General features: G+C 66.2%; 58 protein-coding genes (2 of these 58 only partly in view). 28 read left to right on the top strand and 30 right to left on the bottom strand.

Annotation, left to right across the window (positions count from 1 at the left end; genetic code table 11):
* A protein-coding gene (locus tag QX108_RS22485) for a P1 family peptidase (RefSeq protein ID WP_315787357.1) crosses the window boundary here: on the top strand, window positions 1-925 show its 3' portion. 74 nt of this gene lie to the left of the window's left edge; the window shows 925 of its 999 coding nt (coding positions 75-999); its start codon lies beyond the left edge, outside the window; it ends in the stop codon at window positions 923-925.
* 14 nt (window positions 926-939) lie between these two features.
* Here the strand turns inward: QX108_RS22485 and QX108_RS22480 are convergent, their stop codons facing one another.
* Window positions 940-1,698 (bottom strand): EF-hand domain-containing protein, encoded by a 759-nt coding sequence (locus QX108_RS22480; RefSeq protein ID WP_315787358.1) that lies wholly within the window; start codon window positions 1,696-1,698, stop codon window positions 940-942.
* A gap of 229 nt (window positions 1,699-1,927) precedes the next feature.
* Here QX108_RS22480 and rpe point away from each other — a divergent pair, with 229 nt between their 5' ends.
* The 3 genes from rpe to QX108_RS22465 are packed head-to-tail and all read left to right on the top strand — an operon-like array spanning window position 1,928 to window position 4,006.
* Complete coding sequence (gene rpe / locus QX108_RS22475) at window positions 1,928-2,629, top strand: ribulose-phosphate 3-epimerase (RefSeq protein ID WP_315719397.1); 702 nt, start codon at window positions 1,928-1,930, stop codon at window positions 2,627-2,629.
* A 15-nt stretch (window positions 2,630-2,644) separates the two neighbouring features.
* Window positions 2,645-3,130 (top strand): ureidoglycolate lyase, encoded by a 486-nt coding sequence (locus tag QX108_RS22470; RefSeq protein ID WP_315787360.1) that lies wholly within the window; start codon window positions 2,645-2,647, stop codon window positions 3,128-3,130.
* Between the two features lie 45 nt (window positions 3,131-3,175).
* Window positions 3,176-4,006 carry a bifunctional allantoicase/(S)-ureidoglycine aminohydrolase gene (locus tag QX108_RS22465; RefSeq protein ID WP_315726094.1) on the top strand — a complete coding sequence of 277 codons (831 nt, stop codon included), beginning with the start codon at window positions 3,176-3,178 and terminating at the stop codon, window positions 4,004-4,006.
* A 104-nt stretch (window positions 4,007-4,110) separates the two neighbouring features.
* Here QX108_RS22465 and QX108_RS22460 read toward each other — a convergent pair whose 3' ends face one another.
* The gene (locus QX108_RS22460; RefSeq protein ID WP_315719395.1) at window positions 4,111-5,568 is read right to left on the bottom strand and encodes a bifunctional serine/threonine-protein kinase/universal stress protein; all 1,458 of its coding nucleotides are present in this window, start codon (window positions 5,566-5,568) and stop codon (window positions 4,111-4,113) included.
* 3 nt (window positions 5,569-5,571) lie between these two features.
* Window positions 5,572-6,312 carry a metallophosphoesterase family protein gene (locus tag QX108_RS22455; RefSeq protein WP_315719394.1) on the bottom strand — a complete coding sequence of 247 codons (741 nt, stop codon included), beginning with the start codon at window positions 6,310-6,312 and terminating at the stop codon, window positions 5,572-5,574.
* A gap of 771 nt (window positions 6,313-7,083) precedes the next feature.
* Here QX108_RS22455 and QX108_RS22450 point away from each other — a divergent pair.
* Entirely contained in the window at window positions 7,084-7,488 is a 405-nt protein-coding gene (locus QX108_RS22450) for a hypothetical protein (RefSeq protein ID WP_315787362.1), read from the top strand.
* Window positions 7,489-7,525: 37 nt separating this feature from the next.
* Here QX108_RS22450 and QX108_RS22445 read toward each other — a convergent pair whose 3' ends face one another.
* A complete protein-coding gene (locus QX108_RS22445; RefSeq protein WP_315787364.1) occupies window positions 7,526-7,918 on the bottom strand; it encodes a hypothetical protein in 393 nt (130 codons plus the stop codon).
* Window positions 7,919-8,231: 313 nt separating this feature from the next.
* Complete coding sequence (locus QX108_RS22440; RefSeq protein ID WP_315787366.1) at window positions 8,232-9,122, bottom strand: LysR family transcriptional regulator; 891 nt, start codon at window positions 9,120-9,122, stop codon at window positions 8,232-8,234.
* Between the two features lie 99 nt (window positions 9,123-9,221).
* On the opposite strand from QX108_RS22440, the gene QX108_RS22435 reads away from it, so the two are divergent.
* A complete protein-coding gene (locus tag QX108_RS22435) occupies window positions 9,222-9,941 on the top strand; it encodes an SDR family oxidoreductase (RefSeq protein ID WP_409998535.1) in 720 nt (239 codons plus the stop codon).
* Between the two features lie 13 nt (window positions 9,942-9,954).
* On the opposite strand, the gene QX108_RS22430 is transcribed toward QX108_RS22435, so the two are convergent.
* The 4 genes from QX108_RS22430 to QX108_RS22415 form a co-directional block, all read right to left on the bottom strand.
* A complete protein-coding gene (locus QX108_RS22430; protein WP_315787370.1) occupies window positions 9,955-10,893 on the bottom strand; it encodes a S1/P1 nuclease in 939 nt (312 codons plus the stop codon).
* 325 nt (window positions 10,894-11,218) lie between these two features.
* Window positions 11,219-11,827: a hypothetical protein gene (locus QX108_RS22425; protein WP_315719388.1), complete on the bottom strand. Its 609-nt coding sequence runs from the start codon at window positions 11,825-11,827 to the stop codon at window positions 11,219-11,221.
* Window positions 11,824-12,495 carry a hypothetical protein gene (locus QX108_RS22420; RefSeq protein WP_315719387.1) on the bottom strand — a complete coding sequence of 224 codons (672 nt, stop codon included), beginning with the start codon at window positions 12,493-12,495 and terminating at the stop codon, window positions 11,824-11,826. The genes QX108_RS22425 and QX108_RS22420 overlap by 4 nt, the downstream gene beginning before the upstream one ends.
* Window positions 12,492-13,271, bottom strand: a complete 780-nt coding sequence (locus QX108_RS22415) for a MotA/TolQ/ExbB proton channel family protein (RefSeq protein WP_315787373.1) — start codon at window positions 13,269-13,271, stop codon at window positions 12,492-12,494. Before QX108_RS22415 ends, QX108_RS22420 begins: the two co-directional genes overlap by 4 nt.
* A gap of 197 nt (window positions 13,272-13,468) precedes the next feature.
* Here QX108_RS22415 and QX108_RS22410 point away from each other — a divergent pair, with 197 nt between their 5' ends.
* Window positions 13,469-14,827, top strand: a complete 1,359-nt coding sequence (locus QX108_RS22410) for a histidine kinase (protein ID WP_315787375.1) — start codon at window positions 13,469-13,471, stop codon at window positions 14,825-14,827.
* A gap of 10 nt (window positions 14,828-14,837) precedes the next feature.
* Entirely contained in the window at window positions 14,838-15,485 is a 648-nt protein-coding gene (locus QX108_RS22405; protein WP_315719383.1) for a response regulator transcription factor, read from the top strand.
* A gap of 122 nt (window positions 15,486-15,607) precedes the next feature.
* On the opposite strand, the gene QX108_RS22400 is transcribed toward QX108_RS22405, so the two are convergent.
* A complete protein-coding gene (locus QX108_RS22400) occupies window positions 15,608-16,801 on the bottom strand; it encodes a serine hydrolase domain-containing protein (RefSeq protein ID WP_315787378.1) in 1,194 nt (397 codons plus the stop codon).
* A 57-nt stretch (window positions 16,802-16,858) separates the two neighbouring features.
* Window positions 16,859-18,496 (bottom strand): NAD(P)/FAD-dependent oxidoreductase, encoded by a 1,638-nt coding sequence (locus tag QX108_RS22395; RefSeq protein WP_315787380.1) that lies wholly within the window; start codon window positions 18,494-18,496, stop codon window positions 16,859-16,861.
* A 296-nt stretch (window positions 18,497-18,792) separates the two neighbouring features.
* Here QX108_RS22395 and QX108_RS22390 point away from each other — a divergent pair, with 296 nt between their 5' ends.
* Window positions 18,793-19,680 carry an AraC family transcriptional regulator gene (locus QX108_RS22390; protein WP_315787382.1) on the top strand — a complete coding sequence of 296 codons (888 nt, stop codon included), beginning with the start codon at window positions 18,793-18,795 and terminating at the stop codon, window positions 19,678-19,680.
* A gap of 266 nt (window positions 19,681-19,946) precedes the next feature.
* Here QX108_RS22390 and QX108_RS22385 read toward each other — a convergent pair whose 3' ends face one another.
* Both QX108_RS22385 and QX108_RS22380 read right to left on the bottom strand, forming a co-directional pair.
* The gene (locus QX108_RS22385) at window positions 19,947-20,534 is read right to left on the bottom strand and encodes a TetR family transcriptional regulator (protein ID WP_315787384.1); all 588 of its coding nucleotides are present in this window, start codon (window positions 20,532-20,534) and stop codon (window positions 19,947-19,949) included.
* Entirely contained in the window at window positions 20,531-20,701 is a 171-nt protein-coding gene (locus QX108_RS22380) for a hypothetical protein (RefSeq protein ID WP_315719378.1), read from the bottom strand. The genes QX108_RS22385 and QX108_RS22380 overlap by 4 nt, the downstream gene beginning before the upstream one ends.
* A 269-nt stretch (window positions 20,702-20,970) precedes the next feature.
* Between QX108_RS22380 and purB the strand changes: the two genes are divergently transcribed.
* Window positions 20,971-22,278 (top strand): adenylosuccinate lyase, encoded by a 1,308-nt coding sequence (gene purB / locus QX108_RS22375; protein ID WP_315787387.1) that lies wholly within the window; start codon window positions 20,971-20,973, stop codon window positions 22,276-22,278.
* Between the two features lie 26 nt (window positions 22,279-22,304).
* Here purB and QX108_RS22370 read toward each other — a convergent pair whose 3' ends face one another.
* Entirely contained in the window at window positions 22,305-23,069 is a 765-nt protein-coding gene (locus QX108_RS22370; RefSeq protein ID WP_315787389.1) for a hypothetical protein, read from the bottom strand.
* Between the two features lie 298 nt (window positions 23,070-23,367).
* On the opposite strand from QX108_RS22370, the gene QX108_RS22365 reads away from it, so the two are divergent.
* Window positions 23,368-23,910, top strand: coding sequence for a cytochrome b (locus QX108_RS22365; RefSeq protein WP_315787419.1), 543 nt, complete (start codon window positions 23,368-23,370; stop codon window positions 23,908-23,910).
* A gap of 107 nt (window positions 23,911-24,017) precedes the next feature.
* Here QX108_RS22365 and ftsH read toward each other — a convergent pair whose 3' ends face one another.
* Window positions 24,018-25,865, bottom strand: a complete 1,848-nt coding sequence (gene ftsH, locus QX108_RS22360) for an ATP-dependent zinc metalloprotease FtsH (protein WP_315787391.1) — start codon at window positions 25,863-25,865, stop codon at window positions 24,018-24,020.
* Window positions 25,866-25,920: 55 nt separating this feature from the next.
* On the bottom strand, window positions 25,921-26,874 hold the full coding sequence (locus QX108_RS22355) for a lipid kinase (RefSeq protein ID WP_315719374.1): 954 nt from the start codon (window positions 26,872-26,874) through the stop codon (window positions 25,921-25,923).
* A 588-nt stretch (window positions 26,875-27,462) separates the two neighbouring features.
* Here QX108_RS22355 and QX108_RS22350 point away from each other — a divergent pair.
* The 6 genes from QX108_RS22350 (at window position 27,463) to QX108_RS22325 (ending at window position 34,214) form a co-directional block, all read left to right on the top strand.
* Window positions 27,463-28,440, top strand: coding sequence for a TerC family protein (locus QX108_RS22350; protein WP_315719373.1), 978 nt, complete (start codon window positions 27,463-27,465; stop codon window positions 28,438-28,440).
* 18 nt (window positions 28,441-28,458) lie between these two features.
* Window positions 28,459-29,412 (top strand): exopolysaccharide biosynthesis protein, encoded by a 954-nt coding sequence (locus QX108_RS22345; protein WP_315787394.1) that lies wholly within the window; start codon window positions 28,459-28,461, stop codon window positions 29,410-29,412.
* Window positions 29,413-29,640: 228 nt separating this feature from the next.
* Window positions 29,641-31,371 carry a CHAD domain-containing protein gene (locus tag QX108_RS22340; protein WP_315787397.1) on the top strand — a complete coding sequence of 577 codons (1,731 nt, stop codon included), beginning with the start codon at window positions 29,641-29,643 and terminating at the stop codon, window positions 31,369-31,371.
* 82 nt (window positions 31,372-31,453) lie between these two features.
* Entirely contained in the window at window positions 31,454-31,666 is a 213-nt protein-coding gene (locus tag QX108_RS22335; RefSeq protein ID WP_315719370.1) for a hypothetical protein, read from the top strand.
* Window positions 31,667-31,861: 195 nt separating this feature from the next.
* Window positions 31,862-33,034 (top strand): M20 aminoacylase family protein, encoded by a 1,173-nt coding sequence (locus QX108_RS22330; RefSeq protein ID WP_315787399.1) that lies wholly within the window; start codon window positions 31,862-31,864, stop codon window positions 33,032-33,034.
* Between the two features lie 313 nt (window positions 33,035-33,347).
* Window positions 33,348-34,214, top strand: a complete 867-nt coding sequence (locus QX108_RS22325) for a DMT family transporter (RefSeq protein WP_315787421.1) — start codon at window positions 33,348-33,350, stop codon at window positions 34,212-34,214.
* 352 nt (window positions 34,215-34,566) lie between these two features.
* On the opposite strand, the gene QX108_RS22320 is transcribed toward QX108_RS22325, so the two are convergent.
* From QX108_RS22320 to QX108_RS22310, 3 genes are all read right to left on the bottom strand, one after another.
* A complete protein-coding gene (locus QX108_RS22320) occupies window positions 34,567-35,580 on the bottom strand; it encodes an NAD(P)-dependent alcohol dehydrogenase (RefSeq protein WP_315787401.1) in 1,014 nt (337 codons plus the stop codon).
* Between the two features lie 136 nt (window positions 35,581-35,716).
* Window positions 35,717-35,851 (bottom strand): hypothetical protein, encoded by a 135-nt coding sequence (locus QX108_RS22315; protein ID WP_315787403.1) that lies wholly within the window; start codon window positions 35,849-35,851, stop codon window positions 35,717-35,719.
* 205 nt (window positions 35,852-36,056) lie between these two features.
* The gene (locus QX108_RS22310; protein ID WP_315787407.1) at window positions 36,057-37,004 is read right to left on the bottom strand and encodes a sensor histidine kinase; all 948 of its coding nucleotides are present in this window, start codon (window positions 37,002-37,004) and stop codon (window positions 36,057-36,059) included.
* Between the two features lie 431 nt (window positions 37,005-37,435).
* Between QX108_RS22310 and QX108_RS22305 the strand changes: the two genes are divergently transcribed.
* From QX108_RS22305 to QX108_RS22290, 4 genes are all read left to right on the top strand, one after another.
* Window positions 37,436-37,849, top strand: coding sequence for a hypothetical protein (locus QX108_RS22305; RefSeq protein WP_315726091.1), 414 nt, complete (start codon window positions 37,436-37,438; stop codon window positions 37,847-37,849).
* A gap of 143 nt (window positions 37,850-37,992) precedes the next feature.
* The gene (locus QX108_RS22300; RefSeq protein WP_315719364.1) at window positions 37,993-38,175 is read left to right on the top strand and encodes a hypothetical protein; all 183 of its coding nucleotides are present in this window, start codon (window positions 37,993-37,995) and stop codon (window positions 38,173-38,175) included.
* A gap of 161 nt (window positions 38,176-38,336) precedes the next feature.
* Window positions 38,337-38,873, top strand: a complete 537-nt coding sequence (locus tag QX108_RS22295) for a thermonuclease family protein (RefSeq protein WP_315787423.1) — start codon at window positions 38,337-38,339, stop codon at window positions 38,871-38,873.
* An 88-nt stretch (window positions 38,874-38,961) separates the two neighbouring features.
* Window positions 38,962-40,065: a D-alanine--D-alanine ligase family protein gene (locus tag QX108_RS22290; RefSeq protein ID WP_315787410.1), complete on the top strand. Its 1,104-nt coding sequence runs from the start codon at window positions 38,962-38,964 to the stop codon at window positions 40,063-40,065.
* A 24-nt stretch (window positions 40,066-40,089) separates the two neighbouring features.
* On the opposite strand, the gene QX108_RS22285 is transcribed toward QX108_RS22290, so the two are convergent.
* Genes QX108_RS22285 through QX108_RS22275 form a run of 3 tightly spaced genes read right to left on the bottom strand, consistent with a single transcriptional unit; the run spans window position 40,090 to window position 44,311 of the window.
* Complete coding sequence (locus QX108_RS22285) at window positions 40,090-41,289, bottom strand: efflux RND transporter periplasmic adaptor subunit (RefSeq protein ID WP_315787426.1); 1,200 nt, start codon at window positions 41,287-41,289, stop codon at window positions 40,090-40,092.
* Window positions 41,290-41,291: 2 nt separating this feature from the next.
* A complete protein-coding gene (locus QX108_RS22280) occupies window positions 41,292-43,658 on the bottom strand; it encodes an ABC transporter permease (protein ID WP_315787412.1) in 2,367 nt (788 codons plus the stop codon).
* Window positions 43,652-44,311 (bottom strand): ABC transporter ATP-binding protein, encoded by a 660-nt coding sequence (locus tag QX108_RS22275; protein ID WP_315787428.1) that lies wholly within the window; start codon window positions 44,309-44,311, stop codon window positions 43,652-43,654. Before QX108_RS22275 ends, QX108_RS22280 begins: the two co-directional genes overlap by 7 nt.
* 546 nt (window positions 44,312-44,857) lie before the next feature.
* Here QX108_RS22275 and QX108_RS22270 point away from each other — a divergent pair.
* On the top strand, window positions 44,858-45,073 hold the full coding sequence (locus QX108_RS22270) for a hypothetical protein (RefSeq protein ID WP_315787414.1): 216 nt from the start codon (window positions 44,858-44,860) through the stop codon (window positions 45,071-45,073).
* Window positions 45,074-45,308: 235 nt separating this feature from the next.
* Here QX108_RS22270 and QX108_RS22265 read toward each other — a convergent pair whose 3' ends face one another.
* The 8 genes from QX108_RS22265 to QX108_RS22230 form a co-directional block, all read right to left on the bottom strand.
* Entirely contained in the window at window positions 45,309-45,581 is a 273-nt protein-coding gene (locus tag QX108_RS22265) for a hypothetical protein (RefSeq protein WP_315787430.1), read from the bottom strand.
* Between the two features lie 20 nt (window positions 45,582-45,601).
* A complete protein-coding gene (locus QX108_RS22260; RefSeq protein WP_315787416.1) occupies window positions 45,602-46,006 on the bottom strand; it encodes a DUF393 domain-containing protein in 405 nt (134 codons plus the stop codon).
* A gap of 379 nt (window positions 46,007-46,385) precedes the next feature.
* A complete protein-coding gene (locus QX108_RS22255) occupies window positions 46,386-46,799 on the bottom strand; it encodes a GFA family protein (RefSeq protein ID WP_315719359.1) in 414 nt (137 codons plus the stop codon).
* Between the two features lie 17 nt (window positions 46,800-46,816).
* Window positions 46,817-47,296, bottom strand: a complete 480-nt coding sequence (locus QX108_RS22250) for an SRPBCC domain-containing protein (RefSeq protein WP_315782295.1) — start codon at window positions 47,294-47,296, stop codon at window positions 46,817-46,819.
* Window positions 47,293-47,622 (bottom strand): metalloregulator ArsR/SmtB family transcription factor, encoded by a 330-nt coding sequence (locus QX108_RS22245; RefSeq protein WP_315782297.1) that lies wholly within the window; start codon window positions 47,620-47,622, stop codon window positions 47,293-47,295. The genes QX108_RS22250 and QX108_RS22245 overlap by 4 nt, the downstream gene beginning before the upstream one ends.
* Before the next feature lie 255 nt (window positions 47,623-47,877).
* Window positions 47,878-48,729, bottom strand: a complete 852-nt coding sequence (locus QX108_RS22240; protein WP_315782299.1) for a hypothetical protein — start codon at window positions 48,727-48,729, stop codon at window positions 47,878-47,880.
* 439 nt (window positions 48,730-49,168) lie between these two features.
* On the bottom strand, window positions 49,169-49,909 hold the full coding sequence (locus tag QX108_RS22235; protein ID WP_315782301.1) for a hypothetical protein: 741 nt from the start codon (window positions 49,907-49,909) through the stop codon (window positions 49,169-49,171).
* Entirely contained in the window at window positions 49,906-50,313 is a 408-nt protein-coding gene (locus tag QX108_RS22230; RefSeq protein ID WP_315782303.1) for a hypothetical protein, read from the bottom strand. The genes QX108_RS22235 and QX108_RS22230 overlap by 4 nt, the downstream gene beginning before the upstream one ends.
* A gap of 1,229 nt (window positions 50,314-51,542) precedes the next feature.
* Here QX108_RS22230 and murI point away from each other — a divergent pair.
* From murI to QX108_RS22200, 6 genes are all read left to right on the top strand, one after another.
* Window positions 51,543-52,340: a glutamate racemase gene (murI, locus tag QX108_RS22225; RefSeq protein ID WP_315782305.1), complete on the top strand. Its 798-nt coding sequence runs from the start codon at window positions 51,543-51,545 to the stop codon at window positions 52,338-52,340.
* A gap of 12 nt (window positions 52,341-52,352) precedes the next feature.
* Window positions 52,353-53,126, top strand: coding sequence for an HpcH/HpaI aldolase family protein (locus QX108_RS22220; RefSeq protein WP_315719352.1), 774 nt, complete (start codon window positions 52,353-52,355; stop codon window positions 53,124-53,126).
* 55 nt (window positions 53,127-53,181) lie between these two features.
* Entirely contained in the window at window positions 53,182-53,580 is a 399-nt protein-coding gene (locus QX108_RS22215) for a cupin domain-containing protein (RefSeq protein ID WP_315782308.1), read from the top strand.
* A gap of 98 nt (window positions 53,581-53,678) precedes the next feature.
* The gene (locus tag QX108_RS22210; protein ID WP_315782310.1) at window positions 53,679-54,503 is read left to right on the top strand and encodes an acyltransferase; all 825 of its coding nucleotides are present in this window, start codon (window positions 53,679-53,681) and stop codon (window positions 54,501-54,503) included.
* A gap of 216 nt (window positions 54,504-54,719) precedes the next feature.
* Window positions 54,720-55,337, top strand: a complete 618-nt coding sequence (gene rpsD / locus QX108_RS22205) for a 30S ribosomal protein S4 (protein WP_315782312.1) — start codon at window positions 54,720-54,722, stop codon at window positions 55,335-55,337.
* A gap of 212 nt (window positions 55,338-55,549) precedes the next feature.
* Window positions 55,550-55,829, top strand: partial view of a hypothetical protein gene (locus QX108_RS22200; protein ID WP_315782314.1) — the 5' portion only. Its footprint extends 260 nt past the window's final position; 280 of the gene's 540 nt are visible here — the first part of the coding sequence; the start codon lies at window positions 55,550-55,552; the stop codon falls past the right edge of the window.

Here is a 55,829-nt window from a genome sequence, read left to right as displayed (position 1 = left end):
GACCGCGATTTTGTTTGACCAGCCGGCGGTGGCCGCGATCGACATTCGCGGCGGCGGACCCGGGGTGCGCGAGGATGCGCTGCTCGATCCCGTCAATACGGTCGAGCGGATCGACGCCATTGCGCTGTCGGGCGGCTCGGCGTTCGGGCTGGAAGCTGCGAGCGGCATCCAGGCGTGGCTCGCCGAGCAGGGCCGCGGCTTTGCCGTGCGCGACGCGCTGATCCCGATCGTGCCCGGCGCGATCGTGTTCGATCTGCTGAACGGCGGCAACAAGGCCTGGGGCCGCTATGCGCCCTATCGCGAGCTCGGCCACGCAGCGGCCGCCGCGGCGGACACGACGTTTGCGCTGGGCAGCGTCGGGGCCGGGCTCGGCGCCACCACGGCCAACCTGCAGGGCGGGCTCGGCTCGGCCTCGGCGACGACGCGCGGCGGCATCAAGGTCGCGGCCATCGCGGTCGTCAACGCGGTCGGCAGCGTCACGGTCGGCGATGGCCCATGGTTCTGGGCTGCGCCTTACGAAGTCGACGGTGAGTTCGGCGGCCGCGGCCTGCCCGCCACGTTCACGCCGGACATGCTGGCGATGCGCATCAAGGGCGGCCCTGCCCCGTCGGCGTCCGAGAATACGACCATCACGCTGGTCGTGACCGATGCGATCCTGACCAAGGCGCAGGCGAAGCGGCTGGCGATGATGGCGCAGACCGGCATGGCACGGGCGATCTATCCGGTCCACCTGCCGCTCGATGGCGACATCGTGTTCGCGGCGGCGACCTGCGCCAAGCCGGTGGAGCCGCTGGTCGAGCTGAGCGAGCTGGGCATGGTCGCGGCCAACGTGCTGGCGCGTGCGATCGCGCGCGGCGTCTATCATGCCAGGCGGCTGCCGTTCGCCGGCGCCCTGCCGTCCTGGCAGGACCGCTTCGGCAGCTGAGCGGCTTGCGAGGCTTACGCGCTCACCGCGGTCGTGGACGAACCACGCAGCCGTATCGACTGATGCTGCATCAGCTTCTCGATCATGTTGTAGGACGAGGTCGCGGCATTGGAAGCTGCGGTGGTTGCCGGCATGATCAGCGTCATCTTGGAGCCGTCGGCATAGGTGATGGTGGTGGTCGTTGAGCCGTCGCTGTTGGTGGACGACGAACTCGACGCGCCCGACAGCGCCTGCATCAGCGCATCGGCCCCTGCACCCGCGGAATTGCCCGAGCCGGCGCTCGCGCCAGCCTCCTGATGATGGTGATGGCCACGACGACCACGCGCGCCCTGCAGTGCCGAGGTCAGCTCGTCCATGCTGACATTGCCGTCGCTGTTGCTGTCGAGCTTGCCGAACACCTTGTCGGCATTGGCGATGTTGGTGCCGCCGGCGCCGAGCGCGGTCTCGAACTCGGATCTCGTGATCTGCCCGTCGCCATCGCCGTCGATCTGCGAGAACAGATCCTGCAGCGGATTGGTCGCCGCGTCCGACGACGAGCCCGACTGGCTCTGCGCCGCCAGCAGCGCGCTCATCGTCTCCGGCGCGATCTGCCCGGAACCGCTGCTGCCCGAACTGGACCACGGGCTGAAATTGCCGGAGCCGCTCGCAGCATCGCCGCCGAGACTGAACAGGCCGCCGCCGGGATTGCCGGATTTGCCCGATCCGGACTTGGTCGATCCCAGCGACTGCAGGCCTTCCAGGACCGACGAGGCGGCCCCCAATGCGAACCACATGGCGAAACTCCGAGACGGCCGTGGCAAACACGGCGACGGGAAACCTGCCGTAGCTCGTCGCAATCCCCGTGCCAGCGCCAAACTACTGATATGTCCGGATATTTCGCGATGTTGCCATGCCAGTCGCCCGGCACTTCATGCCGCGCCCGGCAGATTTTTCCCGCTCGCGTTGCCGGACCGGCCCCTGCATGATACGGCGACATCCCCGATCGCCCTGGAACAGATGCTCATGACCCAGTCCTTCACGCCGCGTCCGCTCGTCATTGCGCCGTCCATCCTGGCCTCGGATTTCTCCAAGCTGGGCGAAGAGGTGCGCGCCGTCGATGCCGCCGGCGCCGACTGGATCCATCTCGACGTCATGGACGGCCATTTCGTGCCGAACATTTCCTACGGCCCTGACGTCATCAAGGCACTGCGTCCGCATACGACCAAGATCTTCGACGCCCATCTGATGATCACACCTTGCGATCCCTATCTCGAGGCGTTCGCGAAGGCCGGCTGCGACCACATCACGGTGCATGCCGAGGCCGGCCCGCATCTGCATCGCTCGCTGCAGGCGATCCGCGCGCTCGGCAAGAAGGCCGGCGTCTCGCTCAACCCGTCGACGCCGCTCAACGTCATCGAATATGTGCTCGACCTCGTCGACCTCGTGCTGATCATGTCGGTCAACCCCGGCTTCGGCGGCCAGGCCTTCATCGCCTCGGCGATCGGCAAGGTGCAGGATCTGCGCGCGATGACCGCGGGCCGCCCCATCGACATCGAGGTCGACGGCGGCGTCGGCCGTGACAATGCCGGCGCGCTCGCGGCCGCCGGGGCGAACGCGTTCGTCGCCGGCTCCGCGGTGTTCAAGGGCGGCACCACCGAAGCCTATCGCAGCAACATCGCCGCGATCCGCGATGCCGCCGCGTCGGCGCGCGGCGAGGCGATCTGAGGCGGTCGACGGCGCATGCAGACGCTCACGCCGCAGCCGCTGACCAAGGCCGCGTTCGCCGCCTTCGGCGACGTCGTCGAGACCGACGGCGCGGCTCTGATCGAGATCAATCAGGGCTTTGCCCGCCGTTGCAACGGGCTCGCCGCGATCGACGTCACGTCCGGTGCCGTCCCCGTGAATATCAGCCTGTTCGAAGCGAAACCGCGGCGGCGGCCGATCGAAATTAAGCTGATGGAACGGCATCCGCTCGGCACCCAGCTGTTCATGCCGCTGCAGGACCGGCCCTGGCTGGTGCTGGTCTGCGCCGACCCGCGCGATGCCACGAGCTACCGGGCTTTCACCGCGACGGGGCGCCAGGGCGTGAACTACGCCCGCAATGTCTGGCACCATCCGCTGCTGGTGTTCGACGACGCCTCGCGCTTCATGGTGGTCGACCGCATGAGCCCCGACAATCTCGAGGAGCTGTGGCTCGACCAGCCGCTGTTGCTCAGCATCCCCTGACTGATGGCGCGCCGGATCGAGCATCCGCGCGCAGGAGAGACGATGATGGACAAGCCGAACTACTTCGTGCCGCAGGGCGGTCACCCGCCGCAGACCGACCTGCTCACCGGCCGCGCCGTGTTCACCGAGGCCTATGCGGTCATCCCCAAGGGCGTGATGCGCGACATCGTCACCTCGCCGCTGCCGTTCTGGGACAAGACCCGGACCTGGGTGATCGCGCGTCCCCTCTCCGGCTTCTCGGAGACATTCTCGCAATACATCGTCGAGGTCTCGCCCGGCGGCGGCAGCACCCAGCCGGAGCCTGATCCGGAGGCGGAGGGCGTACTGTTCGTCGTTGGCGGCGAGATCGCGCTGACCATCGCCGGCACCACGCATCGCCTCGCCAAGGGCGGCTACGCCTTCCTGCCGCCGTCCTGCAAGTGGACACTCACAAACGACAGCGCGGCGCCCGCGACCTTCCATTGGATCCGCAAGGCCTATGAGGCCGTCCCGGGCATCGCGGCGCCCGAGGCTTTTGTGACCAATGAAGCGGAGATCGCGCCGGTCGGCATGCCCGGCACCGACGGCCGCTGGGCCACCACCCGCTTTGTCGATCCGCTCGACGTCCGCCACGACATGCACGTGAACATCGTCACCTTCGAGCCCGGCGCGGTGATCCCGTTCCTGGAGACGCATGTGATGGAGCACGGCCTCTACGTGCTCGAGGGCAAGGCGGTCTACAAGCTCAACCGCGACTGGGTCGAGGTCGAGGCCGGCGACTTCATGTGGCTGCGCGCCTTCTGCCCGCAAGCCTGCTACGCCGGCGGCCCCGGCCGCTTCCGCTATCTGCTGTACAAGGACTCCAACCGGCATATGAAGCTGCGGCCGTTCCGGTGAGGTGAGAAAACGGAGCGCCCCTGTTGCCCCGTCGTTGCGGGGAGCATCGGCTATCGCCGGGTTGCCGTCCTCACCAAGGTTGCAGCCGAACAATCTTCCCAGCCTTATCCCCCCGACACAACCTTCGCCGGCGCATCATCCTCTTCATCATCGATCTCTCGCGCGGCCGCGCGCGTGCGCACCACGGTCACGGTGCAGCCCGCTTCCGCGGCGACCTTGGCCGAGACGCTGCCGAGCAGGCTGCGCAGCACGGAGTCGCGGCGGGCGCCGATGATGATATGGTCGACCTGGTTGACCTCGGCGAACTCGACGATGGCGGCGGCCGGATCGACGGCTTCGAGCACGTGCACCGTCAGCCGGCTGGCATCGAGCTTCAGCGGCGTCGCCCAGTGCTTCAGCGCCACCATGCGGTCGATGTGCTTGTTGTTGCCGGCCTCGTCCAGCGTGCGGTCGATGGTCAGGCGGCCGAGCTTGAGGACGTTGACGCAGGCGAGCCGCGCTGCGGGCAACGTGGCGAGGATGCGTTGCGCGGTGACGCGCAGCGCGCCATTGAGCTCCTCGCCACCCTCCGAGGTGTCGATCGCCACCGCCACGATCGGGCTCGAAGCGATCTGCACGGCGACATCGGACGGCTTCGTTTCCGGCTGCACCAGCCCGCGATTGAAGCGGCGCCGCCACACCGTGGTGATCGGATCGCGCTTGAGCTTCTCCGCGCGCGCCGTCAGCTTGACCTGGTCGGGATTGCCGAGGTCGAAGGCGAGCTGTGCCGCGGTCGGATAGCGCCAGACCGGCTCGATCTCCAGGCAGCGCAGCACGATCTCCTGCAGCCATGGCGGATAGTCCGGCTTGAGCTGCCGCGGCGGATAGGGATCGCGCCACAGTCGCCGCCGCATGCCGCGCAGCGTCTCGGTCTCGCCGAAGGGGCGCACGCCCGTGGTGAAGAAGTAGAGCAGCACACCGAGCGAAAAGATGTCGCTGCGCGGATCGCTGCGGGTGCCCATCATCCGCTCCGGCGCCATGTAGGGCGCGGTGCCGTAAGGCAGGCGGAATTCCTCCTGCAACAGATCCGGCAGGTGCTTGTGGCAGGACAGGCCGTAGTCGATCAGCACCGCCTCCCCCGAGGGGCGGAACATGATGCTGGACGGCTTGATGTCGTGATGGATCACGTGCTGCCGGTGCAGGTCGGCGAGCGCGGTGGCGATCTTCGCGACCAGCACCCGCGCCTCCTCATAAGGCAGCGGCAGCTCGGGCAACCGCTTGTACAGCGTCTCGCCAGGGATCTGCTCGATCACGACATAGGCCTGCGTGGCGAAATCGCCTGTCCCGAAGCACGCCGGCACATGCGGACCGGACAGCTTCGGCAGGATCATCTGCTCCATCTCGAAGCTGACGATCGCCGCAGGGTCCTCGCCCTCGGAGACGCGCGGCACCTTCATCAGGATGGGGCGGTCGATGTCCGGGCGCGTGACGCTCCACAGCGTCGCCATGCCGCCGGAATGCACGCACTCGCCGACGGTGAAGCCGTCGATGACGACGCCCGGCTGGAGCTTCGATCTCGCCATGCTCTAACGCCCCATCGAGAGCCGCTGCGCCAGCCAGGGCGGCAGGCCGTTGTCACGAATGCGCTGCGCCGCCGCGTCGACGTCATAGGGCACGCGGCAATAGGTCAGCTCGCGCGTCCTGGTGTCGAAGGTCACGAAGGATGCAGCGGGATCGCCGTCGCGCGGCTGACCGACCGAGCCGACCACGGCGAGCCATTGCCGGCCGCGCAGCAATTGAATCGGCATGTTGGCAGTGGGTGTGAAGCTCGTCATCTTCGCAGTGGCGGACATCGAGTACAGCGCCGGACGATGGATGTGACCGCAGAACGTGACCTGCGCCTCGGTCGCGATCATGCTGCGTGCGGCATCGGCCGAACTCTGAATGTAGCGCCAGCGCTGAGGGCTCGACGCCTCCGAATGCACGAACAGCCGGTCCTCGTCACCCACGCTCATCGGCAACTCGGCGAGAAAGCGCCGCTGCTCGGCGCTGAGCCGGCCGCGCGTCCACTCCATCGCCGCCTGCGCCTCCGCATTCATGCTCTCGCTGGCCGTCGAGACCGCATTGTCGTGATTGCCGCGCACCGCCAGCCCGCCCTCGGCCACGATCTCCATGACCGTGTCGACCGACCATTCCGGATCGGCGCCATAGCCGACGATGTCGCCCAGGCAGATCAGGCGCTCGGCGCCGCGCCCGCGCGCCGCCTCCAGGCACGCCGCAAAAGCCTGCCGATTGGCATGGATGTCGGTGAAAATCGCCAGCAGCACCCGTATCCTCCCGGTTCCACCGTACAAGTGGGCTTCGCGCGGAATTTGAGCAACATCAAACCGGACGGACCGGAGCAAGGAGTTTTTTGACCGGGGTCGATCGATCAGCGACACGACCTCTCGATCTCGCGGCGGATCTCGCCCGAGCCTTGCGATCGCTGTGCCCCATCGAAGAACGAGAGGGCGCGGGGAATGCCGGGTGAAGGCCTCACCCATGGCCCGCCTGCAGAAAAAAGCAGGCGGCAGTCACCACAGGTTCAGCCGAACATCCGGCATTCCCCGCGCGACGGTTTTAACGCTTATATCGTGATCTCCCCGGTGCACCGGCTTTTTGGCCACCGTCGCCGCTCGGATTATCTCCGAGCAGCTTAGCACCAGCTTCGGGATGCCAGGACCACACGACTTCACGTCCGCAGGCTTGAGCGTTCGTCTCACGCCAGCCCAGCGTCCATCGCATCCCCGCCCCACGTGTCGTGACGATCGCGCGCTACGCCCTCTGCTCGGGACGGGATGGTGGCGTATAGCATGATTTCTGAAAAAAGGAAATAGAAACTTTCACCCGGTCACGGGCCATCGCAGGGGGCCCCCTCGACGTCGCCGGCTGCGGCCCCATCCCCCGGACACCCATGCAAAGCTGCACGGCCGCACGAGAATGGGCGGCGTCGCAGCCTGATGGCCGACAACGGGATCGGGCTCAGATCTGAGCGATGGGCCCATTGCCGACAATCGCCGCCGTCATCTAGTCTAGATCATCCGTGTAAAGGATCGAGCATGGAAGAGCAGCACAGATTGCGCCTGGTCGGCGGCCACGATGGTGAAACAGCGGTCTTCACCTTGCTTGATGATGACAACCTCTGTCGACTCAGGTGCGACTACAGGGATCGAAGCATCGAAAGCGCTGCAACCGATTTCTTCCAGGCGCTCTGCGATCTGCGGAACGTGCTGGGCGAAAATGGGTTCATGCCATTCTGCTATGGCGCAAGTCTGAACGTGTACCCGTCGGGGATGGCGCGAGACATGGGTCAGGGTCTCAAGGCCCACAGGATGACGATGGGCCGACACGCCCGACGGGAAGATCTCGTCGACATCTTTTCCGAGGGGCCGGATGTCGTCCCTGCTTCGGTCGCGGCACAGGAGCAGTTCTGGCGGGACTGGCTCGCGACGCCGCGAGCCTAGTCGCTGGACCGACTTCGGCGCAGCGGCGTCGGCAAACTCATCGCCGCCGGTTCACGAGCCACAGCGCGCCTGCGGAACCGGCAATCGTGACAATCATCATGAGGGCGAGCGCAGCAGACATCACACCGCCTCCCGCAGCCGCTAGCGAGCTGCTGCCATCCCCCGCGACCATGAGGAGTGGAACGGCCACGAGCGGACCGCCGAGCTGGGCGGCAAAGAAGGCGCCGAGCAGCGAGACGACGATGTTCACGATCCAGCCGAGCACGCCCCGCTTCTTCGTCCATGCCTCGTGGATGGCAATGGACAGGACGGCCGCAAACGTCACCGCCGCGATCACGAGCCCCCCACCGACGGCGTCCATCGGGATCGCACCGGTCAGCTGCAGAACCACGATGCCGATGACGGCAATCAGCACGATGATGTAGGGCATGCGGATCGTCCCTGCTGCTATGATGCTGGCCACCGATACCGCCGCCCTGCTCGCGCAGGACCGGGATTGGCGCTTCGCTCATGAGTTGCCGGCAATGGTCGCCAGGTTCATCTCTTGATGCGAATGGTCGTTTGAACCAGCTGACAAGTGCGATCAACGGGGGCTTCCAGCCCGCTGAATAGCGGCTGAAAACGCACCGGACAGGCATGTGGCAGCGTCGTAGCCCGGACGATCGCAGCGACATCCGGGATCTCACGCGCTGCGTCGGTGAACCCGGATATCGCTGCGCTCATCCAGGCTACGCGCGTTGCTGTCATGGTCCCCGCCTCGCGTGATCGATGAGCGCGCGGAGCTTGGGCGCGAGGTTCCGACGCCGCGGAAAGTACAGGTAGAATCCGGCAAACGGCGCCGCGAAGCTTTCGAGCAGAGGCACCAGCTCGCCACGCGCGACGTAGGGCTGGAACGTCTCCTCCATGCCGAAGGTGATGCCGCCGCCCGCGCATGCGGTGCGGATCATCAACGACATGTCGTTGGTCGTCAGGCTGGGCTTGACCTCGACATTGAAGTCTCTGCCCGCTTCGGTGAACTCCCAGCGATAGGGCGCGGCCAGCGGCGCGGGCCGCCAGCCGATGCAGGCATGATGGATCAGGTCGCGCGGGTGCGCCGGGGCGCCGTGCGCTTCCAGATATCTCGGTGCGGCAAAGGCCAGCTGCCTCTGATCTCCGGACACCGGGACGGCGATCATGTCCTGCGCGATGACTTCTCCCAGGCGCACGCCTGCGTCGTAGTGCTCGGCGACGATGTCGAAGGTGTCGTCGGTGATGGTGATGTCCAGTTCGATCGCGGGATAGGTTTGCATGAACGAGGCCAGCAATGGCCCGGAGATGAAGCGTTCGGCGATGGAGGACACGGCCAGCCGCAGCAGGCCGGACGGCGGCCCGGCCTTGTCGCCGATCTGCTCGGCGGCGGCATTCAGCGCGCCGATCGCCGGCGCGACATCCGCATAGAACCGGCGTCCCGCCTCGGTCAGGCTGAAGCTGCGGGTCGTCCGGCTGACCAGGGAAATCCCGAGATGGTCCTCCAGCCTGCCCATCGCCTGACTGACGGCAGACCGCGTCACGCCCAGCCGGTCCGCGGCCAGGCGGAAGCTCCCGGCATCGGCGACCGCCACGAACAGCTCGATGATGTTCTTGTCGATCCGCATTGGTTAGGCATGCTTACCACCGAGACAACCATTGGGCAAATTGTCGTGACAATGCCGGCCACCTAGCTTCCGCCCGTCACCAACCGACGGGAGTTGAACATGGACAAGGTCATCCTGATTACCGGGGCTTCGAGCGGCATTGGCGCGGGGATCGCCCGCGAGCTGGCCGCCACGGGCGCGCGGCTGCTGCTGGGCGCGCGCCGCCTGGATCGGCTGCAGGCGCTGGCCGCCGAGTTGCGCGCGGCCGGCGGAACCGCCGAGGTTCGGGCACTGGATGTGACCGACCGCACCGATGTCGCGGCCTTTGCCGAGGCGGCGCGCGCCTTGTGGGGACACGTGGACGTCATGATCAACAATGCCGGCATCATGCCGCTGTCGCCGATGGCCGCGATGAAGGTCGACGAGTGGGATCGCATGGTCGACGTCAACATCAAGGGCGTGCTGAACGGCATCGCGGCGGTGTTGCCCGGCATGCTGGCCCGCGGCTCCGGACACGTCATCAACATCGCCTCGATCGGCGCTCTGCAGGTCGTGCCGACCGCCGCAATCTATTGCGCGACCAAGCACGCCGTGCGGGCGATCTCGGACGGGCTCCGGCAGGAGAATGAGACGCTGCGCGTCACCTGCATCCATCCGGGCGTGGTGGAGAGCGAACTCGCCAGCACCATCACGGACGAGACCGCAGCCGAGATGATGCGCAGCTACCGCGCGATTGCCCTGCAGCCGGACGCGATCGGCCGCGCCGTTCGTTATGCCATCGAGCAACCCGACGATGTCGACGTGAACGAGATCGTCGTCCGGCCGACGCGGGCGCCGTGAGGCGCGGGCGGCTCTACCGCAACAGCACCTCGAGCAGGTTGGCGAGCCGCGCAGCGGCGAGCGCTGCCTGCTTGCGGGCGAGATCGCGGGCGTTGGTCTCGTACTCCCGCGTGAGTTCGACCGGCTGCTTGTCGGCGCGCACCGGCGGGGCGTAGGCGACGGCCTTGGCGAGTTCGAAGCTCTCCTGCGCCCACACCGCGGGATCGATGATCTGTGCCTTGCCGGCATCAGGCGTGACGGTCGACAGGCCGCCGCGCTGGTCGGCATCGAAAATCGCGCCGAACACCGTCGAATAACCGCCGAAGATGCCATCCCAATAGGCGTGCAGATTCTGCGTCTCGCCGTTGGCGGCCACGACCTGCAATTCGTTGCCGCCGCGGTCGCCGCCCTTGTCCGGCAGCGCGGCCGAGTAGCGGGCGACGGCGTGCAGCGGCTGGTGCAGATCGCCCACGAGGTGGATCATCCAGCTCAGGCTGTACGACCGCAGCGGCTCGGAGGCGTCGGTGTTTGCGGGCAGCTTGGCGATCATCAGCTTGAGCTGCGACACCGCGTCGACTGCGTCGGGGCGCGGCAACGGCGTCTCATCGACCGAGAACAGCGCATCCTTGTAGTGCCAATAAGTGTGCTTGAGGTGGCCATACGGTACGAGCTGCTTGGCCGTGGAGTCCGTCACCTGGTCGTCGTAATAGTCCGGCTTCATCTTGATGTCGTCGGGCCACGTCGCCGCGCGCACGAAGGCGTAGAGCTTCTCCTGGCCCTGCGGCGCGCCGGCGATCCAGCTCGCATAATCGGGATTGAGCTTGAGCAGCGCGTCGGCCCGGTCCCTCGCCGCTGGTGTCAGCTTCTTGTAGGCCAGATACGCGATCTGCATGTGGCCTTCGTCCCACCAGGCCAGGGCCGGTCCGGCCGGCCAGAACATGACGGCCAAGAACGCAATCATCAGCTTACGCATCGCGAAGCTCCCTCGATCATTCGATCAACAATGAAATCGCGAATTCGGGCGGGCCACCAGATGATCCGGACCCTAGCGTGAACGACCGGCTTTTGCAATTTCACCGCGCACCGCCAACCGTATTGCGAGCGCGCCTCCTTCACCGCGCTCCGCAAGCGTATGCCCATCGGCCTGTGATCGCTCTCTCGACCGTCATTGCGAGCGCAGCGAAGCAATCCAGGGCGCCGGTCGCGACTCTGGATTGCTTCGTCGCTGACGCTCCTCGCAATGACGGCGGTGAGACATCGGATGTGCCGTGACTGCAACGGCTCGCGCCGTTTGTCCTTTACTGCTCGTCCTTCGGCGGCATGCGCGGCGGCAGCAGCGGCGTGAAGGAGACACCGTCGCCGGCATTCTTCGCGGCCTTGAACTCGCCGGTCGAGGGATCGCCGCCGGCGGTCTCGATGATGGTCTTGGGCAGGATGTATTCGCGCGCGGCGTCGATCACGCCGCCGTCGCCGGTGCCGAAATCGGCGGCGCGGCCGCCTTGCGGATGACCGGCGGCGATCTGGTCGGCGGCGTGCTGCGCCTTCTCGGCGAGCTTGTCACTGAAGGGAATGCGATAGGCCCGCGGCACGCCGCTCGGGCGGTTGTCCTCGTCGAGCGTCTCGACCCACAGATAGACCGCGCCGGGATCACCGTCGACGCTGTGCGGATCGACGATCCGCACCTGCAGCACCTTGAACGCCTTCGGCAACCGATCGACGCTGGCCCAGCCGAGCAGCCCGCGGGCGCCGACGAAGCTGCCGACGTAGAACGCGCTGGTGACGACCACCGCCACGGCCTTCACCTGCCACGGCAGCCGCGCATACACCAGCACGAGCAGCAGCAGCGCGCCGATCAGGGCGTAGCACACGGACAGCGTGACGATGACGGTCTGGAGGCTGCTCATCATCGCCTGATCATCCTGACGCCGGTCTGGGGATCGAGGTCGGCGCCGTTGGCGCGGACGTTGCGGAAGGTCTCCAAGAGCGATTTCGGCCGCCGCTGCACGTCGATCACCTTGCCCTCCGCATTGAGCTTGAAGCGCAATGCCGTCTTCTCGTCGCCGGAATGATCGAGCACGACCTTGTCGTCGAAGATCACCTGCGCCGTCGGGTTGAGCTTCTGCACCTTCACCTTGGCCTCGACCGGTGCGCCGCTGACATTCTGGAAATGCGAGATGTTGACGGTGTACTCGCCGGCGACGATGCCCCGGATCGTCACGATTTCCTCGCGGATCGGCGACGGGATCTTCAAGCCGTTGACCAGGATGAAATCATTGGCGCCGCCGCGGTCGTCGCGATCGAGCGTGAGGAAGCCGGCCTCGCGATGCCGGTACCAGGCGATGTTGCCGACGGGGTCCTGCACGAACAGATCGAGATCGTCGGGATGATTGTCCGGCCAGTCCATCGTGATCAGGAACTCGGCCTTGCTGTCGACCTTGCCGTCCTTCGCGTCGGGCGAGATCGCGAGCACCGCGATGAAGAAGAAGAACGCGACGATCTGCAGCGCCTTGAACAGCATCACGCTGAACGGATCGAACTGCTCCTCGCGCGGATAGAGCCCGAAATCGTCCATCATGCGCCCTGCTCCGGCGCGCGCTCCATCGCCCGTTCGAGCCGCGGCGTCACCCGCGTCTCGGTGAGCATGACCGCGTCGGAGAACACGCGGCCGGTCGCCGCGTCCAGCATGTAGTACTGGATGCGCACCAGGATCGAGCCGACCAGGCCGGCGAGCGTGGTGTACATCGCCACCGCCATGCCGTCGCTCATCAGGCCCATCGAGGATTTCATGGCCAGCTTGTCGTTGACGTCGAGGCCGGCGATCGGCGCCAGCATGATGATGAAGCCGATGATGGTGCCGAGCAGGCCGAGCTTCATCAGCGTATCCGACGCGAAGCCGCCGAATCCGTTCGAGCCGCGCAGGCGGTCGGCCAGGGTGCGCAGCAGCAGCGTCTGGTCGAGACGCCCTGTCCCTTGCGTCGCGGCCTTGGTGACGAGGCTGCGGATGTGATTGGTGACGAGCCCGTTGGGAAGCAACTGCGCATCAGGTTCGAGCGCGCGCGCCGCATCGGGCCCGATCAGCACGGCGCGGCAGCGCCTTGCAGCATCCGCCTCGCGCGCGATTGCCCTGGTGCGCCAGAAGCAGTGGCAGCACGTCACCAGATAGAGCACGGCGACGACGCTTGAAATGTAGGTCCGGTCCGAGGCGACCATCAGATGGAAGTAGCCGTAACGCCACAGCACGACGGCGGCGAACACGGTCAGGCCAGTGAAGATCATCCAGAGCAGCAGCGGCCCGCGCTCGGCCGCATCGCGCGCAGGTTCCACTCTCTCCGCACTGCCGACCACGCTCATGCATGCACTCCCCATTGCTCCGCCGTTGCATCCGGCGCTTGGCATCGAAGTTAAGCAGAGCGGCGGAACAGCGTCCAAAGACATCTGCCTCCGGCCTGTCGGGAAATTTTCCCAATCTTTCGCCTGCTGCAGTGCATTTGCTTGGCGCGGCACCGGCCCATTGTTACGCTGCGGCAAAAGCCCGTGGAGAGGATCGCATGCGCCTCGTGCTCCAGCTGATCGCGCGCCTGGCGCTGATCGTTCTGCTCTGCCTGGCGGCCGCGGCCATATGGGTCACCGTCGATGCCTATCGCAGCGTCGACCGCGCCACCGCGGCGTCTGCCGAGCGCGTATCGCAGGCGCTGGAGGCGCTGTATTGGCGCGAGCTGTTGCTGCGCAGCAACCGCACGCGCGACCATCTGCTGCCGGTGCCGGACTGGCGCACGACCGAGACGATGAAGCTGATCGCGCCCGGCATCTGCGTGCAGTTCAAGCCGGAAGCTGCCTTCGAGAAGCCGCTATGCGGCCAGAGCAAGGGGCTCGGCGCGGCGCCGCCGCGCTGGTTCTCAGGCTTGGTCGAAACGATCCTCGGCGATCACGCCGCAGTGGCGCAGGCGATCAGCGCGCGGGCGACCACGGCAGGAACCGTGTCCGCCATCGCCGATCCCGATGCGGCGATCCAGCTCGCCTGGCTGCGCATCCAGGACAGCTTCGGCGTCGCGCTGGCGATGGCCATTGCGATCGGCGTGCTCGCCTCGCTGGCGATCGCGCATGCACTGGCGCCGGCGCGCAGCATCGTCTCAGCGCTGCAGCGGATGGCCGAGGGCGAGCACCACCCGGCCCTGCCGCGCTTCCGATCGATGGAGCTCGCGATGATCGGCCGCGCCGTCGGCGAGCTCGGCGACCGGCTGGCGCAGGCCAACGAGCAGCGCGCCGCGCTGACCGAGCGCCTGCTCGACATCCGCGACGAGGAGCGGCGCGCGCTGGCGCGCGAGCTGCACGACGAGTTCGGCCAGAACCTGACCGCGATCCTCGCCTTTGCCTCGACGATCGAGAGCGCCGGCCATGGCCGCAACGATCAGGTCGCCCAGGATGCGCGCATGATCACGCAGTCGGTCAGCCATCTGATGGCCTGCCTGCGCGGCACGTTGAGCCGGCTGCGCCGGCCGCTCGCCGAGGAGCTGGGGCTGGAGGCCGGGCTGGTGGCGTTGACGCAGAACTATCAGCACGCCGCGCGGCCTGCGATCCGGCTCGACCTCCACGGCGATCTCGCCGACATCCAGGGCCCGGTCGCGGTCACCGCCTACCGGATGGCGCAGGAGTGCCTGACCAACGCCCTGCGCCACACCAGTGCGAGCGAGGTGTCGTTGCGGGTCGAGCGGCGCTCCGGGCCCGACAGTGCGCTGCTGATTTCAGTCGAGGATGACGGCGGCGGCGATGCGACATTGCTGGCGCAATCGAGCGGCTTCGGCCTGACCGGAATCCGCGAGCGCATCGCCGCGGTCGGCGGCTCGCTGTCGATCGGACCGGCCGCACGCGGGCTCAGCGTCTCCGCGACAATTCCACTGGCCGCCTGAGACAACGGGGATGCGCGAGCGCACAGGCATTTCGATCCTGCTGGTCGACGACCACCCGGTGGTCCGACAAGGCTACCGCCGCGTGCTGGAGAGCCAGGACGGCTTTCGCGTCATCGCCGAGGCCGACAGCGCCGCAGCGGCCTATGCCGCCTTCAAGGCGCATGCGCCCGACGTGGTCGTGCTCGACATCTCGATGAAGGGCGCCAGCGGGCTGGAGGCGATCCGCAACATCCGCGCTCGCGACAATCGCGCCTGCATCCTCGTGTTCTCGATGCATGGCGAGGCGCCGCTGGTGAAGGCCGCGTTTGCGGCAGGCGCCAGCGGCTTCGTCACCAAGAGCAGCGAGCCATCGGCGCTGGTCCGTGCCATCAGAATGGTAATCAACGGCGAGCGCGCGCTCAGCGACGACGTCGCCCATGTGCTGGCCGCCGACAGCCTCGATCCGCAGCAGACCGTGCTCGACCGGCTCGGCGAGCGTGAGATCGAAATCCTGCGCCAGTTCGCATCGGGCCTGACCACCGAGCAGATCGCCACCAATCTGCACCTCAGCGTCAAGACGGTGCAGAACTATCACTACCTGGTGAAGGCCAAGACGGGATTGCAGACGGATGCGCAGTTGGTGCGGCTCGCGGTCACCAGCGGGTTGACGGATCTGTAAAGTGGGCAAAGGCGCCGCCGTGCCATCGCCGCGGGCGGGATCGCAATGGCGCCGTGCCCACCGTCCAGCGGAAGAGTTCGCTGCACGACGGTGGCACGGCGCGCGCGATCGCGTTGTTCGGCCTAGCTCGCCATGCGCTGGCGCAGGCTCTGGTAGAATGCCGTCTCGAAGTTCATGTAGCCGACGAACGACGTCGGGTCGCCGAAGGGCAGGATCTGCGTCGCCCAGAAGCCGCCGAATCCGTTCTGCCGGTCGATCCAGTAGAACAGATTGGCCAGCCCGGCCCAGCCCAGCGCACCGGCCGGACGGCCCGTCGGCGCCTGCTCCTCGTTGATCATGAAGCTCAGCGCCCACGACTTGGATTGGCCGGGGAAGAACTCCGCGTCGTTGCACAATTCGGGAATGACTCCGGTCAACGGTGTCACCTTGTTGTCGCCGAGATGGTTCTTTTCCGCCATGCGCACCGTTTCGGCCTTCAGCACCCGGCCGAACTCACCGGCGCCGTCATTCAACCACATGCGGATGAAGCGCATGTAGTCGCCGACCGTGCCATAGAGGCCGTGGCCGCCCATGTGCACCTCGGGCTCGGCAGGCAGTTCGAAATCCATCGGCGTCAGCGAGCCATCGGCGGTGCGCGCGTGGATGCCGGCCAGCCTGCTGCGCATGGCATCGGTCAATTCGAAGGACATGTCCTTGATGCCGAGCGGCTCGAACACGCGCGTCTTCAGCACCTCCCCAAGCCGCCGGCCGGTGATGGCTTCGACGATCTGACCGCACCAGTCCATGTTGGTGCCGTAATCCCAGCGGTCACCGGGATCGAACAGCAGCGGCGTCATCAGGCAGGCCTTGGTCGCGGTGATCACGCTTGGCTGACCTTTTTCCTGCGCCAGCCGGTTGTAGGTGTGATTGATGAAGTCGTAGCTCAGTCCCGCCGTGTGCGTCATCAGCATGCGCGTGGTGATGTCGCGCTTCGGCGCACGCAGGATCGGATCGCCCTTGGCATCGAAGCCCTCGATCACCTGCAAAGTCCCGATCTCCGGCGCGTAACGCTTCGCCGGCACATCGAGGTCCAGCCTGCCGTCCTCGACCAGTTGCAGCACGGCCGTGCCGGTGATCGCCTTGGTGGTGGAGAAAATGGCGAAGATGCTGTCGGCGGTCATCGGCTCAGGCCGGTCGAGACGGCGTTGTCCCGCTGCGCCCTGGTAGATGTTGCGATCGCGGTCCGTCACCATCGCGACCACGCCTGGCACGCGCGGTGAGGATGTGACGACACCGTCGAGAACGGCATCGGCCGCCGCGGTGAAATTCGTGCTCATGGTAGTCCTCCCTCGTGTTTCTTGGCTCGTGTCCCAGTGTCGGCGTCTGCCGAAGGCTCAATGCATCGCAAAGCCCTGGTAGCCGCCGGCGGCGACCTCGTCGCATTTCTGGCGGTAGGCCCCGACCCCGCCGCAATAGGACAGAACCCGCCGCGGCTTGCCCTCGATGTTCGAGCCGAGATACCAGGAACTCGTCTTGGCGATCAGCGTCGCGTTGGCGGTCTCGTCGTGATGCGCGACCCAGCCATCCTCCGTTTCCCGGGTCGGCTCGATCACCTTCAGATCCCTGGACCGCATGTACTTGATGCAATCGTCGATCCATTCGACCTGCTGCTGCAGGCACGTCGTCATGTTGCACAGCGCGGCCGAGGGAGCGAGCGGCACCGCGGTCGTGAACAGATTGGGATAGCCGTGCACCTGCAGGCCCATCGTGGTACGGATGTCCCTGCTCCAATCCTCCCTGAGCGATCGATTGTCGCGCCCGCGAATATCGATCCGCGTCAGCGCACCGGTGCCGGCGTCGAAGCCGGTCGCCAGGACGATCATGTCGAATTCGTGCACGGTGCCGTCGGCCATCTGAATGCCCTTCGGGGTGACGCGTTCGATCGGATTGGTCTTGACGCTGACGATCTCGACGTTGGGACGAAGGAAGGCTTCGAGGAAGTTCTGCTCGAGCGGCACGCGGTGGGTGCCGAAGCCGTAATCTGCGGGGATCAGCAGGTCGCACAGCTTCGGATCCTTCAGCCGCTCGCGCATCTTGTCGCGCACGAATTCGGAGATCTCCGCATTGACCGCCTCGTCGAAGAACAGCTCGGCGAAGGACGAAATCCACAGTTTGAGGGAGCCGTCCTCCCAGCACTCCTCGATCACCTGGCGACGCCGATCCGGCGACAGGTCGGCCCAGGCATGCTCGAAATCATACTCGAAACCGGTGAAGGTGTGCGGCAAGCGCTCCGTCAGATGCTTGAATTTCGACTTGTAGGCCTCCGCGTCGTCAGCGCCGTATTTCGGGTTCTTCATCGGAATGACGTATTGCGGGGTGCGGACGAAGACCTTGAGGTGACCGGCCTCGCCGGCGATGGTCTGGATGACCTGGATGCCGGTCGCGCCATTGCCGATGATTCCGACGCGTTTGCCGGCGAAGCTGACCGGCTGCTTCGGCCAGCGCGCGGTATGGAACAGGTCTCCCTCGAACGTGTCCTGGCCGGGAAACGAGACGTGGGGCGCCGACAGCATGCCGCAGCAGGTGACCAGGAACTGGGTATCGATCAGTTCGCCCTTGTCGGTCGTGACCAGCCAGCGCTGCGTCGCTTCGTTGAACTGCGCACGAACGACCGTCGTGCCGAACTGGATGTCCTTGCGCAGATCGAGCCGGTCGGCGACGTAGTTGAGCCAGCGTTCGATCTCCGGCTGGGCCGGGAACTTCTCGCTCCAGCTCCAGCCCTTGTAGAGCTCCTCGGAGAACAGATACTGATAGATGTAGGCTTCCGAATCGAAGCGGGCGCCGGGATAGCGATTCCAGTACCAGGTGCCGCCGACGCCCGACGCGGCGTCGATAGCCCGGACGCTCAGTCCCTGCTCGCGCAAGCGATAGAGCTGATAGAGCCCGGCAACGCCGGCGCCGATCACCACCGCATCGAGCCTGGTCGTCACATGCGAAGCGTCTCCGTTGGCGTTCACAGCGGCTTCCGTCATCTGGTCCTCCTCATCCTTGTTTCAGGGCGCACGCCGCCGTTCCTCGTCCGTGTGTCATCGGACGGGGGCTGCGTTTTCGTTGTCGCCCGCGCAAGCTATGGGCCGGCGACCCGTCGGGGCTTGGACGAAACGGACGATTTCTTGAACGGTGCGGCGCACGCGCCAGCTGTGCTCGCAAGTCGCAACAAAGCTCGCTTGGCAAACCGCGAAACCGGCCTATGCTGGCTCCGCCGCAAGGCCAATGAGAAGCAGCAGCGATCAATCGCGCCATAAAAAAATCAAGGGAGGCTCGCGCGATGGGCCATTTGATCAGCGTCGAGGAGCTGCCGCGCTACGCTCCCGGCGAGCTGATGCTGGACAGTTCGGCAATCGGAAAGGCGGACTTTCGGCTCCGCGTCTTCCGCTATGCGCCGTCCGATATCTGGGTGCCGCCCTCCGAGAACTTCTTAGTTGTCGTCTACCGCGGAGGGACCACGTCGATGAACCGCCGGGTGACCGGCGCGTGGAAGCAGGATCATGTCGGCCGCGGCGTCACGACGTTGTTGACGCGTGCGGAAGCGTCGAACTGGCGCTGGAACAGCGACGTCGAGGTCACCCATTTCTATATCGCGCCGAGCCTGATGGCGAAGACCGCGAGCGAGGCGTTCGATCGCGATGCCGAAGCGATCGAACTGCACGATCTGCTCCGGATCGACGATCCGGTCCTGACCTGGATCAGTGACCGGATGGTGCAGGAGATCTCCGACGGCGGTCCGGGCGGCCGGCTGTGCTACGATGCCCTGGCACTTCAGGCGAGCGTGCACATCCTGCGAAGCTATGCCTCGGTGCAATTCAAACTGCCCTGTTCGCAGGGACGCTTCAGGCCGGCCCACGCGCGGCTGATCGAAGACTACATCGAGCAGAACATCGGCAGGAACATCACGCTGGAGGAGCTGGCCGGCATCTGCAACTGCACGCCGGTGCAATTCGCGCGCAAATTCCATGCGCATTACGGCATGCGGCCGCATACCTACGTCCTGAATCGCAAGGTGGAACGCGCATGCGAGCACCTGCGTAAGGACCGGCTTGCGCTGAAGGAGATCGCCCTGCTCTGCGGCTTCTCCGACCAGAGTCACCTCAACCGGATTTTCCGCCGCAAGCTCAACGTCACACCGGCCGAATTTCGCAAAGCGTGCATGGGCTAGGACGTCGGCGGAAGAATTTTCCGAATCTTAGTCGACGCGCCATTAGCGCGTTCACGTTGAGGGGCAGCCCGGCGGATCTGTAGGGTGGGCAAAGGCGCTGCCGTGCCGTTTCCTCGCGCGAGATCGCCGTGGCGCCGTGCCCACCGTCTCGCCGCGGAATATGCTGATCGATGGTGGGCACGGCGCGCGACATCTCGGCACGAACTGATATCGTGCCTTGCGCCTTTGCCCACCCTGCAGGGACTCCATAACCCGGATGAGCGCAGCTATCGCTTTGCCAGGCCGCGCAACAACAAGGCCAGCACCGCATCGACCCGGGTCGAGCAGGTGCAATCGGCCCATTCGTCGGCGTGGGCGGGGTGATGAAAGCTGCGCGTCGCATCGAAGATCGCGGCGGCCGCGGTCTTGGGATCATCGACCTCGAACGCGCCCTGGGCGACGCCCTCGGCGATCATGCCCTCGACCTGAGTGATCAGGTCCTGCTTGTGCGCCTTCACCACCGTGCAGGCCTCGCGGGCGAGCGTCAGGTAGGTCGCGAACATCTCGGGATCTTCGCACACACGCTTGTGCTTGGCATCGAACAGCTCGCGCAGCCAGCGCTCCAGCTTGACCGGCGCCGGCCCCGGTTCGGCGGCGATCTGCGCCAAGGGCCTGCTGACGCGCTCGAGCCAGCGTTTCGCCACCGCCTCGCGCAGCGACGCCTTGCTTGGAAAGTGACGATAGACGGAGCCGTGGCTGACATCGAGCGCTCTCGCGACGTCAACGACCGTCGCTTTGGCGAGCCCGTAACGGCGCAACACGTCCTCGGTGACTTCGAGGATGCGCTCGGATGTCAGAACCACGGCCTCATTCATGCGTGCACCATATCGGCGTCCGTCGTGTGCGCCTTGATCTGGATCGTCTCGGGCAATTCGCGAGACGGGGCGCGGAATTTGGCGGCCTGCGCCTCCAGGTGACGGGCAACCTGGAGATTCAGCCAGTCCTGAAATTGTGAGTGCAACAATCGCTTTTCAATCTTCATCGAAGCGGTCCTTCGCAGTTGAAGCCGCTGAACCCCAGAGGTCAGACAGTGCTAATTGATCATGGCTTTGACATACACCATCGCGCTGACAGATTTCAATATCTGTCAGCACCATTTTTTATTTTGGTTATATAATACCACCAACGGTGACATCGGGGACCGAAACCCGCCGTTTGTATCGCCCCGGCGGCTCTGGTAGAGCACGGCGTAAAATGCTGGCGCGGACGCGATGGTCCCGCCCACCTTCCCTCCCGCCTGGAGCGCCGTCGATGATCCCCCGCTATACCCGTCCCGAAATGGCCTCGATCTGGGAACCGCAGACCCGGTTCAAGATCTGGTTCGAGATCGAGGCGCATGCGGCGGACGCGCTGGCCGAGCTCGGCACGATCCCGAAGGACGCCGCCCGGACGATCTGGGCCAAGGCCAAGGACGCCACCTTCGACGTCGCCCGCATCGACGAGATCGAGCGCGAGACCAAGCACGACGTCATCGCCTTCCTGACACATCTGGCCGAGATCGTCGGCCCCGAGGCGCGTTTCGTGCACCAGGGCATGACGTCATCCGACGTGCTCGACACCTGCCTCAACGTCCAGCTCACCCGCGCCGCCGACCTGCTGCTCGCCGATCTCGACAAGGTTCTGGCCGCGCTGAAGAAGCGCGCCTTCGAGCACAAGATGACGCCGACCATCGGCCGCTCGCACGGCATCCATGCCGAGCCGGTCACCTTCGGCCTCAAGCTCGCTTATGCCTATGCCGAATTCACGCGCGCCCGCGAGCGCCTGGTCGCGGCGCGCAAGGAGGTCGCGACCTGCGCCATCTCCGGCGCCGTCGGCACCTTCGCCCAGATCGATCCGCGCGTCGAGGAGCACGTCGCCAAGGCGATGGGCTTGACGCCGGAGCCGGTCTCGACCCAGGTCATTCCGCGCGACCGCCACGCGATGTTCTTTGCCACCCTCGGCGTGATCGCCTCCTCGGTCGAGCGCTTCGCCACCGAGGTCCGCCACCTGCAGCGCACGGAAGTGCTGGAAGCCGAAGAATTCTTCTCGGAGGGCCAGAAGGGCTCCTCCGCCATGCCGCACAAGCGCAATCCCGTGCTGTCGGAGAACCTGACCGGCCTCGCCCGCATGGTGCGCGCCTATGTGACGCCGGCGATGGAGAACGTCGTGCTCTGGCACGAGCGCGACATCTCGCATTCCTCGGTCGAGCGCATGATCGGCCCCGATGCGACCGTGACGCTCGATTTCGCGCTGGTGCGTCTCGCCGGCCTGATCGAGAAGCTGCTGGTGTACCCGGCCAACATGGAGAAGAACCTCGACAAGCTCGGCGGCCTCGTCCACTCGCAGCGCCTCTTGATCGCGCTGACCCAGAAGGGCGCCAGCCGCGAGGATTCCTACAAGCTCGTGCAGCGCAACGCGATGCCGGTGTGGCGCGGCGAAGGCGACTTCCGCACCCTGCTCAAGGCCGATGCCGACGTGAAGAAGTACCTGACCGATGCCGAGATCGACGAGCAGTTCGACCTCGGCTACCACCTCAAGCACGTCGACACGATTTTCAAGCGGGTGTTCGGCGAGGGCTGAGCACGCCTTGGCGGGCGGACTGCACGTCAGTCCGCCTCCTCACACTTGTCCTGCTTGACCTTGAACATCTTGCGGAACTGGGCCTCGAGCGCGCTCCGCATCGCCTCCATCTTCTTCTCGCCGGTGTTGCGGAGGTTGTAGTTGATCGCGCAATTGCTCCAGCCGAAATTGACCAGATAGATCCGCATGCGCTCCTGGCCGTCCGCCATCTGCGCTTCGGCCGCGTAGCGCGCGACGCAGGCCTTGGGACTGGCGTTGTTGGCGCAGCCCTTGTCGACGGTCTGGCGAAATATCTGCTGCAGGTCGGTCTTGCCCTCGATCGCGTCGACGAAGCGCGCGCAGGCGGCGGCCGGCTGATAGTCGCGCAGTGCTGCCGGCGTCTTGAAGCCGCGGGTGTGCGCCAGGTCGAAATCGCAACTGTCCTTCAGCTCCGCCATCTTGGCGCGGCGGTAGTCGTCGACACCGGCCAGCGCGATGAACTCCAGCCGCGCGGCGGCGTCGAGCGTGGCCTTGCAGGCGCGATCGATCTTGTCGGCGTCGAGCGCTGCGACCGCCTTCGGATCGAACGCCGGCAACGTGCCCGGCGAGTCGAAATCAGACGGACCGAACAGCAGACGCACGGTGTTGCGCAGCCGCGTCTCGTCGTGCTTGGCAGGATCGTACCGGACCGTAAACCGGCAGCCATTGTCCCAGGACATCGTGCGCTCGGCGGCGTCGGCGCCTGCGGCCCCCAGCGTCACGGCGACAAGCGCCAGGCGTGACGCCCATCCGGTCCAGCTTCGTCGTATCATGGCACTCCTCGCAAGAGATCTGAGCCTGCATCCTAGCGGTTCCCTGCGCCAACGCCAGCCCGTGACGCGCACCAGCCGCAGCGTGACGTCGTCACGCTTGTTGTTGAATGTCGTCTTTCCAAGCATGACGACGTCCTGCTTGTCCTTGCGAAGGCCTCGCTTGCACCAACCACGACAAGAATCGGAGCACGACATTGCCCCGCGCGTCCGCCCGCTCACGTCAGCGAATTGTGAGCCGACAGCGGCGACGAGGTGCCCTATGCAACAGGCGTTTCAACTGTCCTTGGAGAACCTGCACGTGCCGCCGACCGAGACCGCTTATGATCCCCTGCTGCGACGGATCCATTGGGCGACCGCATTGCTGTTCATTGCGGCCATGCTGATCGGGCTCTATTGCGGCCTGCAGCCGGCGGGCACCTCACCGCGGCGCGAGCTGCTGGAGATTCACAAATCGCTCGGCATCACGCTGTTCATGTTGGCGATCCTGCGCGTCATGATTCGTGCAACGACGACAGCACCGGCGCCGCCGGCCGCGTTCGGCCCCGTCGTCCGCGCGCTGTCCCAACTCAATCATTGGGCGCTTTATGCCCTGCTGCTGGTCATGCCGGTTACCGGCTACATGTTCTCGTCGGCCGGCGGCTACTCGCTGCGTTATTTCTGGACCTTCAGCTGGCCGCGCCTGTTCGCCGGCGACAAGGCGATCGCCCATGCCGGCGAGATCACGCACGATACCCTGGCCTATGTGGTTTACCTCGTGGTCGGCCTGCACATCGCAGCCACGCTGTGGCACGAGTTCATCAAGAAGGACGAGACCCTGGCCCGGATGTGGCCGCGGCGGTAGCGATGCGCTGCCGTACAGCGCCCTCTCCCGCAAGGGGAGGACGCTGTATTGCGCATCCAAGACGTGGCACGTGAGCCATCGATGATGCGCCGACAGAATGCAACCAACTACATCGGCGTGGCCGCGGCCACCAGATCACCGGCGCGCGCGTCCTGCTTCAGGATCGCGGCGAGCTCGCTCTCGTCCAGCGTCTCCTTGACCAGCAGCCGGCGGGCGGCGCGCTCCAGCACATCGCGCTTGTCCTGCAGCAGCTTGCGGGTGCGATCGAGAGCCGAGGTGACAATGGCGCGGACCTCCGCATCGATCGCATCGCCCGCGGCCTCGCCATAATCAGCGCTGCGCGAGGCGCCCGGCGCCAGGAACGACTGATTGTCGCGCTCATAGGCGACCGAGCCGAGGCTCTCCGACATGCCGTAGCGCGTCACCATCGAGCGGGCGATGTCGGTGACGCGGCGCAGGTCGTCGGCGGCGCCGGTCGACAGATGGCCGTAGACCACGAGCTCCGCGGCGCGGCCGCCGAGCAGCACCGCCATCTTGTTCTCGAGCTCCTCGCGCGTCATCAGGAAGCGGTCCTCGGTCGGGCGCTGGATGGTGTAGCCGAGCGCGCCGACGCCGCGCGGAATGATCGAGACCTTGTGCACGGGATCGGTGCCGGGCAGGCTCATGGCGACGATGGCATGGCCCATCTCGTGATAGGCCACGATCTCGCGCTCCTTCGGATTGAGCAGCCGGTTGCGCTTCTCCAGACCTGCCACGATGCGCTCGATTGCATTGTTGAAATCATCCAGCGTCACCTCATTGGCGCCGCGCCGCGTCGCCAGCAAGGTCGCCTCGTTGACGAGATTGGCGAGATCGGCGCCGGTGAAGCCCGGCGTCAGCGCCGCCACCTTCTCCGGATCGACGTCGGCGGCGAGCTTGGCCTTCTTCAGATGCACATTGAGGATCTGGATGCGGCCCGGCTTGTCCGGACGATCGACCAGCACCTGGCGGTCGAAGCGGCCGGCGCGCAGCAACGCCGGGTCGAGGATCTCCGGCCGGTTGGTCGCGGCCAGCAGCACGAGGCCGGTCGAGGAATCGAAGCCGTCGAGCTCGACCAAGAGCTGGTTGAGCGTCTGCTCCTTCTCGTCATGGCCGCCGGCGAACGGGCCCATGCCGCGCGCGCGTCCGAGCGCATCGAGCTCGTCGATGAAGATGATGGCCGGCGCCTTGGCGCGCGCCTGCTCGAACAGGTCGCGGACGCGCGCCGCGCCGACGCCGACGAACATCTCGACAAACTCCGAGCCCGAGATCGAGAAGAACGGCACGCCCGCCTCGCCCGCCACGGCCTTCGCCAGCAGCGTCTTGCCGGTGCCGGGCGGGCCGACCAGCAGCACGCCCTTGGGCATGCGGCCGCCGAGCCGGCCGTAGGATTTCGGATCCTTCAGGAAGGCGACGATCTCGCGCAATTCGTCCTTGGCCTCGTCGACGCCTGCGACGTCCTCGAAGCGGACGCCGGTGTTGGCCTCGACGTAGACCTTGGCCTTGCTCTTGCCGATCTGCATCAACCCGCCGCCCAGCCCGCCGGCGCCGCCCATCATCCGCCGCGACAGCCAGTACCAGACGCCGAAGAACAGCGCGATCGGCATCACCAGCGAGAGGATGTCGCCGAGAATGTTGCTCTCGACCCGCCCGGTGAAGGTCACGTTGGCCTTGGACAGCTCCTTGGCGAACTCCTGATCGACGCGCGTCGTCGCGAACCGCGTCTGGCCGCCGGGCAGCGGCTCCTTCAGCGTGCCTTCGAGATAGTTCTCGGACACGCCGACCTCCTTCACCTTGCCGGCCGACAGCAGGTCCTGGAACTGGCTGTAGGGAATGACGGCGACCTGGCGATAGCTCGTCCACGCATTGTGGATCATCATCGCGACGAAGATCGCGACGATTGCGTACCAGAGATTGAAGCGGGTCTGCTTGGTCATGGGTCTCTCGAGATGTGATCGATGAAAACGACGTGCCGCGCCTGGCCGCACCGCGTCAGGTCCGGCCCTGCCCCGTGCCCTCGGGGACGAACACCGTGACGGCGCGCGGCAGCACGTTGAAACGCGCCGGCGTGAAGGTGACGAGCTCGCCATCGGCATTGATCGGGCGCGGACGGCGCGTGCGGATCTCGAACGATGTGTCGCGCGAGGCGCGTACCTCCTGCCACAGGCCGTGCCGGCCCTTGCGGAAATCGTAGGCCATCGCCAACAGCTTCCAGACGCGGCCGATCTCCAGCGAATAGAGATCGAGATGGGAATCGTCGATCTCCGCGCGGTGATCGACCGCCATTCCGCCGCCATAGTAGCGACCGTTGCCGACCGCGATCTGCAGCGTCTTCACACGCACCGCCCCGTCCGACGACACGATCATCGCGCGGAAGGGCCGCGCGTTGGCCAGCACCCTGAGCGCCGTGATCGCATAGCCGAGCCGGCCGAACCGCCGTTTCGTCTCCTTCGTCAACTGACGGGCGAGATCGGCGCTGAGCCCCAGGCTTGCAACGTTGAAGAAGGGATGCCCGTTGACCTCGCCGAGATCGATCTTGCGACGACAGCCAGCCGCGATCACGTCGACGGCCGCCTCCATGTCGTCCGGCAGCCCCAGCGTACGGGCAAGATCGTTGGCGGTGCCGGCTGGAATGATGCCGAGCGGAAGGCCCGTCTTGACCAGCGCAGGCGCGGCCGCGTTCAGGCTGCCGTCGCCGCCGGCGACGACGACGGCTTCCGCGTCGTCGGCATGGGCCTCGATCCACGGCGCGACCTCGCGCGGACTATGCGGGGCCGAGATCACGAGGTCGTAGCCGGCCGCGCTCAGCCGCGACACGGCGACGCCAGCGGCCTCTCCGCCGGAGCGGCTGCCGCGGTTGATGATCATCAGGAGCCGGCGCGTTGCGACTCCCGGTCGCGATGGCGCCGCCTTCGCGATCAATACTTGGTCACCCCCCGTGGTCACGGCATGCTCCCGTACACAATATACCAGCGCGCACTGGCCATCAGGCGCGGGTTCCATACAAAGGTCCGAGCAAGCGTCCGAGTTCCATCACGATCGCCGTTGCCGCGTCGTTGATCCGCCGGCAGTTGCGAGGCGTTATGGACGTTGTCTCGACGAAAGGGTCCGGCGCCTGGGCCGCAAAGATCGATCGCCGCAAGCGGCGCGTGTGGCTGCATCTCATCAAACTCCCAAGATGGGCTGCCGGCTTCGCTCCGGAGAGCGAAATACCGCCAGCGACATCTGTCACGAAAGAGAGTCCGACATCATAGTCCTGCACGCGAGCCTTGCAGACTATCAGAGGGGCCCGGATCTCCGGCCCTCTGGAATTAGTTCGCGGCCGCACGGCTGCAAGGCAGCAGACACTCTGTCGCACCGGATCGTTCATCTTGCTGAACGTCGGTCGACGACGACCGGCTCTTGAAACCTGATCCGGCGCCCCCTATGTGCGCGAGGAGACCCCTGGTCCGGGCCCCTCTGGTGAAGCTGCCGGTGCTTTCACGATGTCGGACCTGACGACATCAATCGCACCGGCGTAAAAGAGGACCCGTCGTGGACTTCCTGTTCATCGCGTTTGCCGGCAAGCCTGTCTGGATGTGGCTTGCCTTTCTCGCAATCGTGCTCGCCCTTCTCATTTTCGATCTCGGTATCCTCCATCGCAAGACGCGCGAAATCTCGGTGCGCGAGAGCTTGGTGATGAGCGCCGTCTACATCGTGCTCGCGCTCGTCTTCGGCGCGTGGGTGTGGTGGCAGCTCGGTAGCGAAGCCGGCACGGCCTATCTGACCGCCTTCACCATCGAGAAGGCGCTGGCGATGGACAACGTCTTCGTCATCGCGATGATCTTCAGCTATTTCGCGATCCCGCGCGCCTATCAGCATCGCGTGCTGTTCTGGGGCATCGTCGGCGTCATCGTGCTGCGCGCGATCATGATCGGCCTCGGCGCCGCCATCGTCGCGCAGGCGAGCTGGATCCTCTATGTCTTCGCACTGTTCCTGGTCGCGACCGGCATCAAGATGCTGGTGTTCAAGGACAAGCCGCACGACATCGGCTCCAACCCCGCTCTGGCCTGGGTGCGCCGTCGCTTCGACGTCACCGAGCAGCTGCACGAGGAACGCTTCTTCGTGCGCCAGAAGAATGCCGAGGGCAAGCTGACCTGGTTCATGACGCCGCTGTTCCTGGCGTTGATCCTGATCGAGTTCGCCGACGTCATCTTCGCCGTCGACTCGGTGCCCGCGATCTTCGCGATCTCGACCGACCCGTTCGTGGTCTACACCTCGAACATCTTCGCGATCCTGGGCCTGCGTGCGCTGTACTTTGCGCTTGCCGCGATGGTCGACCGCTTCCAGTATCTGAAGCTGGCGCTGGCCGCGGTGCTGATCTTCATCGGCTCGAAGATCTTCCTGGCCGACCTGCTCGGGCTGGAGAAGTTTCCGCCGGCCATCTCGCTGGGCATCACCTTCGGCCTGCTCGGCGCGGGTATCGCCTACTCGCTGTGGAAGACCCGTCCCGCGGTCGAGCAGATGAAGTGAGAAGCGAGAGGTGATGGCGTGGCGATGAACGATGCCGTATCCAATGATGAGGTCGCATCCGGTCCGCGCCGTCACAATGGCCCGATCAGCCGGCGGCTGCTCGCGATCGCGCGCACGGTGCGGTCGGAGGAGCCGTCGGTCGGCGAGCTGTTCGACCGGCTGGAGTCGGAAGGTCTCGGCCTCACCCTGCTGCTGCTGACGATCCCGGCGCTGATCCCGCTGCCCGGCCCGTTCGGCATGGTGTTCGGCACCTTCGTCGCGCTGGTCGCGCTGCAGATCCTGTTCGGCGCCGAGCGGCTATGGCTGCCCCAGACGGTACGGCAGCGGCCGGTGCCGCAGCGGCTGCTGCGCAAGGTGATCCGCGCCGGGCTCGACTGGGCCGGCTACGCCGAGCGCGGCCTGCGCGAGGATCGGCTGGCCTGGCTGACCGGCCGCACCGCGCGGATGCTGCTGGCGCTGCCGCTGCTGCTGATGGCCGTCACCATCATCCTTCCTATTCCCATGGGGAATGTGATGCCCGCGCTGGCGCTGATCGCCGCCTCGATCGGCTTCATGGCTGCCGACGGCCTCGCCGTGCTGGTGTCGATGCTGATTGCGATGGCCGCCGTCGTCTGGACCGCGGTGCTGCTCTACACCGGCGCGGCGGCAGCGGATTATGCCGCCATGCTGCTGGCGCGCCTTGCCGTGCATCTGCGCGCGATGCTGGAGAGCGTCGGCGTCGATCTCGGCTTTGCCGCCGGCGTGTCGACCGTGTTCGCGCTGGCCGCAGGCGTCGCGGCGCTGGCCTTCTGGGTCCAGGCGGTTCGCCATCGGCGCAGCCGGCGCACGTCGTTCGATGCAGTGCAGGATCCGCACGAGCGCTCGCGTGCCATGGCGCGGCGCAATCGAGGGCTTCTGACGGCGGCGAGCCTTGCCACGGCAGCCGCAGCGATCTTTCTCGCCACGCGCTTCATGCTCACGGGCTGGATCTGAAGTTCCAGCCGGAACCCGCTCGCATGTGACACGACGCGCGAGACCGATCTTCACGCGCGCGATCGGTCGCACCTGCCGCACTTGTCATTGAAGCGGCAACAAAAAATGCGACCGATGGGTCGGCGATGCCGAGCGGCATCAGTGTCCTGCGAGAAATGCCACTGTCGCTTGTGGTGGGCTGCGGATATACGAGAGATGACTGTCATCAAACGGTTACAGACTCGACAAATGCCCGATTCGAACGCAACGGCGTCGTTGCACGCAAGCGACCGGGCGCTCGGCGCGCCGGCTTCAGGTGAGTCCGCGAGCGGCGACCAAGGCCATGACGACGCGGCGGCGCAGCCAAGCCAGCAGACCGCCGCGACCATCGACGAACGAGGCGCCGACGCAGTCACCCCCACGCTTCCTGATCCGGACGCCGGCGCCGGCCATGAGATCGAGCTGAAGCTGCTCGTCGCGCCCGAGCACCTTGCCGGCTTCAACAATGCCCCGATCGTCACCGCGCACGCGCGCAACAAGGGCTCACGCAGGCATCTCACCTCGGTCTACTACGACACGCCGCGGCACACGCTCTGGAAGAACGGCTTCACGCTGCGGGTCCGCCAGAGCGGATCGCGCTTCGTGCAGACCGTGAAGGCGCAGCACAGCGACGATCCGCTCAAGCGCGGCGAATGGGAGGCGAGCGTCGCTTCGCTGGAGCCGGATCTGGCGCGGGCTGCGGCGCTGCTGCCCGAGGATGTGCGCGACGCTCTGACCGATGCGAAGCTGCAGGCGGTGTTCACCGCCGATGTGCATCGCCACGCGCGCCTGCTCGACCTGCCGGGCGCGACGATCGAGATCGCGTTCGACAGCGGCGTCATCAAGGCCGGCGATCACAGCGAAATCGTGAGCGAGATCGAACTGGAGCTCAAGAGCGGCAACGCAGCGGCGATCTACGACACCGCGCTACGGCTGGCCGAGCATGGCGATATCAGGCCGTCGATCCGCAGCAAATCGGCGCGCGGCTTCGACCTGGCCGCCGGCCGTCCGCCCGGCGCCGACAAGCCGCAACGGCCGAACCTCGATCCCGCCCTCTCGCTCGACGAGGCCTTCGCCACCGTCCTCCGCGGCAGCCTGCATCATCTGTTGCAGGCCCTGCCGGCGGCCGAGGACGGCCGCGATCCGGAAGGCGTGCACCAGCTGCGCGTGGCGCTGCGCCGGCTGCGCGCGGCGCTTCACATCATGCGGCCGCTCGGCACCTCCGCGACACTCGATGGTCTCGAGGCAGATGCGCGCTGGCTGGCGCAGAGCCTCTCTGCCGCCCGCGACCTCGACGTCTTCCTGACCCAGACGCTGCCCGAGATCGCGGATTCCTGCGCGACGGTCGCCGGCTTCGGCACGCTGCAAGAGCTGGCGGAGCGGCAGCGCGACCTCGCTTATCGCAAGCTGCGCATCGCGCTCGCAGACCGCCGCTGCGCCGTATTCGTGCTCGGGCTCGGCGCCTGGATCGCCACCCGCGGCTGGCGCAACGACGTGTCTCCGGATGAGCTCGCGCGGCTCGCCGGACCCGCGGTCGATTTCGCCGGCCATGTGCTGTCGGAGCGGCATCAGAAGGTGCTCAAGCGCGGCCGCCGCTTCAAGAAGCTGCCGGCCGAGCGCCGCCACCGGCTGCGGCTCGCGCTGAAGAAGCTGCGCTACAGCATCGACTTCCTGCTGCCGCTCTACGGCCGGAGCAAGCCGGCGCGGAGATATGCGAGGTCGCTCGCCGGCCTGCAGGAGCAGCTCGGTTACTACAATGACATGGCGGTCACCGCCGGCGTGATCGATACGCTCGGCACCACCTCCACCGACGCGGCCATGGCTGCCGCCGCGATCACCGGCTGGCATGCGCATGCGATGGCCAGCATCGAGGAGCCGCTGCGCAGAGCGTGGCGCGAGTTCACCAAGACGCCGACACCATGGCAGCCCGAGGAAGCGTGACCGCCATGACCGATGAGGCCGTTCATGTGCCGCATTGATCTGGTTCAAAGCCTCTGCCCGCGCTGTTTGTCAGAATGAACTCATGAAAATATCCAGCTTGACCTGCCCCCATTGCCACGCCGCCTACGAGGTCGCGGAGTCGACCACCCTCACGGGCGCTCCCGGCCGGACGGATTGCGGCATCTGCGGCACCCCGTTGGCCGTCTGGAACGAGCCGAAGCTGCTGGCCTTCCGCCTGGTCGTGCCGCATGAGCACAAATACCCACGCGTGCCGGTGCCTGCTCCGCTCGCCTGACGTGACGTTCCGAAATCCGGAACGTGTCGTGACGATGCGTTGGCGGTGACCGCGCATCACTGCATGGCGCCATGGCGGCGCCTGCCTTGCCTCGCTTTTTGGACCGGGCCATAGTCGCCCGATCGCGCCGTCGCGGCGCGGCCCCGCCGCGCCTGCAGCAGCGTCACCCATCCAACAGCGAGCAGTTCCTCTCTCATGCCCATCCTCAACAGCATCGCCGCACTGTCAGACGAAATGGCCGCCTGGCGGCACGACTTCCATGAGCATCCCGAGCTGCTCTACGAAGTGCATCGCACCGCCGGCATCGTCGCCGACAAACTCCGCGAGTTCGGCTGCGACGAGGTGGTGACGGGGATCGGCCGCACTGGCGTGGTCGGCATGATCCGCGGCCGCAAGTCGGCCTCCGGCAAGACCATCGGCCTGCGCGCGGACATGGACGCGCTGCCGATCGAGGAGACCTCGGGCGTGCCCTACGCGTCCAAGACGCCCGGCCTGATGCATGCCTGCGGCCATGACGGCCACACCGCGATGCTGCTGGGCGCGGCGAAATATCTCGCCGAGACGCGCAATTTCGACGGCACCGTGATCGTCATCTTCCAACCCGCCGAAGAAGGCGGCGCCGGCGGCAAGGCGATGGTCGACGACGGCCTGATGACGCGCTGGGGCATCCAGGAAGTCTATGGCATGCACAACATGCCGGGCGTCCCCGAGGGCCATTTCGAGATCTCGCCCGGCGCGATGCTCGCCTCCGCCGATGCGATCCACATCAAGGTCACCGGCAAGGGCGGCCATGGCGGCGCCGGCCCGCACCGGGCGATCGACAGCATCCTGATTGCCTCGCAGATCGTCAACGCGCTGCAATCGATCGTCGCGCGCAACGTCGATCCTTTGAAGTCGGCGGTGATCTCGATCTGCTCGATCCATGGCGGCACCACCTTCAACGTCATCCCCGAGACGGTGGAGATGCTCGGCACCGTGCGCACGCTCGATCCCGAGATCCGCGATCTCGTCGAGAAGCGCATCGTCGAAGTCGCTGAAGCCACCGCCCGCGCCTATGGCGGCACGGCGGAGGCGATCTACGAGCGCAAATATCCCGTCACGATGAACCATCCGGCGCAGGCCGCCTTCGCCGCCGACGTCGCCCGCGAGGTCGCCGGCAACGAACGCGTCAACGATCGCGCCATTCCGCTGATGGGCGGCGAGGACTTCGCCTTCATGCTCGAAGCCCGCCCCGGCGCCTTCGTGTTCCTCGGCATGGGCCCCGGCAACGAGTGCCACCACCCGGCCTACCGCTTCAACGACAACATCCTCAGTGCCGGCGCCTCGTACTGGGTGAAGCTGGTCGAAAAGAGCATGCCGGCGAACTGACCGAGCAGAACAGCGCTTCTCGCGATGAGGTCGTCGCGAGAAGTGCCGCAACATCACAGCCTAGAATTGTTGTCGAGCCAGGTTCTGGATTGCTTCGCTCCACGCCCCGCTCGCAATGACGGCTGTGGCGAGCACCGAACGCTCCAAGAGCTCCGTCATCGCGAGCGCAAGCGACGCGATCCAGGGGCTCCGCGCGACCGCCGCAATGGTGTGCGCTTCACGTACCAACGGAACGGTTCGTTTCGCATCGAAACGTCGAGCGCGACGTCCCGGCTAGCAGCGCCGCTCCGACCTCACCCGAGACCTCGCCCTCCTGGTTCTGCTTTCCACCCTGTGGGGCGCCTCCTACACGTTCATCAAGATCGGCGTCGAGACCATCCCGCCGTTGACCCTGATCGCGGTGCGCACCCTGATCGCGGGGCTGCTGCTCGCAACGATCATCCGCAGCCGCCGCCTCGCATGGCCGCGCGACCCGGCGATCTGGCGCCGCTTCATGATCCAGGCCGGCTTCAACAGCGTCGTTCCGTTCACGCTGATCGCCTGGGCCGAACGCACCGTCGAAGCGGGTCTCGCCACGATCCTGAACGCGACCTCGCCGATCTTCACCTTCCTGCTGACCGCGCTCGTCACCCGCCACGAACCCGTCACCTCGCGCAAGCTCGCCGGCGTCGCGGCCGGTCTCGTCGGCACCTGCCTCATCGTCGGCGTCGAGGCGCTGCACGGTCTCGGCCGCGAGCTGTGGGCTCAGCTCGCGATCGTCACGGCCACCCTCTGCTATGCCGGCGCTGCGATCATGGGAAAGAGCTTCAAGGAACTCGACCCGATGCTGCCGGCCGCCGGATCGCTGTTGTCGGGCGCCGTGGTCCTGATCCCCCTCGCCCTCGTCGTCGACCGTCCCTGGACGCTGGTGCCCTCGCCGCGCTCGCTGCTGGCGCTGGCCGCGCTCGCGACGGTCTCGACCGCAGCCGCCATGGTGATCTACTTCCGTCTCCTGCAGACGCTCGGCTCGGTCGGCGCGACCGCGCAATCCTATCTGCGCGTGCCGATCGGTGTTGCGATCGCCGTGGCCGGCCTCGGCGAGCGCCTCGCACCGACGGCCTGGGTGGGCCTCGCCTGCATCGTCCTCGGCGTGGTCGCCATGACGCTGCCGGCGCGCGAGCCGCAGCAGCCGCGCCGCTAAAGCGCGATGAGTTCGGGATGAATCGTCATCGCGCTTTAGGTTGTTGTTTGCGCATGATCTTTTCGGAAAACCGCTGCGCACTTTTCCGGATCATGCTTTAGTCGGATGACGGCGGCCCCACCCTCTCCGCCGTCATTCCGGGGCGGCGCGCAGCGACGAGCCCGGAATCCATAACCACGAGCCGTTGTGTGGCGAAGACAAGCGCCACGGCGATCTCGCGTCACATGGCCTTCCGTGGCTATGGATTCCGGGCTCGCGCTGACGCGCGCCCCGGAATGACGGTGGACACAGTTCCAGCCCGCATAGCGCGGCGACATGCGGAGGCGGTCTCCCGGGTCGACCGGGGCGCGCCTCACCCGATCGCGATCGCCACCTTGCCGAGATGTGCGCCGCTGGCCTTGTAGTGGAAAGCCTCACGCGCCTCAGCAAACGGGAACACGCGATCGACCACCGGCTTCCCTTGATGCAGCGCGAACGCGTTCGCCAGCGCCTGGAGATCGTCGACCGAGCCGACCGTGACGCCCTGCAGCCGCTGCTGCTGCATCACCATCAGCGGCAGGCGCAGCTCCGAAGCCGGTGCGCCGGCGAGCACGCCGATGAAGGCGATGGTGCCGCCAATCTTCGTCGCGCGGATCGACTCGTTGAGCGTGCCGACGCCGCCGACCTCGACCACGAGGTCGACGCCCTGCCCGGTGATCTCGCGGGCCTTCTTGCCCCAGTTCGGCGTCGTCTTGTAGTTCAGCGTGATATCCGCCCCGAGCGAGGTCAGCCGCGCGATCTTGGTCTCGCTCGACGACGTCGCGATCACGCGCGCGCCGGTCATCCTGGCGATCTGCAGCGCGAAGATCGAGACGCCGCCGGTGCCCTGCGTCAGCACGGTCTGACCGGGCTTGATGCCGCCGAGCTTGATCACGGCGCTCCAGGCGGTGACGCCGGCACAAGGCAGGGTCGCGGCCTCGATGTCGGTGAGATGCGCCGGCGTTCGCACCAGCGCCTGCGCGGGAAAGATCCGATACTCGCTCAGGGTGCCGTCGACGGCGCCGCCCAGCGCCGCGCGCATCTTCGCCTCGCTCGGCTCGCCGCCGGTCCAGCTCTCGAAGAAGCTGCCGATGACCCGGTCACCGGCCGCAAGCACCGCGACGCCCTCACCGACCGCCTCGACCACGCCCGCGCCGTCGGACAACGGCACCAGCGGAAATTTCTGCCGCGAGCCGTAGCCGCCTCTCACCGTGAGCAGGTCGCGATAGTTGATGCTCGCCGCCGTCAGCCGCACCAGCACCTCGCCCGCCCCGGGTCTCGGCACGGGCTTGTCGACCAGCGCCAGCGCATCGATGCCGCCCGGCCCCTGCAGCTCATAGCACTTCATCAGATGTCTCCTGCCCGACACGCGCCGCGTTCTTCGTTGGCCGATGGTGGAGCGTTTCGCGCCAGCGATCAAGCCGAGCAGCGTTCCGCCACGCGGACAACCAACGCAACGTGTTGCGCGCATCGCTCGCATCTGGTCAGGGCGCCGGCAGGTCGGGGCGCGCCAGCCGGTCATCGTCGATCAGGGGGATCACGACGTGATTCAGCACATACTCCGTGCCGACCCAGGTGACGACCATCGAGATCAGCAGCAGTCCGCCCAGCAGCATCATGTCACGTCGATCCATTGACCACATACGCGGCAGCTCTCCGACCGTTTCGCATGTGAGCCATGTCCGACGTGACGCTGCCTCGCAGCGTCGATGAGGACCTGCGCGCACTAGCCGCCTCGTCATTGCCTGCTCGCGCTCGGGTTCCGCAACATCGGGGCGAGCTGATCACGCGAGCGACCGGCAGCGCGACGTCGCGGCGGGCGTCTCACACGCCGGGCTCGAACCGGATCCGGCAGAGCAGCCCCTCATCACGAAAATCCTGCTCGATGCTGCCGCCGATCGCGGCGAGACTCGCGCGGATCATGCGCGTGCCGAAGCCTTCGCTGTGCGGCGGCGCGACCGGACGCGGGTTGAGCTCGCGCCAGCTCACGAGGTTGCGGCCGCCGTCCTGCGCGAGCTGAACTTCGAGCCGTCCGCCATCGCCGCGCAGCGCGCCGTATTTGACGGCGTTGGTCGCAAGCTCGTGAAACACCAGCGCGAGATTGCGCCCGGCCTCCGGCCCCAATGGCACGTCGGTGCCTTCCACGCTCACCGCACCGGAGGCGCGATAGGGCTGCAGCTCGGCCTCGAGCAGCATGCGCAAGGTCATGACGCGCTGGCTCGACCAAGCCAACGTGTTGGCCCGCGCGACCGCGTCGAGCCGCAACGCGATCGCTTCGCCCTTGTCGCGGTCCTCACCGGACAGGCTCGACCGGACGATCGACTGGAACAAGGCGAGCTGATTGTTGACGCGATGCCTGAGCTCACCCATCAGCAAGTCGCGCGCATGCTCGTTGCGCTTCAGCTCCAGCAGCGCGTTGCGGCACAGATTGGCCGGCCAGATGACGAGGGCCGAGGCGCCCAGGAACGCGACGAGATTGACCGCCTCCGAATGGTCGGGCCGGTCGGTGAAGCCGATCAATACGACGGTGGCCGACAGCCAGGCAGCGAAGACGGCAGCCGGCACCCCGCCGAGCAGCGTCGCAAACAAGACCGATGGAAAGAACGGCGCGTAGGACAGGGTTGAGCCGGCTGAATCGAGCGCTACGCGACAGCCGGCACAGATCGCGACGACCACAGCCGTGAGCAGGAACGTGGTCAGCGACCACGTTCTGCGTCGAACGATCCAACTCGAGAAACTCTGACCCGCGCGCACGATTGACCCCGAGAGCAACCTCTATCGCCGGGGGCCTGCTGGAACAAGCTGAAGGAACTGCCGAGTGGCAGCAATATTTTTGGAACCTTTCCAGCGCGGCTGCGTTTAGCTGCGCTCTTTTTGCGCCTGGTGGAACTCATCGTGCCGCCGCGTGGACGGCGCGGGCCGCCCGTCACCGTCGGAGCGCCGTAGCTCGAGGCAAACATCTCGCAATCCAACTGCACACGCCGCGTGAGTTGTGTGTGCAAGACGGGCCACGTCGAGACTGTGAATGTGACGCCACGCCACTGACCTCTCGCGCGACGCGCGCGGCACATCGTCGATTCCCGAACGCGCCCGGCGACGGCGGTATCTTGACGCCGCTCGGAAAACACCTTGTATCCGCTCGCGTCGCGCGCGCTAATCCTAGCGGCTTGCCGCTGAGCGCGGCAGCGTCGATCATGGCGATCATGACGACCAAATCGCGCGAGAGACTCTATGGCGCCGGCATCCGCATCGCGCAGGAGCAGGCTGCGCGCGCCCGCAAGCAAGCCGATCGTCTCGCATGCGACGCATGGAACAAGCGCATGCTCGGCTACAAGGGACCAGCGCAGCCGTCACCGCTGCTCGGCGATGCGCTCAACGCGGGCTACTACTATCTCGAAGTGCGCTGCCTCGGCTGCGACACCAATCAGACCGTCGCGCTGGACATCATCAGACGGCCCAAGACGACGCCGATCCACGAGCTCGAACGCTACATGCGCTGCCAGGATTGCTCGCGGCGGCGCGGCCATCCCTACAAGCGCAGCGCGCTGGTGGCGTTGCGCGAGACCAAGATCTCGGCCGCGCATCCGGCGTCGATGTGGTGGCCTGGTGAGCGATAGACGAACGATCCGGACGCGCAGCGACCGATCGCGAACGCCGAAAGGTATTCGAATCTGGCGATGAGCAAATTTTTCAGCAGACGCGGAACAATGCGGAGTGATCGTTGTTTCGAAATCTTGCCGGCGCGGCAGGGAAGCGAAACATGTCAGAGTTGATCACCCAGCCGGACAAGCTGCGGGCGGATGCGGCAGAATGCGCGCTGATCCGGGATCTCGCCACCGATCGTGACAAGCGCGAGCTGTTCGCGCGTCTTGCCGAACATCTGAGCACGCTGGCGGCCGAGGTCGAGCGCGCCGCGCGTGCGGCCAATCTAGGCGAGCGCTGAGGCCTCGACCCGCACCGCTATGACCGCGCATGCGCGTGGCCCGCGGTCGTCGCGCTCGTATCACACAGCCACACAATCGCACGAATAGGCTCTGCTATGTGAGATCGTGCGCAGCGTCCGATTCGCTGCGGCGACACGACAACCTCTTTTCCGCGGATGCCATCTTGCGATCTCGTCTCCCCCACCTCGCCTGCGTCGCGCTGTTGCTCGCGACGGCGTCTCCCGCCTCCGCGCGCGACCTGATCGGCCGCGTCAGCATCGTCGATGGCGATACGCTGGACATCCGCGGCGAGCGCATCCGGCTGTGGGGCGTCGATGCGCCCGAAAGCGCGCAGCTCTGTCGCGGGCGCGACCGCAAGGCATATCGCTGTGGCGCGCTGGCCGCCAACACGCTGGATGCGTTCGCGCGCGGCAAGATCGCGCGCTGCACACCCGTCGACGCCGATCGCTATGGCCGCATCGTCGCGCGCTGCGCGGCCGGGGGCACCGATCTCGGCCAATTCCTGGTGTCGCGCGGGCTCGCGATCGAGGAGCCGCAATATTCTCATGGCGCCTATGCGCCCGACCAGCTCGCCGCGCGCCGCGGCAGCCGCGGCATCTGGTCCGGCCGTTTCACCGCGCCGCCGCTCTATCGCAGCTGCATGCATGCCGGCGGCACGACTTCGACGTGCTCGGACGATCCGATGCCCCGGCGCTGACGGCGTCCGCGTGAGGGCGCAGCCGGAATTGCCACGCGCGGGCCCGGCGCGCTACGGTCGCGCACCGCGAGGCCAGGACCTGATGACGATGACAGAGACGAAAACGCGCGTGGCGATCCTGTTCGGAGGGCGCTCGGCCGAGCACGACGTCTCCCGGGCATCGGCCGCCAACATCTTCCGCTCGCTCGATGCGGACCGCTACGCCGTCACCCTGATCGGCATCACCCCCGAGGGGCGCTGGGTGCTCGCCGACGCGGCCAATGACGCCACCTCGGCCGCCTTGACCGTGCCGGCGGACGCACCTGCCATCGTGCTGCTGCCCGCCGGCCAGGGCCGCGCGCTGGTCATCGACACCGGCGCCGCCGCGCCGCGCGAACTCACCTTCGACGTGATCTTTCCGGTGCTGCATGGCCCGAATGGCGAGGACGGCACCGTGCAGGGCGCGCTGGAGCTCGCCGATGTCGCCTATGTCGGCGGCCGCGTGCTCGGCTCGGCCGTGGCGATGGACAAGGACGCCGCCAAGCGGCTGCTGCGCGATGCCGGCCTGCCGATCGTGCCATTCGTCACCATGACGGCGGCCGTGCCGGTGAGCTACGACGACGCCGTTCGCGCCGTCGGCTCACCCGAGCTGTTCGTCAAGCCGGCCAATCTCGGCTCCTCCGTCGGCATCTCCAAGGCGCGCAACGCGGCCGAGTTCGATGCCGCCTGCAAGCTCGCGCTGCGCTTCGACCGCAAGATCCTGATCGAGCGCTGCATCGCGCCGGTGCGCGAGATCGAATGCGCCGTGCTGGAGCACGCGGACAGCGAGGTCAAAGCCTCGGAGCTCGGGGAGATCGTGCCGGCGAACAGCCACGGCTTCTACTCCTACGAGGCGAAATACACCGACGCCTCCGGCGCCTCGTTGCACGTCCCGGCCCAGGTCGAGCCGGCTCTGGCCGCACGCATCCGCAAGATGGCCGTCGAGGTGTTCGGCGTGCTCTGCTGCGAGAGTCTCGCGCGTGTCGACTTCTTCGTCAGGGGCGAGGAGGTCTACGTCAACGAGGTGAACACCCTGCCCGGCTTCACCAACATCAGCATGTACCCGAAGATGTGGGAGGCCACCGGCCTGCCCCAGCCGGCGCTGATGGACGAACTGATCGCGCACGCACTGGCGCGGCACGCAAAGCTGCGGCAGCTGGCATCGCAGCGCTGAGGACGCTTCCACGGGTTTCGCAGATCAGCGTGCCTCAACCTTCACGCCGTCAGCGACGCGGTCACTGGGATAGATGATCACGACATCGCCGCCGGCGACGCCCTCGGCCACGGCCGCGAAGCGGCCGGAGCGGCGGATGATCCGCACTTTGCGCAGCTCGACACGGCCGTCCTTCAGCACGAACACCGACCAGTCGTCGCCGCGCCTGAACAGCGCGCCGGTCGGCACGATGGTCGCATCGTCCTGCGTGAAGACCACGATCTGCGCGTCGAGCTGATAGGCATCGCCGAGCCGCTGCCATTGCTCGGCCGGCGAGACGATGTCGATCAGCACGTTGACGCGCTGCTCCTCAACGCCGAGCGTGGAGATCTTGGTGAAGGCCGCCGGCTCGACGCGGCGAACCCGGCCCGACAGGCGCCCCGCCCCGCCCCAGCGATCGATCGTGACGTCGGCGCCGGGACGGATCTCCACCGCATCGGTGCTGAGCACGTCCACGACCACTTCGAGATCGCGGGGATCGCCGAGCTCGAGCAGTGGCGATCCCGGCTGCACCATCGTCTCGCTTTCCTGGATCAATTTCAGCACGAGCCCGCCGACAGGGGCCGTCACGTTCCAGCTGCCGGCCGGCACTTCGGCATCGGTGCTGCTGCCGTAGCGCGCCAGCATCGCGCGGAGCTGATCGAGCTCGTGCCCGGCGCCATGGTCGACATATTCGGCCGCGCGCAGATCCCGCTCGGCGATCCGCATCGCAAGCTCGGCGCGCTCCTTGGCTTGCGCCGACGCCGCCCCGCTCGCGGCCAGCGCCGTGGTGCGCGCCAGGTCGGCGCTCGCCTGCGCGCTCTGCGCCTGCGCCCGCGCCACCACCGCTTTGGCGCGCTCGACATTCGCTTCGGCCGCGCCGAGCCGCTCCTCCACCTCGCGGCGCGCGCGCGGATCGAGCAGCGGCGCCGGCGCCGGCATGATGGTGGCGACCACGTCGTCGGCCCTAACCTGGTCGCCGGCCTTGAAGCGGATGCGTCCGAGACGGCCGGCGAGCGGCGCGGCCACGACATAGCGCTGGCGCACCCGCGTCTTGCCGTCGTCATCGACGGTCGCCACGAAACGCCCTTTGGTGACGACAGCCGTCTCCACCGGCACCGGGCTCGGCATCATCATCCAGGCCACGACCGCGGCGACCGCGAGACCAGCTGACACGATGACGAGACGGCGCAACACGGGACGCATGCTCATTCCCTGGTCTTGAGGGCGGCGACCAGATCGAGCCGGTCGACCCGCCTGCGGACGATGATGGCGCTGATCGCGGCGCTGGCCAAGACCACCGCGGTCGCGATCAGATAGGTGCGCGGCGCGATCACGCCGGGGATCTGGAAGCTCTCGTTCGAATGCAGCCGCGCGATCAGCGCGATGATGCCGCGCGACAGCAGCAGGCCGAGCGGAATCCCGACTGCGATCTCCAGCGCGAATTCGCCGAACAGGATGCCCGCGACCTCGCCGCGGCTGAAGCCGAGCACGCGCAGGCTGGCGAGCTCCCACGCCCGCTCCTGCAGGCTGATGCGGGCGCTGTTGTAGACCACGCCGACGGTGATGATCGCAGCGAAGCCAGTGAGGATGCCCGCAGTGACGAACACGAGGCCCGCAATCTTGTCCATGAAGGAAGCGACGGCATAGGCCTTCATCGAGACGGACTCGATCATCGGCAGGCTCTTGAACCGCGTGCCGAGGGCGGCCAGCGCCGCCGGGTCGACATGCAGGCTGGCGGCCGAGATCACCGCGCCTTCGCCGGTGAAGCGGTTGAGCGTGTCGATGTCCATGTAGGACGCCATCCCGATCGCCTCGTCGACGATGGCGCTGACCGGCACGTCGCGCCGCCGCCGCCGGCCCTCCATCGCCTCGACGGTGACGAGGTCGCCGGCGCCGAGCGCCAGCCGCTCGGCGAGCCGCCGCGTCAAGGTGATGCCGTCGGGCGCCGCCACGATCGGACGGCGCGCGGCATCATGCGGCCGGCGCAATTCGTCCGCCGCCGCGAGGCCGATCACCGAGGTCAAATAGCTGCGGTGGCCGGCGCGCAGCCGCACCGGCACGATGCGCTGGCCCTCGGCCAGGAGCACGCCCGGCTGCCGCGCCAGATCGCGCAACACGGCACGATCCACCGGATGCGGAAAGGTGATGGTGGCGTTGCCGCGCTCGACGAGATTGAACTGGAGCTCGATCATCTCGCCGATCGCATCGCGCCAGAAGATCCCGAGCACCATCATCGGTACCGCGAAGGCGATCCCGACGACGGTGAACAGCGAGCGGAATGGCCGTCCTGCAACGTTGCGCAGCATCATCATCCGCCGCGCGTGCCGCGCGCCGCCGGGCATCATCAGCTCGATCCAGGAGCGGCGGAAGCCCAGCGGCATCGCCGGCCGCATCGCCTCCGCCGGCGCGAGGCCAACCACGGCCCGCAGCGCCGTGATCACGCCCAGCGAGCCGGCCGCGGCGCTGATCGCGATGCCCGCCAGGATCGCCCAGGGCGCAAGCCGGAACGGCAGATCCGGCAGGCGGAAGAAGCCGTGATAGCTCGCGATCATCGCCTGTCCGAAGCCGAAGCCGCCAGCGATGCCGAGCAGCGAGCCGATCAGCACGATCACCAGCATCAGCGCGAGATAATGCAGCATCAGCGCCGCGGTCGGAAACCCCAGCGCCTTCAGCGCCGCGATCTGCTCGCGCTGCGCCGCGACCAGCCGCCCGAGCGCGCTGTTGAGCAGGAAGGCGGCGACGCCGAAGAAGATGATGGGGATGGTGATCGACATCACCTTCTGCTGGTTGAGCTCGTCCTCGAGAAACCGGTTCGACGGCTGGTCGCGCCGCGCGATCGCGCCGATCGAGCCGTACGGCTCGAGCAGCCGGTCGAGTTCCTCGATGACGGATTGGGCATCGGCCCCCGGCGCCAGCGCGACCGCCGCGTCGTTGAACGCGCCCTTCATGTCGAAGGCGGCCTCGGCCGCGCTGCGGTCGACCCACAGGATGGCGTAGAGGCGATCGTCCGGGATCGGCAATCCCGGCCGCACGGCGTAGACATATTCCGAGGACAGCGCGATGCCGGAGACCCGGAACGCCTGCAGCCGGCCGTTGAGCAGCACGCGGATTTCGTCACCCGGCTTCACGCCGTTAGCCTCGGCAAAGGCCTCGTTGACGGCGGCGCTGCGCGCATCACCCGGCCCGGGCGCCGTGCCGCGGCGCAGATGCAGCCGGGCCAGCGGCTCATCGCCGGCGCGGCTGAGCGAGACGAGGCGCGCCGACACCGGCTGCGACGCGGCCGGCGCGTCGACGATGACCTCGCGCACGATGCGCGGCTCGACCGCGATGGTCCCGTCGATGGCGTTGAGCCGCGCGACCAGCGCCAGCGGCGCGCGCTTCAAGGTGACGAAGACCTGCGGAAACCGCGCCTGCGCATAGAACTGCTCGCAGCCGTCGCGCAGCGATTGATAGGTCGAGATCGAGCCGACGAACACGGCGACCCCCGCGGCCACCAGCAGCGCGATCGTGATCACCTGCCCGCGCATGGCGCCGACGTCGCGCCAGAGCTTGCGGTTGAGCAGGCTCACCACGTCACCTCCTCGGCCGAGAGCCGCCGCGGATTGCGGGTCTCGCCGACGATGCGGCCACCGCCGAGCCGCAGCACGCGGTCGGCCATGCCGGCGATCGCCGCATTGTGGGTGATGACGATGGTGGTGGTGCCGAGCCGTTGATTGGCGCGCGCGATCGCGGCCAGCACGACCTTGCCGGTCTCGTAGTCGAGCGCGCCGGTCGGCTCGTCGCACAAGAGCACATCGGGCGCCTTGACGATGGCGCGCGCCACCGCGACGCGCTGCTGCTCGCCGCCGGACAGTTGCGAGGGAAAGTGGTCGATCCGCTTCTCGAGGCCGACGAGCTTCAACACCTCCAGCGGATCGAGCGGCCTCTCGGCGATCTCGGTGACCAGCTGGACGTTCTCGAGCACCGTCAGGCTCGGGATCAGATTATAGAACTGGAACACGAAGCCGACATGCTCGCGCCGGTAGCGCGTGAGCTCGGCGTCATCGGCGCCGACCAGCTGATGATCGCGCCACTGCGCGTCGCCAGACGTCGGACTGTCGAGCCCGCCCAGGATGTTCAGCAAGGTCGACTTGCCGGAGCCGGAGGGGCCGAGCAGCACCACGAACTCGCCCTCGTAAATGTCGAGATCGACGTCACGCAACGCATGCACCTCGACCTCGCCCATGCGGTAGGTCTTGGAGAGCTTGCGTGCGCGAAACACCGGGGCGGCGCCCGGATGCTCGGCAGCATTCGCCTCGTTGATGGTAGTCGGACTCGTCAAACCGTTGTTCCTGCCGTGGCAGCACGCGTCGCACGTCCCATGCCCGTTCCCGTGACACCGGACGACGCCCCGACCATCGGTCAGCAGCCGCCCGCGTCAGTTGATGCAGGTCAAGCACGAGACATCCCCAGCGCCTGAACTCACACCGGTTCATGTCCATTCGACGGCTGCGATCACGTCGATCAGCACGCCGCCGAGGCAGCGCTGCCAAGAAGGGACGCCACCAGCATGTCTCCGAGGATGTGCAAAGCCAGCCGCCCTCGTCAGCTCGCGCTGATCGCGGCGGCTCGGCCGCCCGAACGGAGGGGCACCGCGGACGCTCGGACACAGCCAAGCGCTGCCCGCGGTGAGCGACACGACAGCCGTCATGCCGATCCCCACCCGATCCGACATATGCCCGCCATACGCCCGGGCTACCAATTGATGGACATAGCCTTGACGAGGAGCAACATGGCCGACAACGACCTCGAAATCTTCCTGACCGCGCGCAACGTGCTGGTCGAGCTGCGCCTGAATCTGGCCAAATCCGTTGCGGCCGGCTACAAGAAGGGCGACACCGAAACTGCGGTCAAGAGCCTCGTCGAGGTCCAGCAGGCCATCGACGTGATCGACCACGCCAGCGAGGAGCTGGAGGAGCTCGACGAGGCCGAGCACGACGAGGACTGACACGCCGGGCGCGGCTAGGCCGCGCCATCGCGTCACAACCAGCTCGTCATGGCGCCGAGCCCACCATCTCACTGCCGCGCCTGCCGCCCGACGGTGGGCACACGCCACTGGCGGCGGCGCTTTGCCCACGCTACGCAACGACCGACGAACAGCTCACGATTGTCTGTCGGCTGCGGCCTTATCGTCATAACGCGTCGGAAGGCCGATCGCCGCGCACAGCACCTGCGAGGGTTCGTCACATCACGGTCGCGACCTCATAGATCAGCACAGCCGCCCCGAGGCAGCGCCGCCAGGGATTGGCGCCGCGCGCGATCTCATCGATCGCCCAGACGACCAGACTGGCTTTGACCAGGCAATCGAGATTGGCGCCCATTCGCCCTTGTGGGTGCCAGATCCAGCCAACCACGCTTCCCACCAGCACGATCCACAGCGCCGGGTTCGGCATCTGCGCGATGGTGATCTCGCCGGTTTCGCGATTGCGGAAGAACCAATCGATCAAGCGCGACATCTCACCGCCAGCATCCCCGGTCACGCTCCGCGTCCCTCCTGCTTCTCACGCTGCAGGATACGCCCGAGACTGCGCGAGATGAACGGTCGCACTGGAAGGAACAGCCGGTAGCCGAGCTCCAGGACGCTCAGCGCGCCCGGGAGGGACGCCACCCGCGCCGCCCAGCGCCAGCGCGGCAGGCGGTGCCAAACCTCGACGAAGGCGGCGGCGCCCGAGAGCAGCCGCCCATCACTGGCGCGCACGTGGAACCGCACCATCGCCTGCTGCTGGCTCAGCCCCTCCGGTGTCTCGGCGCCGGCTTCGGAGACGTCGACGAAACACAGCGCGCCGGCCTGATCCGTGCGGCTGTAGTAGCCGATCTCCGCCCGGCACAGCGGGCAGGAGCCGTCGAAATAGACGGTCGATTGTGCAGGCTCTGGCGCCATGCGGATCTCCAAGACACCGGCTTCGGTCCCGGAGCTTGAACGTCCGCGCGAGGGTCTTGGGTCTGTGGCTCGTTGAATTTCATTGGGAGGAAGGATGCGGCAAAGTCAGGTCCGTCGCATAGAAGAATGAGCCCATCGCGGCAGGAACCACGGCCAATTTGTTACTCCGTCATGCCCGGGCTTGTCCCGCCTGCGCGGCCGAAGCCGCTTCGGCGCGGCGAAGGCCCGGGCATCCACGTCCATCGGAGTGCGCCGAACGACGTGGATGGCCGGGACAAGCCCGGCCATGACGACGTGGAAGCAGTCTGGTCCGACAGATCAAACGTCATGCGCGACAGGACTGCGGCGATAATCCAGACCTGTCACCGCAGCACCCCACTCACCGCGGCGGCATCTTGTCGAAGGTCGGCAGCGCCGGGTCGAGATGATCCCAGGGATAGCCTGCCGCGGTCCAGGAGACCAGTTGCGGTTTGTACTGGCCGGGATCATCCAGGCTTGCCGGCGTCACGATGAAGACATCGGGCATCGCCGGAAACGTCATGTGCATCGACGAGCCGCAGGTCGGGCAGAACGCGCGCCGCTTCACGGTGCCGCCGTCGCCGGTCGTCTGCCAGTGCGACACCTCGCCGTCGACCTTCACCTCCGCCGCCACGAAGGTCAGGTGCGACTGATGCCCGGTGCCGCTGTCGCGCTGACATTGCCGGCACTGGCAGTCCAGCATCACCGCGGGCTCGCCTTTGATCTCGTAGCGTACCGCGCCGCAGGCGCAGCCGCCGGCATAGACGTTTGTCATGTGAGCTCTCCGTCGCTTCAATGCGGCCGCTGCAACGATGTCTCGTCGGTGACGAGCTGATCGAGCTTCTTGACCACCGTCTTCCAGCCCTCGCCCATCGTGCGATACGCGGTCTCGTTGGCGGGCAGCACGAAGCCGGAATGGACGAGGCGCAGGCGCGTGCCGTTCGCCGCTTGGGCAAGGCTGAAGGTGACCACGGTCGCCAACGGCGCGCCGTAGCCGACATTGCCGGCATGGCCGCCCTTCCAGGCGTAGGACAGCCGCTCGTTCGGCACGACCTCCAGCACCTCGCAATGAATGGTGCCGTCCCATTCGCCGGCCGGCCTGGTCTGGAAGGTGAAGCGCGTTCCTACCTTGGCCTCGAACCCCGTGGGCGCCATCAGCCACCGGCCGATCAGTTCGCCATTGGTCAGCACCTTCCAGATGACATCAGGCGCATGCGGGAAGATTTCCTCGACCACGATGGCCTGGGTGTCCGACTTCAGGTTTTGATTCATGGGTCGATGTCCTTCAGCAGTTTCCTCAGATCGGCGAAGCGGTCGCGCCAGAAGGCGCCGTAATGGCTCATCCAGTCGGCCAGCGGCTCCAGGCCGCGCGGCTCGGCACGGTAGTAGACCTTGCGCCCCTCGGGTCGCTCGCAGACCAGGCCGGCCAGCTTCAGGGCTTTCAGATGCTGCGAGATCGCCCCCTGCGTGACGCTGCTGCCGCGGGTCAGCTCGACTACGGTGATCTCGTCGGCATCAACGATGCGCTCGAAGACGGCCCGACGGGTCGGGTCGGCCAAGGCGCGCATGACGGTGGTGATGTTTTCGGTTTCGACCATGCCGAAACAGTAGCCATCACTAATTTATTAGTCAAGGCTAATATTATTCAGATGATGCTGCCCTTGGTCGAAGCGGAGCAGTTCATCCCGCTCCAGAGGACTTTGAAACGCAATAAAATCAGGATGCTATGGTTCGCCATCCCGCCTCCCTTGAGGGGTGCAGTCCAGCGCTGTCACCGTAATTTCTCGCCTCGTGGGAACATGTTGAGAAGTGGGTTGGTGTCGACAATGACCAATTGTCATTGAATGCGTGACCTAGCTGTCCGTTATTCGCGGCATGCTTTTCACCGCCTCACGCGAAAAAAATGAATTTGAGGGATCTCGAATGAGATCCAGGGCACGCGGCTCATCGAGCGAACTCAACGCCCCGGTCCGTAGCATCTCCATCAAGCCCGAAACATCCCCCCAAAAATCCCCACGCACACGCAGACCGTGAGTTTGAATGTAGGCGTCGCGTACGCCGTACATGTACACAACGAACTCATCGAGGAATTCTTGGCTGTGTTGCTCGCTCCAGTTTTCCCATCTGTCGAAGATGAAAGTCCGGTAACGTTTCTGCGAACAGAGAAATCGCGCGGCGTCCAGCAACTCCGCGGCGGGAGGGTAATGACCAAATTCCACCACCGGAATGCGCGCCGAGTGACTGTCAGGTCTTGCGAAAAACCTGTCACGAATGAACTCATCGGCTTCAGCAGAAGACGTTCCGGGAATCTGTCGGGCATTCACACGACGGGCCAGCGCCACCGCAACAGGAACCAGCTCCGGATCGTAGTCGCTCCAATCGATTGTCGAATTGTGGATGCTGAACGCATCGACTTCTCGCTGCTGGGCATCCGACAAAATTTGATGCGTCCCGACCACATCGAACATGGCCGTCATCCGAGAATCGTCCAAGTAGGCCTGCGCCAGCGCCGCGACATCTTGCTCCGTAGTGGCACCAAACTCCGCGAACGGTACAGGAGCATAAGCTTCGGGACGCACGCGTCTATATCGGTCTTCCCAAAGCTCGCCCGTTGCGTACGCTCGCAGCGTACCGGGCGCGCCTGGTTCTCGGTCACCCTTGCTTTGCTTATCGCCGCCCTTGTTTCGCCGCCGACGTTTCGTCATCCCCTGTCGTCATCCTTTTCCAATCAAGGAAGCAATTCTGAGCCCTCTGCGAACCCTATCACCGTCGCTGCTCGAGGGCTGTGAAGTCCTCAGGTTAGGCTGAAGGTGATCGCGATTGAGAAGAACACGAACCGCCAACTTATATCGGTTTAAAGTTGTAAATGACCACAACGTCGCGCCTAGGCCACGCTGCCTCCATAGGATGGTTGCGACGACCCCCAGAACGAGCGTCGTGATCAGCAGGATCACGTAGACAGTGTCCATTGCTTGAGCCTTCACTCATGAACGCTGCTAAGGGCCAAAAAGCGGCCTCCCGGCTCACCAACGAAAGTCCGCGCGCGGTCGTTGCCATGCTCAGTGATCTGATGGCACACCGGGAACAACGAGGCGCGCCGCTATCAGCAATCATGCACTGTTCCGGAGCCATCGCTCGTGTCCTTCAGTCCTGCACAAACATCTTGCGCGCGCGAATGGACTGCCACGCCTCCGGCGAATCCAAACTTTCGATCTTACCCATTGCAATAGCGCGCAAGAGACTGTGTGCGCCGAGATAACCGCGATTGATCAGCCCATACTTGACCGTGATCGCGTCCTCGAGTGGCGTCACGACATCCCTCAGAAGGTCGTCGTCTACGGCAGCAAATTCGCCCTTCTTGATGACCTCCTTGATGAGGCCCCAATAGGCAGAGTTGGCCATCAAATCGCGTGCCATCCACATCACCTCTTCCGCCCTCGCTTTTTTGGTGAGGATGCCGCTGCGATCGCCCGCCCGTTGAAAGAACCGATCCTCCAGGAAGGCGCGAGCCGCTGGATCGTCGACACCGGAAATCGCGCCGCCGCCAATCCATCGCGCGAGCGTGACCGCAAGATTCAAGAGCATAGGATCACGCGTGGCGTCGAGCGGCGGGAACGGGACCTTTCCGCAGAAATCATGAACGAATCTGGTGAGCTTGAGACCTCGTGCCCGCCAGTTCCTGCGGGTAACGAAATCGGCCAGCGCCAGCTCGATTGCGCTGACTTCTTCGGTTGTGAAATCGCCATGCATGCCGACACGCTCGAATGCCCGTCGCGTCGCTTCGTCAGCCTGGAGGAAAGCCGTGAGTTCGAGCAATTCGTCGACACTCGTCGGCTCGAAGATCTTCTCTGGCGGAGGCGACGAATAGTCAGATTCAGGGCTCATCCTTGGCACACCCACTCGTTCTTTTCAGTGGCGTGGGGCGTCCGAATTGCCGTGTAGTAGGTCGAAATCCGATAGCTACTGTGGCCCTGCAAAACCAAGTCTTGCCAAACCTCCACGAATATCTGCTTGTCGAAATTAGCCTCAATATCGATTGCTCGGTAGTTCTTCTCCCACAGCGCCGTGGAAAGGCGATCGAGTTCAATAGCGCCGATATCGGGATTTTCTTTCTTGATCTTGTCCTCGCCGTAATCGTAGGAGGCGGTAAACGGCACTTCGACTCCGCCGACAAGCAACTTGAAGTGCGTCGAGCGTTCCATCGGAGGCGCGTCGCGCACCCATTGAACGGCCAGACCGCTTTCCACATGCGTTGAACGTCGCAGGTCCGGATCAAATCTAATCGTCATGCAGTCACCTTCAAACTTCGCAACCGTTCTTCCAAAGCGAAATCGTCCGAATGAACCTCCGGGCTTGTCGACCGGCGTTGCGATCGCCCTATCAGCCGCAGCCCCCCTTTTTCAATTCGTCAGCAAGTATGTCCGGGTGCGCAGACGCAAGGCGCTATCACGACAACCCTAAAATAAGATTTTCCAAATCGTTACGAAGCGATCGCCAGATCAGCACGGCAGACGAAGATTTCTATTCCGTTTTTCAGAATGCCATGCTATGGTGTCGCATCCCGTCTCACTTGAGGGGCGCATCGCGATCGTCACGAGCGTGGAGTGCGGGATGCGGTGGGCGTATCGGGTTGCAGCGTGAGCGATCATGCCGACGAACGATCTGATGCGCACGGCGAAATCGTGTGGTCCTGGTCTCCCGGTGCCGAGACCAAGTCTGCGTCGCAAAGTCTGGACGAGCGCGCAAGGCGACGGGGTCAAAAGCCGGTCCCCGGGGAGAGCACGTATAAGCCGTAGAGCCATCGCGCGGGGAAGGCCGGATGATCCGGCCCGTACCTGTGGTGACTGCCGCCTGCTTTTTTGTTGCAGGCGGGCCATGGGTGCGACCGGCACCCGGCCTTCCCCGCGCCCTCATTTTCGAGAGGGCGATGAGACGAGCAACACTCGGACGCGACAGCGGGTGCGAGGATGAGACGCCGTGCCGACACACTCCGTCGTCGTCCCGGGCAAGCTGCGGCGACGCGACAGCGGCGGCGTGGCGCCGACCCGGGACCCAGACTCCGCGACGGTGGTGTGGCGCACGATGGAGCGGCCAGCCTTGCGCAACAAATTCCGCCGGTGGTTATGGATCCCGGCGTACGCCGGAATGACACCGGGTTTTGTGGCGAGCAGCTTCCGTTTTCCCGAGAGACGTCAGCTCGCTGCTCCACCCTCCGCTGTCGTCCCGGGCAAGCTGCGGCGACGCGACAGCGGCGGCGCGGCGCCGACCCGGGACCCAGACTCCGCGGCGGTTGTGTGAGGCACGATGGAGCTGCCAGCCTTGCGCAACAAATTCCGCCGGTGGGTATGGATCCCGGCATTCGCCGGGATGACACTGAATTTGCGGCGGCCAGCGCGGCTCACGGATGCATGTTTGAACCTTCGCTCCCGCCACCGGAACACACCGAGACGCCCTACTCCCGCCAAATCCCGCAGAAAAACCGACTGAACCGCCCTCCCCGATCCGGTACACTCGCGACGTGACAAACCGCCCGACGATTCTCGTGTTCGACTCCGGCCTTGGCGGCCTCAGCGTGCTGCGCGAGGTGGTGCGGGCGCGGCCCGATGCGCATTACGTCTATGTCGCCGACGACGCCTTCTTTCCCTACGGCCATCACAGCGAGCCGGCGCTGATCGCGCGCGTGGTGCCGCTGATGGGCGAACTGATCACGGCACACCAGCCCGACCTGATCGTGATCGCCTGCAACACCGCCTCGGTGCAGACGCTGGCGCCGCTGCGCGCCGCCTACACCACGCCCTTCGTCGGCACCGTGCCGGCGATCAAGCCGGCCTGCGCCCAATCGCAGACCAAGCGCGTCTCCGTGCTCGGCACCAGGGCGACCGTGCAGCGCGAATACACCCATGCGCTCATTCGCGATTTCGCGCAGGGCTGCGCCGTGACGCTGGTCGGCTCGCCGGAACTGGCCTCGCTGGCGGAAGCCGCGCTCAGCGGAACCGCCGTGTGCGATGACGCGATCGCAGCCGAGATCGCGCCCTGCTTCACCGGCGATGCCAACGACGCCGGCGCCCGCACCGACACCGTCGTGCTCGCCTGCACGCATTATCCGCTGCTGCTCGACCGGCTGCAGAGGCTGGCACCCTGGCCGGTCGCCTGGATCGATCCGGCGCCGGCGATCGCGCGCCGCGTCGTCGATCTGCTCGGCCCGCAGTCGGGCCGCGTCGATCACGGCGGCGCCACGATGATCTTCACCTCGAACAAGCCGCATCAGCTCAGCCGGGCGCTCACGCCGTTTTTCGGCGGCCGCGTGCCGGCCTGACGGAGACACCCGATGTCCGCCGCTCCCAAACCGCTGAACCGCCTCAAGCAGGCCTGGCGCGACAAGCGGCCGACCTTCGGCGCCATCGCGACCATCCCGAGCATCCAGACCGTGCGTATCATGGCGCAGCAGCTCGACTGGATCATCGTCGACCTCGAGCATGGGCCGATCGACCTCTCCACCGCGCATGCGATGATCACGGCCACGGCGGGGACGCCCTGCGTGCCGCTGGTGCGCATCGCCGCCAACGAGCCGCATCTGGCGAAAGCGCCGATGGACCTGGGCGCGCTCGGTATCAACTTCCCGATGATCTCGAGCCGCAGCGATGCCGAGAAGGCGGTGCGCAGCGTGCGCTATCCGCCGCGCGGCGACCGGCTGTGGGGCCCGTTCCACGCGCCGTTCCATTGGAACGTGTCGATGGCCGAGTACATGGCGACCGCCGACGACGACATGATCTGCATGGTCACGATCGAGCATGTCGAGGCGGTCGAGCGCATCGACGAGATCATGGCCACACCCGGCATCGACATCGCGGTGATCGGCCCGGGCGACTTGGCCACCTCGATCAACAAGCGCGGACAACTCGATGATCCCACGGTCAAATCGCTCATCGCCCGCGCCGAGGCCGGCATCCTCAGATCCGGCGTGCCGATCGGCGGCGCGGCGCGCTCGGCCGAGCAGGCCAATGCGATGATCGAACGCGGCTACCTCGCGCTGGCGCTCGGATTCGATTGGTCCTTGTTCCAGCGCGGGATTGCCGCAAGCTTCGAGGGGATCAAACGCTGAGTCGGATGCTCGCGCTTCACGTTCCGAACGAAAAACAACATTGGGGGAGAAGCTCATGATGAAGAAGACGATTTTCGGCCTGTCACTGGCCGTGCTCGGGCTCGGGCTCGGGCTCGGCGCCGCGCTGGCACAGCAGCCGGCGATCAAGCGCACCGTGCTGAACAAGACCGACTTTCCGGACGGTTATACCATCGTCCAGGCGATGGCCGAGGTCGCGGCGGGCGGCGCCGCGGGGCGGCATACCCACCCGGGTGTGGAGACCGCCTACATCCTGGAGGGCGAGGCCGAGCTGATCGTCGAGGGGCAGCCGGACCGGCACCTCAAGGCCGGGGATTCGTTCCAGATCCCGGCCGGCGTCGTTCATGACGCCAAGGTTCACGGCGACAAGGGGCTGAAGGTGCTCGGCGTCTACGTGGTCGACAAGACCAAGCCGCTCGCCTCGCCCGCGCCATAGACCGGCGCTTCCGTAACCCGGCTCGCGGTGTTAACAGCAGCAGCCGCCGGGACCCGGCTCAGGCCAATCAGAACCAACGGGGAGCGACAGGTTTCAGGATGCGCGGAACGACCAGGCCGATTTCGCTGCACCGCCGTCTGATCATCGATCTGATGCATGCCTCGCGCGACGTGCCGTTCGTGTCCGTGGCCCGCGCGATCCGGATCGGTCCGCTGCTGGACGCCCGCGCCGCGGCCGTCCGTCCGCCCGGTTTCGCCGCTGTTTTCGTCAAGGCGTTCGCGCTGATCGCCCGCGACGAGCCGGTGCTCCGCACCCTCTACACCGGCTGGCCGCGGCGCTGCTTCTACGAGCTGCCGCGCAGCGTGGCCACCGTCACCATCGCCCGGGTCGAGAATGGTGAGGATTGCGTGCTGCCCCAGCGCGTCTCCGGGCCGGAGACGATGTCGCTGGCCGAAATCGACGCCATGATCCGGCAGGGCAAGGAGGCGCCGGTCGAGGATGTCGCCATGTTCCGCAAGATCATGCGGGCGACCCGGTTACCGCTCCCGCTGCGCCGCTTCGCCTGGTGGGTCGGGCTGAATTTCGGCCGCCAGCGCGCCAACTGGTTCGGCAATTTCTCCGTCACCAGCATCGCCGCCTGCGGAGGCGGCCGGCTGCACGCCCTGAGCCCGGGGCCGTTCATCATCAATTACGACGTCGTCCGGCCGGACCAGACCATCGACATCCTGATCCGCTGGGATCACCGGGTGACCGACGGCGCGATGATCGCCAGGACCGCGATCCGGCTCGAAGAGGTGCTGAACGGCGAGATCGCGGCCGAGCTGAGGGCTTCATCGGCTCTCGGGCCGGGATTGGCGGGGATCGACCGGGACTGCGAGCCGAAACGGCCGAAAATCACCTCCGTCGGGGGGCCGCAGGGGTGATTTGCCGGCAAAAGGGGCGGTTAAGGTTTGACAAGTCAGCGGTTTCTCCCTTAAGAACCGCCCTGCTCGCGGGCCGCTTTCGGCCCGCGTTGCGTTTCGCGACCCGTGGCCTCGTCCCTTCATGCTTTGGGGATGGGCCTGTCGGTGGACCCGGTTCCCGGGACACACAGGAGGGCGCGTTTCCTCAAACCCGAACGAAAGACTGAAGAGGACGCGATGACTAAGCGCAGTGAGGCGAAGTACAAGATCGATCGCCGCATGGGCCAGAACATCTGGGGCCGCCCGAAGAGCCCCGTCAACCGCCGCGAATACGGCCCCGGCCAGCACGGCCAGCGCCGCAAGGGCAAGCTCTCCGACTTCGGCGTGCAGCTGCGCGCCAAGCAGAAGCTGAAGGGCTACTACGCCAACATCTCCGAGCGCCAGTTCCACGGCATCTATGTCGAGGCCGGCCGTCTCAAGGGCGACACCGGCGAGAACCTGATCGGCATTCTCGAGCGCCGTCTCGACACCGTGGTGTTCCGCGCCAAGTTCGTCTCGACGATGTTCGCCGCGCGCCAGTTCATCAACCACGGCCACATCAAGGTGAACGGCCGCAAGGTCAACATCGCGAGCTACCAGGTCAAGCCGGGCGACGTGATCGAGGTCAAGGAAGCCTCGAAGCAGCTCGCCGTGGTGCTGGAAGCCAGCCAGCTCGCCGAGCGCGACGTGCCCGACTACATCGAGGCCGATCACTCCAAGATGACCGCGAAGTTCATCCGCATCCCGGCGCTGTCGGACGTGCCGTTCGCGGTGCAGATGGAGCCGCATCTGATCGTCGAGTTCTACTCGCGCTGATCTTGACGGAGCGCTGCTCCGCCCACATCTGATAATCCGAAGGCCCTGGCACGCGCCGGGGCCTTTGTTTTTGGACGTCTGCTTTGGGTTTTCGGATGATGCGAACCGATTCCCGAATGCCACACTTGCCACCGAATCGCCTCACCTGGGGCTGACAGCGAATCCGACCCGTGATTCACTGCCCGCAGTTGTAAAGTAGCGGGGCGTTCGCCATGGAGTTCAACAGGCGCAATATCATCTTCGGTGCGTTGCCGGCCGATGCGGTCGGTGCTCCACCTCTGCCGCCGTTGCGCGCTTCACCATTACGCGCGCGGCTCTCGGGGATCCGCTACCGTTTCAACGACGGCCTCTACCCGTCGACCGTCTTCGACCTTCTCGAACGCTCCTGCTGGCACGTCCAGTCCGATGCGACAGCCCATGTGATCCGCCATCTCGGCACCGGGCTCACCTTTGCCGACGCGCAACTTCGCTACGATCCGTTCGCGCTCGAAC

The sequence above is a fragment of the Bradyrhizobium sp. SZCCHNR1002 genome, from assembly GCF_032381435.1.
Lineage (GTDB): Bacteria > Pseudomonadota > Alphaproteobacteria > Rhizobiales > Xanthobacteraceae > Bradyrhizobium > Bradyrhizobium aeschynomenes.
The sequence above is the reverse complement of the archived record's forward strand: the minus strand, read 5'-3'. Positions and strand labels throughout refer to the sequence as shown.

Excerpts from the sequence above, each read along its gene's own strand:
- QX108_RS22480 (WP_315787358.1), bottom strand. The coding sequence starts at position 1,698 with ATGTGGTTCGCATTGGGGGCCGCCTCGTCGGTCCTGGAAGGCCTGCAG.
- rpe (WP_315719397.1), top strand. The coding sequence starts at position 1,928 with ATGACCCAGTCCTTCACGCCGCGTCCGCTCGTCATTGCGCCGTCCATC.
- QX108_RS22470 (WP_315787360.1), top strand. The coding sequence starts at position 2,645 with ATGCAGACGCTCACGCCGCAGCCGCTGACCAAGGCCGCGTTCGCCGCC.
- QX108_RS22465 (WP_315726094.1), top strand. The coding sequence starts at position 3,176 with ATGGACAAGCCGAACTACTTCGTGCCGCAGGGCGGTCACCCGCCGCAG.
- QX108_RS22460 (WP_315719395.1), bottom strand. The coding sequence starts at position 5,568 with ATGGCGAGATCGAAGCTCCAGCCGGGCGTCGTCATCGACGGCTTCACC.
- QX108_RS22450 (WP_315787362.1), top strand. The coding sequence starts at position 7,084 with ATGGAAGAGCAGCACAGATTGCGCCTGGTCGGCGGCCACGATGGTGAA.
- QX108_RS22445 (WP_315787364.1), bottom strand. The coding sequence starts at position 7,918 with ATGCCCTACATCATCGTGCTGATTGCCGTCATCGGCATCGTGGTTCTG.
- QX108_RS22440 (WP_315787366.1), bottom strand. The coding sequence starts at position 9,122 with ATGCGGATCGACAAGAACATCATCGAGCTGTTCGTGGCGGTCGCCGAT.
- QX108_RS22435 (WP_409998535.1), top strand. The coding sequence starts at position 9,222 with ATGGACAAGGTCATCCTGATTACCGGGGCTTCGAGCGGCATTGGCGCG.
- QX108_RS22430 (WP_315787370.1), bottom strand. The coding sequence starts at position 10,893 with ATGCGTAAGCTGATGATTGCGTTCTTGGCCGTCATGTTCTGGCCGGCC.
- QX108_RS22425 (WP_315719388.1), bottom strand. The coding sequence starts at position 11,827 with ATGATGAGCAGCCTCCAGACCGTCATCGTCACGCTGTCCGTGTGCTAC.
- QX108_RS22420 (WP_315719387.1), bottom strand. The coding sequence starts at position 12,495 with ATGATGGACGATTTCGGGCTCTATCCGCGCGAGGAGCAGTTCGATCCG.
- QX108_RS22415 (WP_315787373.1), bottom strand. The coding sequence starts at position 13,271 with ATGAGCGTGGTCGGCAGTGCGGAGAGAGTGGAACCTGCGCGCGATGCG.
- QX108_RS22410 (WP_315787375.1), top strand. The coding sequence starts at position 13,469 with ATGCGCCTCGTGCTCCAGCTGATCGCGCGCCTGGCGCTGATCGTTCTG.
- QX108_RS22405 (WP_315719383.1), top strand. The coding sequence starts at position 14,838 with ATGCGCGAGCGCACAGGCATTTCGATCCTGCTGGTCGACGACCACCCG.
- QX108_RS22400 (WP_315787378.1), bottom strand. The coding sequence starts at position 16,801 with ATGAGCACGAATTTCACCGCGGCGGCCGATGCCGTTCTCGACGGTGTC.
- QX108_RS22395 (WP_315787380.1), bottom strand. The coding sequence starts at position 18,496 with ATGACGGAAGCCGCTGTGAACGCCAACGGAGACGCTTCGCATGTGACG.
- QX108_RS22390 (WP_315787382.1), top strand. The coding sequence starts at position 18,793 with ATGGGCCATTTGATCAGCGTCGAGGAGCTGCCGCGCTACGCTCCCGGC.
- QX108_RS22385 (WP_315787384.1), bottom strand. The coding sequence starts at position 20,534 with ATGAATGAGGCCGTGGTTCTGACATCCGAGCGCATCCTCGAAGTCACC.
- QX108_RS22380 (WP_315719378.1), bottom strand. The coding sequence starts at position 20,701 with ATGAAGATTGAAAAGCGATTGTTGCACTCACAATTTCAGGACTGGCTG.
- purB (WP_315787387.1), top strand. The coding sequence starts at position 20,971 with ATGATCCCCCGCTATACCCGTCCCGAAATGGCCTCGATCTGGGAACCG.
- QX108_RS22370 (WP_315787389.1), bottom strand. The coding sequence starts at position 23,069 with ATGATACGACGAAGCTGGACCGGATGGGCGTCACGCCTGGCGCTTGTC.
- ftsH (WP_315787391.1), bottom strand. The coding sequence starts at position 25,865 with ATGACCAAGCAGACCCGCTTCAATCTCTGGTACGCAATCGTCGCGATC.
- QX108_RS22340 (WP_315787397.1), top strand. The coding sequence starts at position 29,641 with ATGCCCGATTCGAACGCAACGGCGTCGTTGCACGCAAGCGACCGGGCG.
- QX108_RS22335 (WP_315719370.1), top strand. The coding sequence starts at position 31,454 with ATGAAAATATCCAGCTTGACCTGCCCCCATTGCCACGCCGCCTACGAG.
- QX108_RS22330 (WP_315787399.1), top strand. The coding sequence starts at position 31,862 with ATGCCCATCCTCAACAGCATCGCCGCACTGTCAGACGAAATGGCCGCC.
- QX108_RS22320 (WP_315787401.1), bottom strand. The coding sequence starts at position 35,580 with ATGAAGTGCTATGAGCTGCAGGGGCCGGGCGGCATCGATGCGCTGGCG.
- QX108_RS22315 (WP_315787403.1), bottom strand. The coding sequence starts at position 35,851 with ATGATGCTGCTGGGCGGACTGCTGCTGATCTCGATGGTCGTCACCTGG.
- QX108_RS22305 (WP_315726091.1), top strand. The coding sequence starts at position 37,436 with ATGACGACCAAATCGCGCGAGAGACTCTATGGCGCCGGCATCCGCATC.
- QX108_RS22300 (WP_315719364.1), top strand. The coding sequence starts at position 37,993 with ATGTCAGAGTTGATCACCCAGCCGGACAAGCTGCGGGCGGATGCGGCA.
- QX108_RS22290 (WP_315787410.1), top strand. The coding sequence starts at position 38,962 with ATGACAGAGACGAAAACGCGCGTGGCGATCCTGTTCGGAGGGCGCTCG.
- QX108_RS22285 (WP_315787426.1), bottom strand. The coding sequence starts at position 41,289 with ATGCGTCCCGTGTTGCGCCGTCTCGTCATCGTGTCAGCTGGTCTCGCG.
- QX108_RS22275 (WP_315787428.1), bottom strand. The coding sequence starts at position 44,311 with ATGGGCGAGGTCGAGGTGCATGCGTTGCGTGACGTCGATCTCGACATT.
- QX108_RS22270 (WP_315787414.1), top strand. The coding sequence starts at position 44,858 with ATGGCCGACAACGACCTCGAAATCTTCCTGACCGCGCGCAACGTGCTG.
- QX108_RS22265 (WP_315787430.1), bottom strand. The coding sequence starts at position 45,581 with ATGTCGCGCTTGATCGATTGGTTCTTCCGCAATCGCGAAACCGGCGAG.
- QX108_RS22260 (WP_315787416.1), bottom strand. The coding sequence starts at position 46,006 with ATGGCGCCAGAGCCTGCACAATCGACCGTCTATTTCGACGGCTCCTGC.
- QX108_RS22255 (WP_315719359.1), bottom strand. The coding sequence starts at position 46,799 with ATGACAAACGTCTATGCCGGCGGCTGCGCCTGCGGCGCGGTACGCTAC.
- QX108_RS22250 (WP_315782295.1), bottom strand. The coding sequence starts at position 47,296 with ATGAATCAAAACCTGAAGTCGGACACCCAGGCCATCGTGGTCGAGGAA.
- QX108_RS22245 (WP_315782297.1), bottom strand. The coding sequence starts at position 47,622 with ATGGTCGAAACCGAAAACATCACCACCGTCATGCGCGCCTTGGCCGAC.
- QX108_RS22240 (WP_315782299.1), bottom strand. The coding sequence starts at position 48,729 with ATGACGAAACGTCGGCGGCGAAACAAGGGCGGCGATAAGCAAAGCAAG.
- QX108_RS22235 (WP_315782301.1), bottom strand. The coding sequence starts at position 49,909 with ATGAGCCCTGAATCTGACTATTCGTCGCCTCCGCCAGAGAAGATCTTC.
- QX108_RS22230 (WP_315782303.1), bottom strand. The coding sequence starts at position 50,313 with ATGACGATTAGATTTGATCCGGACCTGCGACGTTCAACGCATGTGGAA.
- QX108_RS22220 (WP_315719352.1), top strand. The coding sequence starts at position 52,353 with ATGTCCGCCGCTCCCAAACCGCTGAACCGCCTCAAGCAGGCCTGGCGC.
- QX108_RS22215 (WP_315782308.1), top strand. The coding sequence starts at position 53,182 with ATGATGAAGAAGACGATTTTCGGCCTGTCACTGGCCGTGCTCGGGCTC.
- QX108_RS22210 (WP_315782310.1), top strand. The coding sequence starts at position 53,679 with ATGCGCGGAACGACCAGGCCGATTTCGCTGCACCGCCGTCTGATCATC.
- rpsD (WP_315782312.1), top strand. The coding sequence starts at position 54,720 with ATGACTAAGCGCAGTGAGGCGAAGTACAAGATCGATCGCCGCATGGGC.